A 57,352-nucleotide genomic window follows, 5' to 3' on the forward strand; every position below is an offset into this window, starting at 1 on the left:
CCCATGCGGGACATAGCGCGGGGCGGCCTGATGCGAGCATGTCGAAGCCTTCGAAATGGCTATCGAGTCGCAGACCCCGCGCCGCAGAACCCGGCGATCGCGCACGGCCTCGAACGGTTCCCCCAGCCGGCGAGCGCAAGAGCCATTGCCGGCTGGGTTAGGATGCCGGTCTTGCCTGATCGAGCCCCACACGTGCCGCACTATTCCGGTCCACTCCTGACCCGTTCCCTGGCCGAGTCACTGGCCGCCGCCCGGGCCAGCGGCAGCGCTTCGTGGACCGGATCGCTCGACCTCGGATTATCGACAGGCTCGGTCCTGCTGGGGGGCGATTCGTGGCACTGGCGGAACAGGCACTACCCGTATCCCGACAGGCTCAAGGAGCGGACCATCTATTACTGGGACGGCCAGGATTTTTCCGCCGTTTCGCATTTTTCCGGATCCTTGATCAAGCTCGTGCCAACCGAATGGGGCGCACCGACCTTCGAGATCGACGGTATCAAGATGTTGCCGACTTCGCAGGTCTCCCCGTTCGATGACGCGCGCCGCAAGGTCGCGCTGGTCGAGCCACGCGGCAAGACCGTGCTCGATACCTGCGGCGGTCTCGGCTACTTTGCGGCCTGTTGTCTCGAGGCCGGCGCGGCACGCATCCGTTCGTTCGAAAAGAATGCAGATGTATTGTGGCTGCGCACGCTCAACCCGTGGTCGCCCGATGCGGATGCGGTGGCGAATGGCGGCCGTCTCGAACTGACCCAGGCGGACGTGACGAAGAGCATAGGCGGCATCGAAAGCGCCACGGTCGATGCCGTGCTGCATGACCCGCCGCGGTTCGGCATTGCCGGAGAACTGTACTCAGGCGCCTTCTATGAAGAGCTCGCACGCGTGCTGAACCGGGGCGGTCGACTGTTCCACTATACGGGCAGTCCGAACAAGCTCAGCAGCGGTCGCGACCTTCCGCGCGAAGTGAGCAACCGCCTTGAGCAAGCCGGCTTCAACACCCGACTTGCACTCGATGGCGTGCTGGCGACTCGCCGCTAGGGAGAATGTGGGCTGCCCCGTCGTCATGTTCCAGACCGCACCACACCGCGTTTCGCCATCAGGAAGCATTTGCATGAGTCACGTGGTCATTTCCAGCTTCGAGAACGTCGCCACGGGCGACCTGCAATCACAGGGCGAGTCGGTCGCGGTCTTCGAGTCCGAGGTCGCTGCCCGCGCTCACCTCGCGCGCCGCTCGGCGATTCTGCAGTCAGCCGTCGGCATCGCGCGCGCCGCAGATCCGAAGGCCACCTTCATCACCTGGTTGCTGTTGCTGCGGATGCCGCTTGCGGTTGATGGAGTCGAAGAGGCGCTAGAGGATCTCGAACTGATCCTCGAGGAAACCGAGTCGATCGAGGATCCGTTTGGCGAACTGGTCGTCGACTATGAAGGCAGCCGCCACGAACCGGCCGGCAATTTCGACTACGCCTGCGCGGATGCGCTGCGCGACCTCGAGGCCTGGCTGAGCTGAGCCCGGCCAGGCAACCAAGGGTCGCGCGCGCCTACATGTTCCGTCGGTACTCTCCGCCCACGTCATAGAGCGCGTGGCTGATCTGGCCGAGCGAGTGCGTCTTGACGGCCTCCATCAGCGCTTCGAAGACGTTCTTGCGCTCGCGCGCCGCCTTCTGCAGATAGCCGAGGCCGTGACCGGTATGCACTTCGCTCGCCTCGTCCTCGTCCGAGGTCGTGGCGTGCGCGTGCGAGGTCTCGCCGGCCGGCGCCAGCACGTTGCGATTCTTCTGCCAGGCCAGCACGTTGGTGATCTGCTGGCCCTTCTCCTGCTCGGTCGAACGGATCAGCTCGATCTCGGTGACGATGTCGCTGGCATGCTCCTTCGGCAGGAAGGTGTTGACGCCGACCAGGGGCAAGGAACCGTCGTGCTTCTTGTGTTCGTAGTACATCGACTCTTCCTGGATCTTGCCGCGCTGGTACATGGTGTCCATCGCGCCGAGCACGCCGCCGCGGTCGCTGATCGCCTCGAACTCCTTGTAGACCGCTTCCTCGACGATGTCGGTGAGCCTGTCGACGATGAAGCTGCCCTGCCAGGGGTTCTCGCAGAAATTGAGGCCGAGCTCCTTGTTGATGATCATCTGGATCGCCACCGCGCGGCGCACGCTTTCCTCCGTCGGCGTCGTGATCGCCTCGTCATAGGCATTGGTGTGCAGCGAATTGCAGTTGTCGAACAACGCGTACAGCGCCTGCAGGGTCGTGCGGATGTCGTTGAACTGGATCTCCTGGGCGTGCAGCGAACGCCCCGAGGTCTGGATGTGGTACTTCATCATCTGGCTGCGCTCGTTGGCGCCGTAGCGCTCGCGCATGGCGCGCGCCCAGATGCGCCGGGCGACGCGCCCGATCACGGTGTATTCGGGATCCATGCCATTGGAGAAGAAGAAGCTCAGGTTCGGCGCGAAGTCGTCGATCTTCATCCCGCGCGCCAGGTAGTACTCGACGATCGTGAAGCCGTTGCTGAGGGTGAAGGCAAGCTGGCTGATCGGGTTCGCCCCGGCCTCGGCGATGTGGTACCCCGAAATCGACACCGAGTAGAAATTGCGCACTCTCTGGTTGACGAAGTACTGCTGGATGTCACCCATCATGCGCAGGGCGAATTCAGTCGAGAAGATGCAGGTGTTCTGCGCCTGGTCCTCCTTGAGGATGTCGGCCTGGACGGTACCACGCACCGAACGCAGGGTTTCGGCCTTGATCCGCGCGTAGGTCTCTGCATCGACGAGCTGGTCACCGCAGATGCCGAGCAGGCCGAGGCCGAGCCCGTCGTTGCCCGCTGGCAGGTCGCCCGAGTACGTCGGGCGCTCGCGAGCATTGAAGAACTTCGCGATTTTCTTCTCGGCCTCGGCCCAGCGCTTGCCATCTTCCTTGAGATACAGCTCGACCTGCTGGTCGATCGCCGTGTTCATGAACATCGAGAGGATAATCGGTGCCGGTCCATTGATCGTCATCGAGACCGAGGTCGTCGGCGCGCACAGGTTGAAGCCCGAATAGAGCTTCTTCATGTCGTCCAGGGTCGGCACGTTGACCCCGGAATTGCCGATCTTGCCGTAGATGTCCGGCCGCGGCGCCGGATCCTCGCCGTACAAGGTGACCGAATCGAACGCGGTCGACAGGCGCACCGCTGGCTGGCCGACGCTGAGGTAGTGGAAACGCCGGTTCGTGCGCTCGGGCGTGCCCTCGCCGGCGAACATGCGGATCGGATCCTCGCCGGTGCGGCGATACGGGTAGACGCCGCCCGTGTAGGGATAGCTTCCGGGCAGGTTCTCCTTCTGCAGGAACACCAGCAGTTCGCCCCAGGACGTATAGGTCGGCGCGGCGATCTTCGGCACCTTCTGGTGCGACAGCGACTCGCGGTAGTTCTCGACCTTGATCGCCTTGCCGCGCACCTCGTACTCGGTGAACTCGTCGGTGATCGATTTCAGGCGCGTCGGCCAGGCGCGCAGTTCGCGCAGCGAATCGGAAGACAGCGCCTGGATGGCGTCGTTGTAGCGCTGGCGCAAACGAGCCGGGATTGGAGATTCGGGATTGGAGATTCGGACAAGCGCATCGTCGTAGAGTCCGAGTGCTGCAGGCAAATCCGGGTCTTCGAGTTCCTTCAGTGCTTTCCAGAGCGACTGGGCGCGATCGGCGATTCCGGCCTGCTTGAGGATCCCGGCATTGATGCCGCGGCCCTGCTCGGCGATTTCGGCGAGATAGCGCACGCGCGCACCGGGAATCAGTACGGTAGCCCGCGGCTCCTTCAGCGAGGTATCGAGATTGGGCTGGAAGTTGCATCCAGCATTCACGAATCCCGAATCCCCAATCCCCAATCCCAGCTTGTGCCGTAGCAGACGGCACAAGTTCACGAACATCCAGGTGATACCGGGGTCGTTGAACTGGCTGGCGATGGTCGGATAGACCGGCACTTCGTCGTCCTTGAGCTGGAACGCGGTTCGATTGCGCTTCCACTGCTTGCGCACGTCACGCAGCGCATCCTCGGCACCACGCTTGTCGAACTTGTTGAGAACGATCAGCTCGGCGAAGTCGATCATGTCGATCTTCTCGAGCTGGCTGGCCGCGCCGTAGTCGCTGGTCATCACGTACATCGGGAAGTCGACCAGATCGACGATCTCCGAATCGGACTGGCCGATACCCGCGGTCTCGACGATGACGAGGTCATAGCCCTGGCCCTTGAGGAAGCTCACGCAATCCTTGAGCACGATGCTGGTCGCCGCGTGCTGGCGCCGCGTCGCCATCGAACGCATGAACACGCGATTGCTGCGCAGTGCATTCATGCGGATGCGGTCGCCGAGCAGGGCGCCGCCGGAACGCCGCCGCGTCGGATCGACCGCGAGAACGGCGATGCGCATCTTCGGGAACGCATGCAGGAAGCGCAGCAGCAGCTCGTCGACGACACTGGATTTGCCGGCGCCGCCGGTGCCTGTGATGCCGACGACCTGGGTCGTCGGACGGGAATGGGGAATGGGGAATGGGGAATGGGCCGGGCCGCTCACCCAGTTCTTGCGCAACTTCACCAGTTCCGCTTCGCTGAAATCGCCATTCTCGATCGCGGTCAACATGCGACCGATGCTGATTTCATCGTCGATGCTCGCGGCTTCGACGATTCCCGATTCCCTACTCCCCATTACCGAGCGCGCGCGCTTCGCGCGCTCGACCACATCCTCGATCATCGCCACGAGGCCCAGGTGCATGCCGTCGTTCGGGTGGTAGATGCGCTCGACGCCGTAGTCCTGCAGTTCGCGGATTTCTTCCGGCGTGATCGTGCCGCCGCCGCCACCGAAGACACGGATGTGGCCCGCCCCGCGCTCCTTGAGCATGTCGACCATGTACTTGAAATACTCGACGTGGCCACCCTGGTATGACGACAGCGCAATCGCGTCGGCGTCTTCCTGCAGGGCGGCACGGACCACGTCCTCGACCGCACGATTGTGGCCGAGGTGAATAACCTCGGCGCCCTGGGCCTGGATCAAGCGGCGCATGATGTTGATCGCGGCGTCGTGACCGTCGAACAGGCTGGCTGCCGTGACGAACCGCAACGGCGCGCTATCGGTGGTGGCTTCGCTGTCGGGAAGACTCTGGGCGGTCGTGTTCATGGCGGATTCGGGCTTTTTCGGAAAGCCCGATTCTACCGCGTCGACCGCTCCCATCGCAGGCGTCGGCTGCCCCTGAGGTCGCCCAAGGTGCTGCCGGTCCTCACGCAACGTCGCCGCGAACCGCGGCCGATCAGGCTGTTTCCGCCGGAAAATCGTCGATCAGCGTCGGCAGCGAAAACAGGAAACCCTGCCCGATCGTGCAACCCAGAGCCAGCAGGGCATCACGCTGCGCGGGCGTTTCCACGCCCTCGGCAATCACCTCGACATCGAGCGATTCGGCCAGGGCGATGATGGCGCGGACTACCGCCGGGCTGCTGCCTTCGGTGGCGAGATCGGCGACGAAAGACTTGTCGATCTTCAGCGAATGGATCGGAAAACGATGCAGATAGCTCAGCGAGGAATAACCGGTACCGAAATCGTCGAGCTGGACAAGGACCCCGGCCTGACGCAGGCGCAGCAGGATCTCGCGCGTCTGTTCGGGCTGGTCGAGCAATGCGCCCTCCGTCACCTCGAGGCGGACCCGATGCGGCTGCAACCCGCTGTTTTCGATCGTACGCAAGGCGATCTCATCGAAATCCGGGACGCGCAGCCGTCGCGCTGACACATTGATCGAGACATAGGTCGACTCGGGCAGGCGCTGTGCCTGTTCGCAGGCCATCGCGAACATCTGCCAGTCAATCTGCTCTATGCAGCCGTTTTCCTCCGCCGCATTGAGGAAGTCCGCCGGCAGCAGCAAACCGCGGGTCGGATGCTTCCAGCGCAGCAGGGCTTCATAGCCCAGGATCCTGCCGGTCTCCAGCGATACGATCGACTGGAAGTGTGGCTCGAATTCGCGGCGCACCAGTGCATGGCGCAAGTCGCCTTCCAGGTCCAGCGCCCGCATCGCTTCGGCGCGCAACTGCTCATCGAAGATCTCGTGGCACTGCCGCCCCCGGGCCTTGGCGCGGTACATCGCGGTATCGGCGTCGCGCAGCAACTCTTCGGCCCGTGTGTAATGGGTATCGGCGTAGGCGATGCCGATGCTGGCTGAGGTGAACATTTCCTTGTTGGCGACGCGGATGGGATCGTTCAGGCCCTCGAGCACGCGCTCGGCGATATGGATCGCGAGCTTGGGCTCCGGCAGATTGTCGATGAGCACGGCAAACTCGTCGCCGCCGAGCCGGGCGACCATGTAGGGGGCACAGGCGCTGGCCAGACGCAGGGCCGCCTGCTTGAGCATCTCGTCGCCGACCAGGTGGCCGACGCTGTCGTTGACCACCTTGAAGCGATCGAGGTCGAGAAACAGCACCGCATAGCTGCGGGTCGGGTCATCCTGGTAACGGGTCAGCGCAGTGCCGAGCCGCTGCAGCAACAGGGCGCGATTCGGCAGCCCGGTCAGCGCGTCGTGAAACGCCTCATGGGTCAGCCGTGCTTCGATGCGCTTGCGCTCGAGGATCTGCGAGGTGAGGTCGCGATTGGCGTGAGCCAGGGCGCGGGTTCGTTCCTCGACGCGCGCCTCCAGCTCCACGTTGTCATGGATCAGCGAGTCCTGGGCGCGCTTGCGCTCGAGGCCATTGGCGATGTGATAGGCGACGAAGGTCAGCAGTTCCTGGTCACGTACGGTGAAGGGCGCGTCGGCCGAATAGCTCTGCACGGCGAGTACGCCAACGGTGCGCTCGTTGCAGATCAGGGGGACGCCGAGCCAGTAGCTGGCCCGGGTGCCGAAGCGCTGGACGTTGCCGGAGCCGACCAGCGCATCGATGCTGGCGCGATCGGCAAGCAAGGCACGGCCAGTCTTCAGCACGTATTCGGTCATGCCGTTGGCCATCGGTCGGCGGGGCCGCACCGGATTGATCTCGTCGACCGAGTACGGAAATTCCAGCTCCTGTCCGCCATCGGCGATCAGGGCGATATAGAAATTGCGCGCGTTCAGAAGTTCGCCGACGATGGCGTGCACGCTGGCGTAGAAATCCTCCATCGATTCGCCGGCGGCCGCGCATTCGGCGATACGGAAAAGGGCGCGCTGCAGGCGTTCACCGCGCTGCCGCTCGGCAACCTCCAACTGCAGCTCCTCGTTGGCCCTGGCCAGTTCCTGGGTGCGTTCGGCGACGCGCTTCTCGAGCTCGGTCTTGGCCTGCTTGCGTTCGAGGGCGGTGAGGATGTGCTGGGCCACGTAGTTGAGGATGGCGCGGTCTTCCTCGGAATAACGCGTGTCGGGCAGGTAACTCTGCACGACGATCGCACCGCGGATGGCCGCGGTCGCGCCGATCATGGGCACGCCGAGCCAGTCCTCGCTGTCGGGACCGAAGCGCTCGTCGCGCGCGATGTTGAGTTTGGCGCGAATCTGCGCGGACGGACCCATCTGCGACTCGCCGCTGCGCAACATGGCCAGGGTCACGCTACCCGGCAGGTCGCAGGCGGCAATCTCGTCGTCGGGATTGACGAAGTCGCTGTCGACGGTATCGACGAAATAGAGAAAGCGCAGGCTATCGCGCTCGGGCTCGTAGAGCGCGATGAAGAAGTTTTCTGCATACATGAGCCAGCCGACGATCTCGTGGATGCCACGCAACATGTCGGGCATGTCGAGGTCGGAACTGGCCATGTTGGCAATCGCGAACAGGGCACGTTGCACATGCTCGGCGCGCTCGAGCCGGTGAACCGAATGGGCCAGTGAATCGCGCTCCAGCAGGCGTTCGGCAACATGGGCGACATCGGAAAGGAACTGGTCCCACTCCCCTGCGCCCGGCACGGCGACGCGGATTCCCGGCCGCCACGACAGCTCGGCGCGCGTTCCATTCGATGCACTGAACAATGGAATGCGACGGATGTCAGCGCCTTCGAGGCAGATGTCGGGCGAGCGCCCCGAGGATTCACTGCGCCCGTCGGCGTGGATGCGCTCCGTATTCCAGGAGATGCTCAGGGCCTGCACACCGAACTGCGACTCGGCCTCGTCGGCCGCCATAAGGCCCAGCGCAACCATGTCGGACACGCGCAGAAGCTCGCGGACGAATGGCTTGCCCGCCCAGTCAAGGTCGCTCTTGCGCTTCTCGTTCGTTGAAGACATCAGTTCGCGACCCGCCTCCGCAACGGGTCATTGCCTACTCAAGCCCACGGCCGGCCGGTGGACCGCTGTGTAAATCGATACTGCGTACTCTAGCCCGGATTATTCATGAATTTCACGCGCCCTCGCTTGTCCCTTGAATCCACGCGGCTTTTCGCTCATTCGGCGATAGGACCCGCTATCCCCTCAATCGCGAAAAACCGCCTGAATCCAAGGTCCAGCGCGATCATCGCGCGAATTCACGAGTAATCCGGGCCAGGCACGGACTGCATGCAGCGCGGTCACCGCTGGCTTTCCGGCTGCAGGATCAAGGCAACTGGACCAGGCCCCCTCGCGGCGACACCGGTGCGGGCGACCAACCCACACGCGCACAGGCCAGCAGCGACCGTACATCGACGGTCCGGATTCGCAAAGGCCCGGCGTGCGACCGGGCCTCCGACACCGCAGCATAGTCGCTGTTCGGCCTCAAACAGTGACTGTACCCGCGATTTCCGTGTAGTCCCCGATCTGGTCGAAATTCATGTAGCGGTAGATCCGCTGACTGTCGGCATCGATGACACCGATGGCCGCCAGGTACTCCTGCCTGCTCGGAATCTTCCCGAGTCGCGAGCAGATGGCCGCGAGTTCGGCCGAGCCCAGGTAGACATTGGCGTTCTTGCCGAGGCGGTTCGGGAAGTTGCGGGTGCTGGTCGAGAAGACCGTGGCCCCCTCGCGGACCTGGGCCTGGTTGCCCATGCACAGCGAACAGCCCGGCATTTCCATGCGCGCACCGGCCGTACCGAAGGTTCCATAATGGCCTTCCCGGGTCAGTTCGGCCGCATCCATCTTGGTTGGCGGCGCGACCCACAGCTTGGTCGGAATGTCGCGTCTGCCTTCGAGCAGCTTCGAGGCGGCGCGGAAGTGACCGATGTTGGTCATGCACGAGCCGATGAAGACTTCGTCGATTTTCGCGCCAGCGACCTCAGACAACGTCTTCACGTCGTCCGGATCGTTCGGGCAGGCCACGATCGGTTCGTGTACGTCGGCCAGGTCGATCTCGATCACCGCGGCATATTCGGCGTCGGCGTCGGCAGCGAGCAGTTGCGGATCGGCCAGCCACGCTTGCATGGCCTGGATGCGGCGCGTGAGGCTGCGCACGTCCTTGTAGCCCTGGGCGATCATCCATTTCAGCATGACCACGTTGCTGTTGAGGTATTCGATGATCGGCGCCTTGTCGAGGTGCACCGTGCAACCGGCCGCGGACCGCTCGGCCGAGGCATCGGAGAGTTCGAAGGCCTGCTCGACCTTGAGGTTGGGCAGGCCCTCGATTTCGAGGATGCGCCCGGAGAACACGTTCTTCTTGCCCTTCTTCTCGACCGTGAGCAGGCCGGCCTTGATCGCATAGAGGGGGATGGCGTTGACCAGGTCGCGCAGGGTGACGCCGGGCTGCAGTTCGCCCTTGAAGCGCACCAGCACCGACTCGGGCATGTCGAGCGGCATGACCCCGGTGGCCGCGGCAAAGGCGACCAGGCCGGAACCGGCCGGAAACGAAATGCCGATCGGGAAGCGGGTGTGCGAGTCGCCGCCGGTACCGACCGTGTCGGGCAGCAGCATGCGATTGAGCCAGGAATGGATGATGCCGTCGCCGGGCCGCAACGGGATGCCACCGCGGGTGCTGATGAAGTCGGGCAACTCGTGGTGCATGGTCACGTCGACCGGCTTCGGGTAGGCCGCGGTATGGCAGAACGACTGCATGACGAGGTCGGCGCTGAACCCGAGACAGGCAAGGTCCTTGAGCTCGTCGCGGGTCATCGGGCCGGTGGTGTCCTGCGATCCGACCGAGGTCATGCGCGGCTCGCAGTAGGTGCCGGGACGCACGCCCTGCCCCTCCGGCAGGCCACAGGCGCGACCGACCATCTTCTGGGCCAGGCTGAAGCCCCTGCTACTGCTGGCCGGACTCTCCGGCAGACGGAACAGGGTCGATGCCGGCAAACCGAGCGCCTCTCGCGCGCGGGCAGTCAGGCCGCGCCCGATGATCAGTGGAATTCGGCCACCGGCGCGCACCTCGTCGAACAGCACCTCGGACTTGACCTTGAACTCGGCGATCACCTCGCCATCCTTCAGCGCCTTTCCCTCGTAGGGGCGCAATTCGACGACATCGCCCATCGCCATCCGGCTGACATCGAGTTCGATCGGCAACGCCCCGGCGTCCTCCATGGTGTTGTAGAAGATCGGCGCGATCTTGCCGCCGAGGCAGACGCCCCCAAAGCGCTTGTTCGGGATATACGGTATGTCCTGACCGGTGAACCAGAGTACCGAGTTGGTCGCCGACTTGCGGCTCGAGCCGGTGCCGACCACGTCGCCGACATAGGCGACGAGATGGCCTTTCCGCTTGAGCGACTCGATGAAGGCGACCGGACCGCGCTTGCCGTCCTCTTCCGGGTCGATGCCCTCGCGCCGGTTCTTGAGCATGGCCAGCGCATGCAGCGGGATGTCGGGTCGCGTCGTCGCGTCGGGCGCCGGCGAGAGGTCGTCGGTATTGGTTTCACCGCTGACCTTGAACACCGTGATCGTCAGCGACTCCGGAACTTCGGGCCGGCTGGTGAACCACTCGCCGTCGGCCCAGCTCTGCAATACGCCACGGGCGTGCGCATTGCCGTTGTCGGCCTTCTCCTTGACGTCGTGGAAGGCATCGAACATGAGCAGGGTCTTCTTCAACGCCTCGGCGGCGCTGGCACCCAGCGTGGCGTGGTCGAGCAGCTCGACCAAGGGATGGATGTTGTAGCCTCCGAGCATGGTGCCGAGCAGTTCGGTCGCCCGTTGCGGGGAGATCAAGGCGCAATGCTCGGTGCCGAAGGCCAGCGCGGCCAGCCACGAGGCTTTGACCCTGGCCGCATCATCGACGCCGGCCGGAACCCGATTCGTGATCAGGTCGAGCAGGAATTCCGCATCGGCGCCGACCGGCCCCTTCAGCAGTTCGATGACTTGGGAAGTCTGCTGCGCGCTCAGCGGCAGCGGCGGAATGCCCAGCGCGGCGCGCTCGGCAACGTGTTGGCGGTAGGTCGAGAGCATGACGTTCTTCCGTGGGCAGGCCTGATCGACACTGGCGCGGCCGCAAGGACGGCGGGCGCAGCGTCGGCATCGAAGCAGGCGGGACTGGCGGAAGCCCGGGACAGTCTGGCGAGGCGCTTCCGTGGCCGGCGATTTTAGCGTTTCCGTGGACTTGCCTGCAACGCGACAGGCGTCAGCCTGGCCCCGCCCGGGGCATCGGCGATGCCGATGCCCGCTTCCTTCGGAGGCAACGGCCGCGACCGATACGGCGCTTCGCGATACGATAGCCATCGCAGCAGACGCCCGCACAGGCCAGCCCCTTCTCAGCCAGGAGAATCGCCATGAACGACAGCTTTTCGACAAACGACAGCCTCGAGGTCAACGGAAAGAAATACCGCTACGCGAGTCTGGCCAGGCTGGGCCGGCAGTTCGACCTCCGGAAGCTGCCGTATTCAATGAAGATCCTGCTCGAGAACCTGCTACGTCACGAGGATGGCATCGAGGTCACCGACAAGCAGATTGCCGCCGTGGCCAACTGGCAGGCCACGGCCGAGCCTTCGACCGAGATCTCGTTCATGCCGGCGCGCGTGGTCCTGCAGGACTTCACCGGCGTCCCCTGCGTGGTCGACCTTGCTGCCATGCGCGATGCGATGGTCGCCCTCGGTGGCGATCCGACCCTGATCAATCCGCTGGCGCCGGCCGAACTGGTGATCGATCATTCGGTGCAGGTGGATTCATTCGGCTCGGTGCATTCGCTCGACGAGAACGTCGAGATCGAGTTCGAACGCAACCAGGAGCGCTATGCCTTCCTGCGCTGGGGCCAGAAGGCCTTCAACAACTTCAAGGTGGTGCCGCCGCGGACCGGCATCGTGCACCAGGTCAATCTCGAGCATCTCGCCCGCGTCGTCATGACCGGCACCAAGGACGGCGTCGACTGGGCGTTCCCGGACACCGTCTTCGGCACTGACTCGCATACGACGATGATCAACGGTCTTGGGGTGCTCGGCTGGGGTGTCGGCGGCATCGAGGCCGAAGCCGCCATGCTTGGACAACCCTCTTCGATGCTGATTCCGCAGGTGGTTGGCTTCAAGCTCACCGGCAAGCTCGGCGAAGGCGTCACCGCGACCGACCTCGTGCTGACCGTGACCCAGATGCTGCGCAAGCACGGTGTGGTCGGCAAGTTCGTCGAATTTTTCGGTAATGGCCTCAGGCACCTGCCGCTGGCCGACCGCGCGACCATCGCCAACATGGCACCCGAGTACGGCGCCACCTGCGGAATCTTCCCGATCGACTCGGAATCGATCGCCTATCTGCGCCTGTCCGGGCGCAGCGAAGAACAGATCGCCCTGGTCGAAGCCTATGCGAAGGCCCAGGGTTTCTGGCACGACGAAAGTTCGCCCGAAGCCGAATTCAGCGCGACCCTGGAACTCGACCTGGCCACGGTCAAACCCTCCATGGCCGGTCCGAAGCGGCCGCAGGATCGGGTCCTGCTCGGCGACATGCAGCAGAGCTTCGAAGCGGCGCTGGCCGGCCTGACCGTCGGCCGCAAGCCGCGTGACGTCACGGTTGGCCGCTTCGAGGGCGAAGGCGGCTCGACTTCGGTCGGCCACGACGCCAGCGCCTGTGCGGCCGGACCGCACGTGCCGAAGGCCCCACTGCGCGACGGCGCCGTGGTCATCGCCGCGATCACCTCGTGCACGAACACCTCCAACCCGGCGGTAATGCTGGCGGCGGGCCTGCTGGCCAGGAAGGCTGCGGCGCGCGGACTCAAATCGCAACCGTGGGTCAAGCCCTCGCTGGGTCCGGGCTCCCTCGTCGTCACCGATTACCTGAAGAAGACCGGCCTGCTGCACGAATTGGAGAAGGTCGGCTTCTATGTGGTCGGCTACGGCTGCACCACCTGCATCGGCAACTCCGGCCCCCTGCCCTCCGAGATCAGCAAGGAGATCGCCGAAGGGGACCTTGCCGTCGCTTCGGTGCTGTCCGGCAACCGCAATTTCGAAGGGCGCGTGCATCCGGAGGTCAAGATGAACTACCTGGCCTCACCGCCCCTGGTCGTCGCCTATGCATTGGCCGGCACCATCGACATCAACCTCGAAACCGACCCGCTCGGCGTCGACCGCGATGGCAAGCCGGTCTACCTGAAGGACATCTGGCCGACGAACAAGGAAGTCAGCGACACCATTGCCGGCGCGATCAATCCCGAGATGTTCAAGGACAACTATGCCGATGTGTTCAAGGGCGATTCGCGCTGGAACCACATCGCCTCGCCGGACGGCAACCAGTATGCATGGGACGACTCGACCTACGTGAAGAATCCGCCCTATTTCGACGGCATGACCATGGCGGTCGGCAAGATCGAGGACATCCACGGGGCCAGCGTGCTCGGCCTGTTCGGCGACTCGATCACCACCGACCACATCTCGCCGGCGGGATCGATCAAGAAGGATTCCCCGGCCGGACGCTATCTGATCGGCCGCGGCGTGCAACCCAAGGACTTCAATTCCTACGGCTCGCGGCGCGGCAACGACGACGTGATGGTACGCGGCACGTTCGCCAACATCCGTATCCGCAACCAGATGCTCGATGGCGTCGAAGGCGGCTACACCGTGCACATTCCGTCAGGCGAGGAAATGCCGATCTACGACGCGGCCATGAAGTACAAGGCCGAAGGAACGCCCCTGGTCGTCATCGCCGGCAAGGAATACGGCACCGGTTCATCACGCGATTGGGCAGCCAAGGGCACCCTGCTGCTCGGGGTCAAGGCCGTCATCGCCGAAAGCTTCGAGCGCATCCATCGCTCGAACCTGGTTGGCATGGGTGTGCTGCCCTGTCGCTTCAAGGCGGGCGAGAGCGCAAGATCGCTCGGACTGAGCGGTCGCGAGCGCTTCGACATCACCGGACTCGAGGACGGCATGTCGCAGGAGGCCACCGTGGTGGCGACCGGGGCCGACGGCAAGCGCAAGGAGTTCAAGGTCGATGTCCTGCTGGCGACCCCCAAGGAGCGCGAGTTCTTCCGCCACGGCGGCATCCTTCCCTACGTGCTCAGGCAGCTGGCAGGCTCGGGCAAGGCCGCCTGAGGAGGGCCAGGACCACGTCAGGAGCGTGCGCGCTGCAGCGCGCACGCGCTCAAAGCAGCTGCTCCCAGCGCGCGTTTACACACAGCCAGCGCCCGGATTGCCTGCGCCACCCGCTGACGATGCGGTACATGGCGCCGCGCTCTGGCAGCCATCGCCCGCTGCCACCGGTGAAGGTCGCGGTCACTTGCACGGTGGCCCGCGAATCCTGGAGTTCGACGTCGATCGGTCCAAGGCTGACGCCTATGCGGGCGTTGGCGAGTACCTGTCCCCGGAGCACGTTGTGCAGGCCCTCGCGATCGACGCCGCCCTGCGCGCCGGTGAAGTCATCCGCGATGTGGCGCATGAAGTCCGCGGGCTTGCCGGCCTCCATGGCCTCCTGCATTTCCGCCAGGGCGGCCCGCAACTGCTGCTCGTCGGAGGGTCGCGAGCAGGCAGGCATGCCGACGGCGAAAATCAGCGCCAGCAGCGCCAGCGCGGCATACTGGGAGCGACGCGGCTTGCCCGGCCCTGTGGAGTGCGGTCTTTGCGATGACACGGGGTGCCTCCTTGATCCTGCAGTTGCCTCGTCGGCCAGCGGGAAGACGCTGCACTGCGCCTTGATGCCGGTTCTACCACTGTGTTGGAATCATGCGGATACGCACGCGTACGGGCTCGATGGTATATGAGATTACGCGCAGGCCCCATTGGCCTTGCGCGCGGCTGGAAACACTGGAGGACGCATGTCTGGCAGCAACTATCGACCCTGGCTGAACAACTATCCGAAAGGCGTCCCCCACGAGATCGACCTCGACCAGTATCCATCCATCCTTTCCCTGCTCGAAAGCTGCTTCGAGCGCTTCCGGCATCGTCCGGCGTTTTCGAACATGGGTCGAACCATCAGTTATGGAGAGCTCGACACCCTGAGTCGCCAGTTCGCGGTATTTCTGGTCAACGAGCTGAATTGCTCCAAGGGCGATCGCATCGCCATGATGATGCCGAACGTCCTGCAGTATCCGATCGCGATCTGCGGCGCCCTGCGCGCCGGCATGGTCGTGGTCAACACGAATCCCATGTACACGGCGCGCGAACTCCGGCATCAACTGGTTGATTCAGGCGCAAAGGTCATCGTCGTCCTCGACAATTTCGCCGAAACCGTGGCCAGCGTGAACAAGGACACACCGACCGAGCACGTTGTGACCACCGGAATCGGCGACATGCTGTCGTTTCCGAAGTCGGTGATCACCAACTTCGTCGTCAAGCACGTGAAGAAGATGGTGCCTCCGTACGACATCCCCGGCGCGGTTCGATTCAGGGATGCCCTGCGACGCGGCGCCGGCAAGCCGCTGCCGAAGCCCGAGGTCGATGCCGGCGACATCGCATTCCTGCAATATACGGGTGGCACGACCGGCGTTGCCAAGGGTGCGATGCTGACGCATCGGAACATGATCGCGAACATGCAGCAGGCCAGCGCCTGGATCAGCAGCGACATGACCGAAGGCGAGGAAGTGATCGTCACGGCGCTGCCGCTCTATCACATCTTCGCCTTGACGGCGAACTGCCTGACCTTCATGAAAATTGGCGGGCACAACCATCTGATCACGAATCCGCGCGACATGCCGGGCTTCGTCGCCGAATTGGGGAAGATCCGCTACACCAGCCTGACCGGAGTCAATACCCTATTCAATGGACTGCTCAATACTCCGGGCTTCGAAAAGCTCGATTTTTCCAACCTGCGCATGACCCTCGGTGGCGGCATGGCCGTGCAGCGCTCTGTTGCCGAGCGCTGGAAGAGAGTGACAGGCTCCACCCTTGCCGAAGCCTATGGCCTCACCGAGACCTCGCCGGCGGTCTGCATCAATCCGCTCGACATCAGCGAATACAACGGATCGATCGGGCTGCCGATTTCGTCCACCGACGTGACCATCCAGAGCGACGATGGCCAGATCTTGCCGGTCGGCGAGACAGGTGAACTCTGCGTGCGTGGCCCGCAGGTCATGAAGGGTTACTGGAACCGCCCGGAGGAAACCGCAAAGATCATCGACCCGCAGGGCTGGCTGCATACCGGTGACATCGCCCGCATGGACGAAAAAGGCTTCTTCTACATCGTCGATCGCAAGAAAGACATGATCCTGGTGTCGGGTTTCAACGTCTACCCGAATGAGATCGAGGATGTGGTCGCCTGCATGCCAGGCATCCTCGAGGTCGCGGCGATCGGCGTTCCGGACCCGAAGTCCGGCGAGGCGGTCAAGTTGGTCATCGTCAAGAAGGATCCTTCGCTCACCGAAGAGGCCATCCGGGCCCATTGCCGGACCGAGCTGACCGGTTACAAACAGCCCAAGTACATCGAGTTTCGCGATTCTTTGCCGAAGAGCAACGTCGGCAAGATCCTACGCAGGGAACTTCGCGAGGAGCAGGCCAAGGCCGGCTGAGCAGCCGCAGGACATTGTCGAGCGTGGAACTCCGCTGGGGGAATCGAGGCCAGGCTGGCGATTCCGGGATATCCGCGCGGACGCCGCGCCAGGCCCGCAGTGGTTGCCCGAACCCCGCGATGCTGCCCGCGACGCTTCAGTCCGCCGATTTCGCCTCGTCGGGGCGGTCGATGTAGTCGGCGTACTGGCCGAGCAGGCCCCAGAGCGCATGCTCCTTGTCTTCGGGAATACTCGTATAGGCAAAGCCGACGTGGCTTTGGGTGAGCCGGGTAACGTTGGCTTCCAGATGAATGTGCAGATCATCGCCGACCAGAAGATCGAGGACGCACCGCTCACCGGCGCTCGCGTCCCAGTCCTCTGGTCGCTGCGCCAGCAGGCCGGTCGCCGAGATGTTCTCGACCTCGGTAACCCACGACAGCGGACCCATGCTGATCAGCACGATCGATCGGATCGGCATTCGCGCGTGACGCAAATATCGTTCCGGTGAATCAAGACTCATTCGAACGCCTCCCAAAAGCCCAAAGCAGTCCACCCCCATCTGGTACCGCCGGCTGCAATCATTCATCGCAATTCGCGCACCATCATCCTCCCTGCACCAGCACAAATCGGGCCAAGAGGGGACGACCGGGACTATGGTACGCGCTGCCGCGGCGACGCCGGACACAAAAGTGTGCGTTACGTCACACAATGTCGCTAGCCGTTTCGGCAGCTGTTGTCAAGATTTGCGCTAGACTGAATTCGATCGCGGGCGTGTTCAAGGGGAACGCGCCCTTCAGGTGTTGAGCACTTGCCGCTCATCCCGCGCGATCCGGTAGGCGGCAGATTGCCCTAAAGGAAATGCCCCCATGACCGCCATCGAACTGCTTCGCCGTGACCATGATTATCGCCTTCTGCGCTCGCAGGAGGACCTGGCCTCCAATACCCATTGGTGCTTCATGCATGCCCGGAATTTCCCCCGGGCCAGCGGATACAGGGCGTGCTTTTCGCCGCAATTGATTCGCGAGATCCGGGAATTCCAGAAGCGCGCAGCCGACCGACTGACGACGATTGCCGCGAACTCCGATTCGAGGCTTGCCCACATTGTTCTGGCTTCCGATTCCGACGTATTCAACCTGGGCGGCGATCTTGATCTCTTCTGTCGCCTGATCCGCGAACGCAACCGCGAGCACCTGCTGGCCTATGCACGCCAATGCGTCGAGGGCGTCTATGCGTTCCACGCTCATCTGAACCGGAATGCGCACAGCATTGCACTGGTCCAGGGGGATGCGCTGGGAGGGGGGTTCGAAGCTGCCCTCTCCTGCCAGACGATCATCGCCGAAGAAGGTGTCGGCATGGGTTTCCCGGAAGTGCTCTTCGATCTCTTCCCCGGCATGGGCGCGTATTCGTTCCTGTGCAAGCGCGTGGCACCGAAAACGGCCGAGGAAATGATGCTCGACGGCTCAATCTATCCGGTCGAGGAACTGCACAAGCTGGGCATCGTCGACATGATCGTGCCGCGCGGAGAAGGTGTGCAGGCGGTGCACGAGTTCATCCGTCGTAACCAGCGCATCTCCCACGCCCGTGGTGCGATGAATCGGGTTCGCGAGATCGCCCAGCCCGTCAATCTCATGGAATTGATGCAGGTCACCGAAATATGGGTGGATACCGCCATGCAGCTTGGCGAAAAATCCCTGCGGACCATGGAGCGGCTCGTTCGCGCGCAGGAAAAGCGCCCGGTGGCGACTCGCGCCGAATCTGCAGTCCATGACGAAATGGCGGTCGGTGCAGGACGCTGAGCCCTGTACCGGCGATGGGCCAATCGAAGCGAGGCGGATTTCAGCGGAGTTCCGGCTCCGCCTCGCTCTTGCGTTGAGCAAGCGAAAGCTTGAGCGCGGTCTTCGCTCGCTCAAGCTGAATCGACAATTCTTCGGTCGCCGAACGCCAGTCGCGCGCGATGTCCCACTGGCCCGTGCGCATGTATTCAGATGCGCGGCTGGCCAGTCTCACCGCCCCCATGTTTCCGGCGACGCCCTTGAGGGCATGGCACTGATCGCGGAACGCTTCCCAGTTTCCCTCCAGGGCCGCCTTCTCGAGATCGGCGATGCAGCGCACCGAATCGCGAATGCACTCGTCGATGAACGAGGCGAGGAATGCATCACCCAACTGCATCTCCCTCAGCTCCTCGAGCACCTGGTTCGAGATGATTTCATCGGCACCCGCACCGGCACTGTTGGTCACGCCCCCGGATTCGTCCTCCACGGCCTTGACCATCGTCGTTGCGGATCCAAGGGCGATCTCGGCCAGCGTATCGAGCAGCCGCGACACCGAGATCGGCTTGGTCAGAAAGGCGCGTGCCCCGGCGCGTTCCGCAGCGCGCATGGTGTCGGCCGTCGCATCCGCGCTGAGCACCAGGAAGGGAGTACGCTCGGAACCGGTCTGCATGACCCTGGCCTGCTTGATCGCGTCGATGCCGCTGATCCCGGGCATGTGCAGATCGATGATGACCGCATCGAAACCTTCGTTTTCGATGGCGTTGAGCACCTCCTCGCCACCAAGCACGGAACGGACCTGGTGGCCGGCCTTCTCCAGCATCCGGCGCAACACGGTCAGGTTGGCCTGCTGGTCATCGGCAACGAGCAATTGCAGGCTGCGCACACGCGCGCGGTGGCGCACGAACGGGTCGGCAAATGCGATGACATTCTTCCCGGCACCTGCGACCGGAGTCTGGACCGGACGGATGGCTTTCGTTGCCGAGGCCAGATCCAGGTCGACCCAGAAATGGGACCCGACGCCTGGTTTGCTGTCGAACCCGATCGTGCCCCCCATCAGCTCGACCAGGGACTTGGCAATGGTCGTACCGAGTCCGGTGCCGCCAAACTGGCGCGAATGGCCGCGGTCGGCCTGTTCGAACGCATTGAAGATCCGACCCTGCGCTTCCTCGGGGATACCGACGCCCGTGTCTCGAATCGAGAATCGCAACGGGATGCGGTTTTCCCTGCGCGGAGCCCGCAGGCCGACGTTCACTGCAACATGCCCGTGTTCGGTGAACTTCACTGCGTTCGACACCAGGTTCACAAGGACCTGGCGCAGATGGTCGACGTCGCCGAAATAGTCATCGGGCAAGGTTTCGTCGACGCCGATCTCAAAGCGCAAGCCTTTTTCCACGGCGGTCGATTGCAGCATCAACTGGACGCTGCGCAACATTTCCGAGAGTTTGAAGTCGGTCGGTTTCTGCTTTAGCTTGCCCGATTCGATCTTGGAGATGTCGAGGACATCCTCGATCAGGCTCAGCAGCGACCGGGCAGAAGCCTGCATGACCTCGGCGAACTCGCGCTGCTCGGCGCTGAGCCGGGTCGTGGTCAGCAGTTCGGTCATGCCGACGATGCCGTTCAGGGGGGTCCGGAATTCGTGGCTCATGTTGGCGACGAACAGGCTCTTGGCCTCGTTGGCCCGTCGCGCGTCTTCGGTTGCTCGCGTCAGCGCGCGCAGCAGCGACGTCAGATAGCCCGGAATCAGGATCAGCCCACCGAGCAGCCCCCAGGCCAGCGGCGCGTTTTCGCGCCAGTACGGCGTAGCGAGGATGACCGCAAGGAAGGACGCCACGGCCAGGCAAACGGCGGCGAAAAGATAGCGAGGTCCGTAGCGCAGGCCATTGCCGATCGTGACCCAGAGGTAGATGACATAAAGGGGGGCGAGCTGTGCGCCAAGGGTCATCATCGCACCCATGGCGGCATAATCGCTGACCATGCCGATCCAGCGACGCACATGCGATACGCCTGGGTTCAGCGCCATGTGCGCAAGAATTCCTGCGCCAACACAGGTTTCGACGAACAGGATCAGCATCGCCCGCGGCAGCATGGGTCCGCCAAATCCCTGGGTCGACGCCGCTCCCAGCAAATAGATCAGCCAGATCCCGACGATGGCCAGACGCACCATGGCCTGCCCGTGTTCGCTGTCGGGGCGCTTTTCGAACTTGGACCGCAGGTTTTCCAGCGTCGAGCGCATTCGGCCGTCTCCCTCGGCACGCACCTCGGACCTTTCAGAATCCGAAGCCGGATGGTGCCAGGTTGGCTTGCTGGATTTCGGCAATACGCGCCTTGTTCGCCAGCAAAACCTCGACACAAGCACTATCAAATAGCGTGCCAGCGTGCTCCTTCAGGTAACTGAACGCTTCCTGATTGCTCCATGCACGCTTGTAAGGACGTTCGGAGGTCAGGGCGTCGAAGACGTCGGCAATGGCGACGATGCGGGCGTTCAAGGGGATCTGCTCTCCCTTGAGTCCGTCCGGATAGCCGCTGCCATCCCAACGCTCGTGGTGGCGCAGTGCAATCTGGGCTCCTGTCTGGACGAAGCGGCTCTGGCTGTCGCGCAGTATCTCGAAGCCGATCAGCGGGTGCTTGCGCATGGCGGCCATTTCCTCGTCGGTAAGGCTACCCCGCTTGAGAAGGATCGAGTCGGGAACGCCAATCTTGCCGATATCGTGCAGCGGCGCGGCCAGGGTGAGGATGCGTACGTCATCTTCCGGCATGCCGAGTTCCTCCGCGATCAGCTCGCAATAGCGCGCCATGCGCAGGAGGTGTGCACCGGTCCCGAAGTCACGGTATTCGATGGCCTTGGCCAGGCGGAACAGCATTTCGCGCTCGCGCTGTTCGACTTCCTGGACCCCTTCGAGCACCTTCTGCTCGAGCGAGCGCGCCCGTTCCTTGACCGTTTCGCCCTGGCGACGCATCTGCAGCAGGTTCTTGCAGCGCGACCGCAGCTCGCGTGGTCGCACAGGCTTGACCAGAAAATCGATGACGCCGGCATCGAGCGCCGCCTGGCGCACAGGCTCGTCGCCGACCACGCTGATCAGGATGATCGGGACATCCCGACGCGACAACGGGCGCCGGAAACGCCGGGCAAACTCGAGTCCATCCATTTCCGGCATGCGATAGTCGAGCAGGAGCAGGTCGGTGCTGTTGCTTTCCGACCAGTGCAGGGCGTCGATCGGGTTGCCGAAATCCGACACGTGCACGACCGGGCCGATTCCTTCGACGACGTGTCGAAGCATCGTGCGAGCGGAGGGTTGATCGTCGACGATCAGTACGTTCACGCGAATTTCTCCAGCAGGCCCCGCAGCGCCACGATCAAATCTGGGCGGATACCCGCCAGCCTGATCCAGCCCGGCCAAGCAAGCTCGGGACCCATCGATACGCCCAAGTCAGTCACGGCCCGAAGGCTATCACACTGGATGGCCCGCGGAGCTTGTTCCGGCACCCAGAACACCGCCTCTGGCCGGGTCTTGGCCTCGTTCCGGCCCGAACCTGGCGAGACGGGTGCGACGACTTCGGGGCGATGCCCCGTCGGTCGAGTTCAGGGTGCTTTCGCCGATCCAGAACAGTCGCCGTCCGATCGAGAGAATCAGGCTTCAGGACGCATGTAGGGAAACAACAGTACATCGCGAATCGAGGCGACATCGGCCAGCAGCATGACAAATCTGTCGACGCCGATGCCGAGGCCTCCGGTAGGCGGCAAGCCATACTCGAGGGCGCGGATATAGTCCGCATCGAAATGCATTGCTTCGTCGTCGCCGGCCGCCTTCGCATCGACCTGTGCCTTGAAACGCGCGGCCTGATCTTCGGGGTCATTGAGTTCGGAAAAGCCATTGGCGAGTTCCTTGCCGCCCACGAACAACTCGAATCGATCGGTGATTCCCGGATCCGTATCGCTTTCGCGGGCTAGCGGCGAGACCTCGACCGGATGCGCGGTGATGAAGGTCGGCTGGATCAGAGCCGACTCCACGGTCTCCTCGAAAATCGACAGCAGCAGCTTGCCCCAGCCCTGATCGGCCTTGACCGGGATCTTCAGGCGCGCGCAATGGGCAGCCATTGCAGTACGGTCGTGCAATTGATCGCGCCGGATTTCTGGATTGTGCTCGAGCACGGCGTCGTCCATGCGCCAGCGCCGGAATGGCGGCCCGAGATCGATGTCCCTGCCCTCCCAGGTCAACCTGGTCCGACCGAGAGCTGCGCTTGCAGTCTCGCGCAGCAGGGCTTCAGTCAGGTCCATGATCTCCTCGTAACCGGCATAGGCCTGATACAGCTCGAGCATGGTGAACTCGGGATTGTGCCGCGTCGACACGCCTTCGTTGCGGAAGTTGCGGTTGATCTCGTAGACGCGCTCGAAGCCGCCCACGACCAGCCGTTTGAGGTAGAGCTCGGGCGCCACGCGCAGGTACAACTGGAGGTCGAGCGCATTGTGATGGGTGGCGAAGGGACGCGCCGTGGCGCCGCCCGGTATCACGTGCATCATCGGCGTCTCGACTTCCATGAATCTGCGCGGCGAGGCCTCAAGCCACTGGCGCATGAAGCCTATCGCGCGCGATCGCAGCATGAATGTCCGTCGCGACTCCGGCGTCACGATCAGGTCGACGTAACGCTGCCGGTAGCGCTGTTCGATATCGGCCAGTCCGTGCCACTTGTCCGGCAGAGGACGCAGCGATTTGGTCAATAGCCGCAATGAATCGGCCTTGATCGAAAGTTCACCGGTCCGGGTGCGCATCAGCTCGCCTTCGGCGCCGACGATATCGCCGATATCCCAGCCCTTGAAATCGGCATAGGTGTCGCCGAGCGTGGACCCCTGCAGGAACAGTTGGATCTGCCCGCTCATGTCCTGGATCTGCACGAAGCTTGCTTTACCCATGATGCGGCGGGCCAGCATGCGGCCGGCCACGCGAACACGCCGGGCCTTTTCGCCCAGGACCTCGGCGGTCCAGCACTCGGCGTCGGCAAACTCGGCCTGCAGGTCACCGGCGAATGTGTCCACCCGGAAGTCGTTCGGATAGGCATTGCCTTTCTGGCGCAGACCGTGAAGTTTCTCCCGGCGTTCGGCAATCAACTTGTTCTCATCCGCCGGTGCGGCTGCATCGGCAAGTGCATCAACGGGAGGTTTAGAAGTGGAGTTGGCCGTCATCGGAGTCGCTCACAGAAAAAACACGGCGGGAATCTGGGCGCACCCGGGAGGCGGACGCGTCCAGAAGAAGTTGCGGCGAAGCCACGAAGGATAGCGCGATTCCAGAATCGGACGAGTCGGCCGAAGCAATGAAAAAGCAGTTCGGCAGGATAGTCGAGCGCAGTCACCACTCGATTCACGTGCACCGCCCCGACTTGTCGACGCCCTGGAACTGACCACCGGCTTGACCCACGCGCTCCTGCCGGAATCCGGGGGAGTGCGCGCTCAGGCGTCACTGCGCCTGGCCCCAGCTTCCAACCCTGATTTCAGGCTGGCTTCGATGAATTCATCAAGGTCGCCATCGAGCACGCGCTGCGTGTCGGTGCGCTCGACGCCGGTGCGCAGATCCTTGATCCGACTCTGGTCGAGCACGTAATTGCGGATCTGGCTGCCCCAGCCGATATCCGACTTCGTCGCCTCGAGCGCATCCTTTTCAGCGTTGCGCTTCTGGATCTCGATTTCGTAGAGCTTGGCACGCAGCATCTTCATCGCGTTGTCGCGATTGGCATGCTGGCTTCGTCCGGTTTGGCAGGCCACCACCACACCACTCGGCACGTGCGTGATGCGCACCGCCGACTCGGTCTTGTTGACGTGCTGGCCGCCGGCGCCGGATGAACGATAGACATCGGTCTTGAGGTCGGCCGGGTTGATCTCGATGTCGATGTTGTCGTCGACTTCGGGTGAAACGAACACCGACGTGAAACTGGTGTGGCGCCGGTTGTCCGAATCGAACGGCGACTTTCGCACGAGCCGATGCACGCCGATTTCGGTCTTGAGCCATCCGTAGGCGTAGTCGCCTTCGACCTTGAAGGTCGCGCTCTTGATGCCTGCCACTTCGCCGGCGGATGCTTCGAGGATCTCGGTCTTCCAGCCCTTGTCCTCGGCCCAGCGCAAGTACATGCGCAGCAGCATCTCGGCCCAGTCCTGCGCTTCGGTGCCGCCGGCACCGGCCTGGATGTCGACGAAGGCATTGCTCGCGTCCATCTGGCCCGAGAACATGCGCTGGAATTCCAGCTTCTCGACCCGACGCGCAATCGATTCGACGTCCTTGCCGACACCTTCGACCACGGCTTCGTCGTTCTCGGATTCGCCGAGCTCGAGCATCTCGGCCGCGTCGTCGAGACCCTGGGTCAGCTCGACGATGCCCTTGACCACGCGCTCGAGCTGGGCCCGCTCCTTGCCGAGATCCTGGGCGCGCGCCGGATCGTTCCAGATGTCGGGATTCTCCAGTTCGCGGCTGACTTCTTCCAGACGTTCCGACTTCGTATCGAAGTCAAAGATACCCCCGGAGCGAGTGCAGCCTGCTCTTCAGGTCTTCGATGCTGGCATGGATGGGATTGGACTCGATCACGGCGTTTTCAGGGATCTGTGAGGGTCGCAAAGGATAGCAAATCGCACCCCTGCCCGGCTGCCCCGCTCAGGCCACCCGGCTGCTGTCGGAGGCGCCGGCGCGTTCACGCAATTCGGCCCGATGGCGGCGGCTGCACGGGATGACGGCCGCGTCCTTCATGTGCAGTCGCGCATCGCCGGTATCGAGGGACTCGATCGAGACTATTCGGTCGAGATTGACGATGTAGCTGCGATGGACACGCATGAACAGGTCGGGAGCCAGCCTATCGCCGATGCTCGCGATGGTGCTGCGCAAGGGATAGTCGCGACCGTTGACGTGCAGGTTGACGTAGTTGCCCGAGGCCTGCAGCCACTCGATGTCGGCGGCCGCCACGAGGAATTCGCGACCGAGCTTGCGAACCAGGAAGCGATCCGGTCGATCGACCGGCTCGACCGGCGGGCCGGAATCGGGCAGGTCGAGCAGGCTCGCTTCTCCCTGCAGGCGCCTGAGGATGAAACGGTAGACTTCGATGATCGCGACCATCCAGGCGAAACTGCGAACGTCCTTGAGGTATTCGTAGAAGAACTCGCGCAGGACCGGGCCGAAGTCGTAGTGCCCACCCATCCAGGCATAGGCAAGCTGGCGCAGTCCGACCATGCCGCCGACGTGAACCACCGAAAACACCAGGCTGGCCAGCAGGTAAAGCGGCAAGCGCCGTCGCCAATTGTCCCAATGCAGCGGAACACGTCGGGTGAACCACACGACCAGGGGCAGCAGGGCCAGCATCAACAATGTACTGCTGGACTCCCAGACTACCGGCTCCCAGGCCGGAAACGCGGGATCTCGCCGGCGCATCTCGATCAGGGCCACGAGCGAATTGGCCGTGGTGTTGGCCAGGTAGAACAGCAACCAGAGTGCCATTTCGTAGGTCGTGCGATGCCCCAGATAGCGCTCATGGACGGATTTTCGTGATTCGATCATGCCTGCATTTTACGGGGTCGGTTGCGGCACGCGAAAACGCCCGTGCCGGCGGCGTCGATCGTTGTGGCAGAGCGATCGGCCGGGCATCCGGACGGGCTTTCGCCATGGTCGTCGGCAGGTCGCGGCGTGCCCGGCGCTCTGCTCTGGCACCTCGCTGCGATCCGCCCGGCGCGCGTTTGCGCGATCCGACAACCGGGTTGCATGGCACATGTTCCGCGGTTCGGGAAGGCCTCAAGCGGGAACGACATGACGAAGCAGCAGGCGCAACGTCTCGCGTCCGTTCCAGTCGTTGATGTCGAGCTGATATGCGGCGCGCAGCCGCTCGGGCGGTCTCGCACCCGCCTCTGCATTGAAGAGCATGGCCTGCAAGGGCTGCCCGAGCCCATCCATCGCCAGCTGCAGGCGCCAATGATTGCTGCCGACGACGCGCCAGGACTCGACTTCGAAGATGTTCTCAAAAACCGGTTCAGCGAATCCCTGTCCCCACGGCATCGCATAGCGCAGCTCACGCGCCAGGGCCAGCGAGAAATCGGCCGGTTCCAGCGCGCCATCGGTGTACATGACCGGCTCGAACAATTCCGCCGCCGCGCGCTCGCGGATCACTTCATCGAAGATCCTCGAAAATTCCTCCATTGCCGTTCGTCGCAGGGTCAGGCCAGCGGCCATGGCATGGCCGCCGAAACGATCGATCAGACCGGGGCAACGCACGTCGACCTCGGCCAGCACGTCGCGAACGTGGATGCCTCGGATCGAACGCGCCGATGCGCGCACTTCATCGCTGCCTTCACTGGCCGGCGCGCAGGCCACGACCGGACGATGCAGTCGGTCCTTGAGGCGCGATGCGACCAGGCCAACCACACCGGGATGCCAGTCCTCTTCGAACAGGGTCAGGCCCCTGGGCAGGTGTGCTTCGCCCTGCCTGGCGATCCAGCGCGCCACCGCGGCCTCAGCCTCTCCGGTCATTTGCGACTGCAGCTCGCGACGTTCCGCATTGATCGCCGAGAGGCGCTCTGCCAGAGCCAGGGCAACGGCAGCGTCATCGGTCAGCAGGCATTCGATGCCCACGCCCATGTCCTCGAGACGACCCGCCGCATTGATGCGCGGGGCCACCGCATAGCCCAGATCGCTCGATACCACCGTTGCCGGATCGCGCCCGGAGACCTGCAGCAGGGCCTGCACGCCGGGACACGCGCTGCCGTTGCGAATTCGCCGGATGCCAGCTTCGACCAGCACCCGGTTGTTGAAGTCAAGCGGGACCAGATCGGCGACCGTGCCGAGGGCGACCAGGTCGAGCAGCGCACCGAGGTCGGGAACCGCGGGAGTCCTGCCAGTGAACCAGCCCGAGTCGCGCAGCTGCGCGCGCAGCGCGACCAGCAGGCAGAACATGACGCCGACGCCGGCCAGGGCCTTGCTCGGGAAGCGGTCGCCCGCCAGATTCGGATTGACGATGGCGTTGGCGGCAGGCAGCGTGGAAGCGGGCAGATGGTGGTCCGTGACGAGCACCTCGATGCCGCGCGCCCGCGCCGCGTCGATGCCGGCATGGCTGGCGATGCCGTTGTCGACAGTGACGATCAGATCGGGTGCCGGGTCACCGAGCGTCGCCACCAGTGCCGCACTCAGGCCGTAACCGTGCACCGCCCGGTTCGGCACGCGGAAGTCGACATGGCTTGCGCCGAGCATGCGCAAGCCTCGTACTGCGACGGCCGTCCCGGTCGCGCCATCACAGTCGAAATCGCCAACCACGACGATCCTCCGCTTCTCGCGGATTGCCCGTTCCAGAAGCGCGCAGGCGGCCTCGATTCCACCAAGCATTGCCGGTGCAGCCATGTTGCCAAGTCGGTGCTCGATCTCGCCGGCGGCGCGAATGCCACGGGCCGCGAGCACGCGTCGAAGCACCGGATGCATCTGCGCAGGCCAATCGACCTCTGCCGACACCTGGCTTCGACGGCGAAACTCGAGTCCGCTCACGCCTGCAATCCGCGCATCGGACGCCAGAAGCGCCAGCGATGGGAACGGCGAATCCGGAAGCGCTCGCCGGACGCAAAGTTCAGCATGGCCTGATCGATGCGTCCGCCGCGGAGGGCAGCCTCCGCCGGTGCGAGCCAGTCGTCCTGCAAGGCGGCATCGCGCAGTTCGACCAGATCCAGCAGCACGGCGGACGCGGGCGCGACCGCATCGACGACCTCGAGCCATGTCCGGCTCTCGAGAGCGAGCGGCGAGACCCCGGCCAGCTGGGCCAGGGCGCGGATTTCGGCGCGATTGGAGAGCACGCCGCCGAGCGCGCTGCGCGCGAAACCCGGCAACACGCCCGCGCCCCAGAACCACAGGCTGTTGACGTTGACCGCGCCACGCGCGGCTCGCCTGGAGTTGACCGGATGGTTGTGCAGGATCACCTGCGCATCATTGAACAGTTGACGCCAGCGTTTGCCCGAAGCGCCCTCCGGAAGATGCAACTTGAGGTCGTCGCCCATGGCCTGGTCCGGCGTAGCGCATTGTGGAAGCTGCGAGCCGGGCGGCGCACGCAGGTACCAGCGGTCGCTGCGTGGAGCATCGAATTCGAAGCCGGCATCGCCGAACAAGGGCTTCAGGTCCCGGGCGATGTCGGCACATTCCGCGGGATCGAGCCCGAGTTCGCCACAGGCCAGCATGCGCGCCGTCGTCATGTCGGCCCGCACATGCGCCGGATCGGCTCGCAGCCATGCCGAACCCGCCGCATCACCGCAATCGCCCTGCCGGCTCAGTGCGGCGACCGAAAACGAGCGTCCGGGCCAGTCGAAACAGGAATCGAGGCTGCCCTCGAAGCTCGCTTGCGCCGGGTCGAGCCGATCGCCACGCGACGTCCAGCGGGCCAGGGTGGACGTCGCCACCCGCGTCGACCCTGCGCAACGCCGCCACTCCGGCAACAGCAGCACCACCCCGGTCATGAGGTAACGGGGATCGCGATTGCGGTGCGTGGGCTGGCAACTCCCACCGCGGCATCAGGGAGTCTGTGATCGAGTAGCGAAGTCGTCATGGCGTTCCGGAGGCTCTCCACAGGCGCTGCGTGGCGAATTGAGGGCGGGTTGCCTTGACGCGGCGCGCGGTGCCTGCGGGAAGCCGTGCGGACGCCACCTTTGATCAACCAATCAATCGGTCAGGCGACACCTGCCTCGTCGCAGATCGGTTTTGCGTCCACTTGAAGGAGGGCCAGCCTGTCTGCGTCGACGTTGCGCGTTTTGCATTCAGGCAGGCGCCCTGACGTCTTTACTGCTTGATCAGACCCTTCCTGCATGGCGCATCAGACCACGTAGCGAACTTCCACGATCTCATAGTTGCGGGTGCCGTTCGGGGCCTGGAACTCGAAACTGTCACCTTCGCTCTTGCCGATCAGGGCGCGGGCGAATGGCGACGACACGGAGATGAGTTTCTGCTTGATGTCGGCTTCGAGGTCGCCGACGATCTGGTAGGTGACTTCCTCGCCGCTGTCCTCGTCGGCGAGCAGGACGGTGGCCCCGAACACCACCTTGGAACCCGCATTGAGTTTCGAAATGTCGATGACATCAGCGTAGCTGAGGGCGGCTTCCAGTTCCTTGATGCGGCCCTCGGTAAAACCCTGCATCTCGCGCGCGGCGTGATACTCGGCGTTCTCCTTCAGATCGCCATGCGCCCTCGCTTCGGCGATCGCGTGGATGATGCGTGGCCGGTCGACCGACTTGAGGCGTTCGAGTTCGGCGCGCAGTCGCTCCGCGCCCTTCTGTGTCATTGGAGCTCGATTCATGCAATCAATTCCCTGTGCAGTTCCTGCAGGCTGTTGACGCTGTCGCTGGAACGGAAATCCAGCGAGTGCAGCAAGGCCCGCGCCCCCGAAATGGTAGTCGAATACGTCACCCGCTGCTGCAGTGCCTGGCGCCGGATCGAGAATGAATCCGCGATCGCCTGCTTGCCCTCGGTGGTGTTGACGATGAAGACGATCTCGCGATTCTTGATCAGGTCGACGATATGCGGGCGGCCCTCGATGACCTTGTTGATGCGCTCGCAGACGATGCCGCGTTCGCTCAGGAAGGCGCAGGTGCCGCTGGTCGCAACGAGACCGAAGCCGCGCCGGCGCAGGTCCTCGGCAATCGCCACGAGTCTCGGCTTGTCCGATTCGCGGACCGAGAGGAACGCCTTGCCAACCTGCGGTGGCTCGATGCCGGCCGCTTCGTGCGCGCGCGCAAAGGCTTCGCCGAAGGTTCGTCCGACGCCCATGACTTCGCCGGTCGAACGCATTTCAGGACCGAGGATCGGATCGACGTTCTGGAACTTGAGGAACGGAAAGATCGCTTCCTTGACCGAGAAGTAATCCGGCACCAGCTCGCTGGACATGCCCTGCTCGGCCAGGCTGCGTCCGACCATGCAGCGCGCGGCGATCTTGGCCAGGGGCACGCCGGTCGCCTTGGAAACGAACGGCACCGTGCGCGATGCGCGCGGATTCACCTCGAGCACGTAGATCTGCTCGCCCTGGATCGCGAACTGGGTGTTCATCAGGCCGACGACCTTCAGTTCGCGCGCCATCTGGCTGACCTGGAAGCGCAGTCGTTCCTGCAGCGCCGCGCTCAACGAGTAAGGTGGCAGCGAACATGAGGAATCACCGGAATGGACGCCTGCCTCCTCGATATGTTCCATGACCCCGCCGATCAGGACATTGCCCTCCGCGTCGGCGATGAGGTCGACATCGATCTCGGTGGCGTGGTCGAGGAAACGATCGAGCAGCACCGGTGACTCGTTCGAGACGCGCACCGCGTCGCGGATGTAGCGCGAGAGATCGTCGTCGTCGTGGACAACCTCCATGGCCCGCCCACCGAGCACGTAGCTCGGCCGGACCACGAGCGGGTAGCCGATCTCGCGAGCCAGGGCCAGCGCCTCGTCGGCATTCCTGGCCGTGCGGTTCGGCGGCTGGGCCAACTCGAGTCGCGTGATCATCTTCTGGAAGCGTTCGCGATCCTCGGCAAGGTCGATCGAATCGGGCGAGGTGCCGATGATCGGGGCACCAGCCGCCTCGAGCGCGCGAGCCAGCTTCAGCGGAGTCTGCCCACCGTACTGGACGATCACGCCCCGGGGCTTTTCCTTGTCGATGATCTCGAGCACATCCTCGAGCGTCAGCGGTTCGAAATAGAGTCGATCGGAAGTGTCGTAATCGGTCGAGACCGTTTCAGGGTTGCAGTTGACCATAATGGTTTCGTAGCCATCCTCGCGCAGGGCGAGCGCTGCATGGACGCAGCAATAGTCGAACTCGATGCCCTGGCCGATTCGGTTGGGACCGCCGCCGAGCACCATGATCTTGTCGCGCGAGGTGGGTTCGGCCTCGCACTCTTCCTCGTAGGTCGAATACAGATAGGCCGTGGTCGTGGCGAACTCGGCCGCACACGAATCGACCCGCTTGTAGACCGGCCTGACATTGAAGGCACGGCGAAGGTGGCGAACGGCGTTCTCGTCGGTGTCGAGCAATTCGGCCAACCGTGAATCCGAAAAGCCCTTGCGCTTGAGCGCGCGCATGCGGGCGGCATCTATCGCCGCAAGGCCCTGCCGGGCAACGGCCTTCTCGACCAGGACGAGATCCTCGATCTGGGCGAGGAACCACGGATCCACGTGAGTCAGGTCGAAGATCTCGGGCAGCGAGAGCCCGGCCCGGAATCCGTCGCCGATGTAGAAGATGCGGTCAGGACCCGGCTCGCGCAGTTCACGTTTGAGCGTGGTCATGCCGGCCTCGCCGCCGAGGTCGAGCTCAGACGGACTCAGGCCGTTCTTGCCGGTCTCGAGCCCGCGCAGCGCCTTCTGCATCGACTCCTGGAACGTGCGTCCGATCGCCATGACCTCGCCGACCGACTTCATCTGCGTGGTCAGGCGCGAATCGGCAGCCGGAAACTTTTCGAACGCGAAGCGCGGAATCTTGGTCACGACATAGTCGATGGCCGGCTCGAACGACGCCGGCGTCAGCCCACCAGTGATTTCGTTGCGCAGCTCGTCGAGGGTATAGCCGACCGCAAGCTTGGCCGCCACCTTGGCAATCGGGAAACCGGTCGCCTTGGAGGCCAGCGCCGACGAGCGCGAGACGCGCGGGTTCATTTCGATGACGACGACGCGGCCGTCGTCGGCATTGATGCCGAACTGCACATTGGAGCCACCGGTATCGACACCGATCTTGCGCAGAACCGCGATCGAGGCATCGCGCAAGCGCTGGTATTCCTTGTCGGTCAGGGTCTGCGCCGGCGCGACCGTGATCGAGTCGCCGGTATGCACGCCCATCGGATCGAAGTTCTCGATCGAGCAGACGATGATGCAGTTGTCCGCCCTGTCGCGGACAACTTCCATCTCGAACTCCTTCCAACCGAGCACCGACTCCTCGATCAGGACCTCGTTGACCGGCGACAGATCGAGCCCGCGCTTGACGATCTCCTCGAATTCCTCGCGATTGTAGGCAATGCCACCCCCCGAACCGCCGAGGGTGAAGCTCGGCCGGATGATGGTCGGATAGCCGACCTTGGCTTGCGCCTCGAGCGCGCCTTCGAAGCTGCGCACGACCTCGGCCTTCGGGCACTCGAGACCGATTTCACCCATGGCCACGCGAAACAGCTCGCGATCCTCGGCCATGCGAATGGCGTCGCGCGACGCCCCGATCATCTCCACGCCGTACTTGTCGAGCACGCCGCGATCGGCCAGATCGAGCGCGCAGTTCAGCGCGGTCTGGCCGCCCATGGTCGGCAGCAGCGCGTCGGGCCGTTCCTTGGCGATGATCTTCTCGACCATGCGCGCGTTGATCGGCTCGATGTAGACCGCGTCGGCGGTCTCCGGATCGGTCATGATCGTGGCCGGATTCGAATTGATCAGGACGACGCGATAGCCCTCGTCCTTGAGTGCCTTGCAGGCCTGCGCACCCGAATAGTCGAATTCGCAGGCCTGGCCGATGACGATCGGGCCGGCGCCGATGACGAGAATGGTGCGCAGATCAGTTCGTTTTGGCACCAGACTCGCCTTCTTGGAGTTTGCCTTCGTTGAGGAACAGGGGATCGGCCGGGCCGATCTCGATCATCACCTTGCGCACACCCTTGCGCGGCACGGCGAGTTCGATCGATCCGGCTTCCGGACCCAGTTGCAGGGTCAGGGTCACATTGGTGTAGCGCACCAGGGTGCCGCTGCGCGTCGTGTTGTTGGTCGTGTAAACGACCAGCTTCTGGCCGATCTTGTTTTCGAGGTCGGGGTATTCGATCTCGCGCAGAGTGGCCTGGGCCTTCGGCGCCGCGGAGGATTTGCCGGCCTTGGCCGGACCGGCAGCGATCAGGGCCGGGGCGGCCAGCAGGGCCATCGCAGCGAGCACGAAACGGAACAGGAAGTGTGGGTTTCTCATGGGTCTATGCCACGCCGACAGCGCGCGCCTCCATCAACTGAATGAAACGATCGAACAAGGCAGCGACATCCCGCGGACCGGGACTCGCCTCCGGATGCCCCTGAAAGCCGAACGCTGGTGCGCCAGTCACTTCGATGCCCTGCAGGGAACCATCGAAAAGCGAACGATGCGTGGCCCGTGCCGTCGCCGGCAGGGTCGACTCGTCCACGGCGAAACCATGGTTCTGGCTGGAAATCATCACGCGGCCGCTATCCAGGTCGATGACCGGGTGGTTGGCGCCATGATGGCCGAACTTCATCTTGACGGTACGTGCACCGATCGCCAGTCCGAGCAACTGGTGGCCCAGGCAGATGCCGAAAATCGGGATGCCCAGACCGAGGAACTCGCGTATGGCCTCGATCGCGTAGTCGCAGGGTTCCGGATCGCCCGGACCGTTGGACAGGAAGATGCCATCTGGTTGCAGGGCCAGTGCCTCGCTGGCCGGCGTCTGTGCCGGCACCACGCTGACCCGGCAACCGCGGTCGGCGAGCATGCGCAGGATATTGCGCTTGATGCCGAAGTCGTAGGCGACCACATGCTTCGTCGCCGGGGTCTGCCGCGCGGCGTTGCGGTCGAGGTCGTGACTGCCTTCGGACCAGGCGTACGGCTGCGCGGCACTGACGACCTTCGCCAGGTCCATTCCGGCCAGTCCGGGGAAGTCGCGTGCGGCGGCAAGCGCCCGTTCCGCTGAGGGTGACTCCGCGGCGATGATGCAGCCGCCCTGGGCGCCCGTCTCGCGCAGGATCCGGGTCAGCCGCCGGGTGTCGATGTCGGCGATCGCGACGATGCCCTGTCGGACCAGGTAGTCAGCCAGGCTCTCCTCGTTGCGCCAGTTGCTGGCCAGCAGGGGCAGGTCGCGAATGACCAGACCGGCCGCCTGGACGCGGTCGGACTCGGCATCGGCCGCGTTGCAGCCGGTGTTGCCGATGTGCGGATAGGTCAGCGTAACGATCTGACGGGCATACGAGGGATCCGTCAGGATTTCCTGGTAGCCGGTCATTGCCGTGTTGAAAACGACCTCTCCGGTCGCGCTTCCCTCGCAGCCGATGGATCGGCCATGGAACAGGCTACCGTCGGCGAGGGCAAGGATGGCTGGCTGGGTCATGCATTCGCCTGGTTGGGAGCCCTAGCGTCGCGCAAGGTTTGCAGCGCAGGTGCGACGAAACCCGCGGGCTGGTTTGGCCAGTCCGTGGTTTGGGCAGGAAGTGTGGAATCGAGGCGAGGCGGAATGATAGGCATCGGCTGGCGTGATGTCCACCGCCACGCCGGTACCAGCGTGATGTGCGTTCAGCCCGGATACCGCCCGATTCGGATGCCGTCCCCGAATTTCGAATGCCCCGCGACGGCGTTGCCCTGCCCGCGCTGCCGAACCCGGATAGAATTGCGGCATTCGTCCGTTCAGGAACACTACCCGTCTTGAATCTGCTCGACCCCCACGCCCTCGAACGTCCGGACACGGTCGTTGTCTCCGAACCGTTCGCCTTCCTGGTCGCGCACGGCCAGTTGCCGGAAGCGGCGCGTCCAAGCCTTGGGACCGATTTTCCACGCTATCCGAGTGCCGGGTTCTTCCCGCACGAACGGGTCGATTGCGGGGCGGCCATCAATGCCCTGATCGATGAACTGACCAGCCCCGCCATCGCCGGTGCCATCGGTCGCCGCCTGGGCATCGCCAATCTCGGCCAGTATCCGACCCTGGTGACCATCTGTCGGGCCCTGAACCGGCGCCATGGCACCATTCATACCGACAGTCGCTCCAAGATCGCTACGGCGCTGCTTTACCTCAACGAGTCCTGGCCCGAGACCAGCGCGGGCTGCCTGCGCTTTCTCAGGCGCGCGGACAGCATCGACGACCAGGTAACGCCGGAGATCAAGCCCCTGTACGGGAATCTTGTCGCCTTTCGCCGCAGTGACTGCTCTTTCCATGGCCATCTGCCCTATGAGGGCGAGCGCAGGGTGATCCAGGTCGCCTGGCTGACCAGCGAGGAGGAAAAGTCGCGCAAGACCAGGCGTGGCAGGTTTTCGCGGTTGTTCAAGAAGCTCTTCGGCGCAATCGACCGTAGAATCGGCGCAGGACGCAGGGACGACGCCTCGCACCTCGACTAGTCAGGACATCCCAATGAAACCACTCGTTTGTGTTCTCGCCGGCATCCTGCTGCTGGCAAACTGCAATTCCGCTCTGGCCCGTCGAGGCGAAGCACCGTTCAGTATCGGTCCGATGGCCAAACGCGGCATGGTCGTCCCCGAATTCGCCTTGCCTGCGATCGATCCGCCCGCGATCCGGGCCGCGGCCGACGCCGTGGCGGAGAATCCAGGCGAACCGCATGCGAAGCGACTGCCGATCGCCGTCGAAAACACGGTAGCCCTGAATCCAGCCAGCGACGGCCTGTGGCAGCTGATGTCCGACGGATCGATGCTGTGGCGACTGCGCATCCGCGTCCCCGGTGCCACCGACCTGCACCTGGGCTTCACCGGATATGACCTCGTTGCCGGAGCGGCGCTCTGGGTGATCGGCGCGGACGACTACTATGAGGGCCCCTACACAGCGGATGATCGCGGCCCGCTCTGGGTACCGATGGTACCGGGTGACACCGCCACGATCGAACTGCATGTCCCCGCCGGCGCGCGCCTGGACGCGGGCAACCTGGTGCTGACCAGCATCGGTGCCGGCTTCCGCGATCTTTTCAGGGCCGACGTTCGCACGGGCGTTCCGGGGAATTCGGGGCCGTGCAACATCAATGTGGTCTGTCCACTCGGGCAACCCTACAGCGCCGAGGCCCGGGTCCTGGCGTACTACGAATTTCGCGCCGACGGCGGCGGCACCTTCATCTGCACGGCGACGCTGATGAACGATGTCCCTGGCGACCGCAAGAATTACGTACTGACCGCCGCGCACTGCCTGTCCAGCGCCGCCGAGGCCGCCAGCATGCGCCTGTACTGGAACTACCAGTCGACCAGTTGCTCGGCCAACACGGGAATTTCGTTCGCGCAGAACCAGACCGGAACGACCCTACGCGCGACGCGGGCCGACGCCGATTTCACCCTGGTCGAACTGAACCAGAACCCGGATCCGGCCTGGAACCTCTTCCATGCTGGATGGGATGCCTCGAACATCGCCCCGTCCGGCAGCATCGGCCTCCATCATCCGAGTGGCGACGTGGCCAAGGTTACCCACAACCCGACCGCTCCGCGCACAGCCAACAACTGCATCGGCACCGGCGGCGGCAGCGTGAATACCCACTGGAATACCGGCCCCTACGACCAGGGCACCACCGAGGGCGGCTCCTCGGGCTCGGGCTTGTGGATCCCTGCCAACGATGCGAGCAACAACGGAAAGCGATTGATCGGGGTGCTCTCCGGCGGCACGGCCCTTTGTGCGGGACCTGTGCCGGACGATGGCTTCGACTGCTACGGGAAGTTCTCGGCTGCCTGGAGCGGCCCCTCACCGTCCAGTCGTCTGCGCGACTGGCTCGACCCCCAATCCAGCGGCGTCATGAGCATCGCGGGTATCGACAACGTGCCTTCGTCGAGCACGCTCGATCCGGCCCTTGCCGCGCGCGTCGCCGCCGAGCGGCAGGCCGTCCCGTTGCGCAACGGTGGACGAGGCCTCTCGCGGCAGCCGCGAACGCCCGGGTCGAACACGTCGACCCATTGATCGCGCGGCCAGCGGACGGGGCGTGCTTTTCGTGGTTCAGCGACTGTCCGGCGCTGCCGTCAGGCCGAGCGCATCGGCCATCGAATAGACTCCCGGTTTTTGCCCGGCCAGCCAGCGCGCTGCCCTCAGCGCGCCACGTGCAAACACGTCGCGATCACTCGCGCGATGGATCAGTTCGACGCGCTCGCCGGGTCCGGCGAGGCGGACTTCATGCTCGCCGACGATGTCGCCGGCCCTGATGACGGCGTAGCCGACGCTGCCGTCCTGGCGTGGACCCGATCGATCGATCGCGGCGTCGCCCTGCAGGCTGCCGCGAGCCTGGCGGGAACGCTCGCCGAGCATCAGTGCCGTTCCCGATGGCGCATCGCGCTTGTGCCGATGATGGGCTTCGATGATCTCGCAATCCCAGTCCGGCAGCAGCCGCGCCGCCTGTTCGACCAGATGGGCCAGGACCGCAATACCCGCGCTGAAATTGGCCGCCCACAGAACCGGAACCTCGGCCGAGGCCCGCTGCATCGCGCTGCGCTGGGCCTCGCTCAGTCCGGTCGATCCACTGACCAGCGCAAGCCGCCGCGCTCGAGCCAGATCCAGGGCCGCATCGAATCCCGAGCTGCCGGAAAAGTCCACGAGCACGTCGGCCCGCAGGTCCTTCGGCGCTGCAGTCGTGTATGAAAAACCCGGCTGGATGCTCCTCGCCGCAGGATCGGGCTCGTTGCCCGGGCGCACCAGTGCCGCGGCGATGGACAGCTCGGAGTCTTCCATGGCAAGCCTGAGGACAGCCTGCCCCATCCTGCCCGCAGCACCGCAGACCACCAGTTGCAACGACTTGCCCATGTACGCTCCCCGGTCGATGGACGCAGGGTAAACCGATCCCCGCACCTCGTGCCATCGTCCCGTCAGGAGGTCACGCGATCCCAGAATTGCTTGACGCCGTCGAACCACGAGCGATTCCGCGGCGAATGCGTGTGCGCATTTTCGCCGACGAAGGTCGACTCGAACTCTTCCAGCAGTTCGCGCTGGCGCGCGGTCAGCTTGACCGGCGTCTCGAGGACGACGCGGCACAGCAGGTCGCCGGTGCGGCCGCTGCGGACCGATTTGACGCCCTTTCCGCGCAACCGAAACAGCTTGCCGGTCTGCGTTTCCGGCGGAATCGTCACGGTCGCTTCGCCACCGAGGGTGGGCACCGAGAGTTCGGCGCCGAGGGTCGCCTGGGCGAAGCGGACCGGTACTTCGCAGTAGAGGTCGTCGCCTTCGCGCGTGAAGATCGGGTGTTCACGGACGCGGACTTCGACATACAGGTCGCCCGGAACGGTTCCGGCCGGGCCCGCTTCGCCCTGCCCGGTCAGTCGGATGCGATCACCATTGTCGACGCCAGCCGGGATCTTCACGTCAAGCGTGCGCTCGTCGTTGATCCGACCTTCGCCGCGGCAGCTTCGACACGGATTGGCCACGGTCTTGCCGGAACCGGCGCAATGCGGACAGGTCTGCTGCACCGAGAAGATGCCGTTCTGCATGCGCACGCGGCCGTGGCCGCGACAGGTCGCGCAGGTCGAGGTCTTGCCGTCCTCGGAGCCGCTGCCCGAACACTCGGAGCAGGCTACCAGGGTCGGCACCTCGATCTGCTTGTCGACCCCGAACACCGCTTCTTCGAGGTCCAGTTCCAGCAGGTAGCGCAGGTCGGAACCGCGTCGGGCCCGTCCGCGACCGCCGCCCATGCCGAAGATGTCACTGAAAATATCGCCGAAGATGTCACCGACGTCGCCATTGAACCCGCCGCCGCGGCCGCCCATGCCATGCTCGAAGGCGGCATGGCCGTACTGGTCGTAGGCAGCCCGCTTCTGGCCGTCACCGAGGATCTCGTAGGCCTCCTTGGCCTCCTTGAATTTTTCCTGGGCATGCGGATCGTCCGGACAGCGGTCCGGATGACACTTCATGGCGAGGCGACGGAACGCCTTCTTCAGGTCATCGTCCGAAGCCGTCCGTTCAATGCCGAGGACTTCGTAGTAGCAACGTTTGCTGGTCATGTCGGAAACGGGCATCGGAGGCAATCAGGACGGTAGGGCGTACAACGGGACGGCACCCGGCGCTGTCGCGCCGGACGCCGTTCCGCGGGGACATGGCCCAATTACTTGTCGCCGTCCTTCACTTCGGTGAACTCGGCGTCGACCACGTCTTCCGGCTGGCCCGGACCAGCCTGCGCGCCACCATCCGCACCCGCCTGCGCACCGGCCGAGCCCGGCGCCGCATGCAGCGACTGGGCCACTTCCTCGACGCGCGCGATCTTCGCCTCGATCTGCGCCTTGTCGTCGCCCTTCATGGCCTTGTCGAGTTCCGACAGCGCCTCTTCGATGCTGCCGAGCTGCTCGCCGGGAACTTTGCCGCCGTGTTCCTTGAGCGCACTGCGCGTGGCATGCACGAGCTGGTCGGCCTTGTTGCGCGTGGTGACCAGTTCCTGGAAACGCTTGTCCTCCTCGCGATTGGCCTCGGCGTCGTTGACCATGCGCTGGATCTCCTCGTCGGACAGGCCGGAACCGGCCTTGATCTCGATGCGCTGCTCCTTGCCGGTCTTCTTGTCCTTTGCCGACACATGCAGGATGCCGTTGGCGTCAATGTCGAAGGTGACCTCGACCTGCGGCATGCCGCGCGGTGCAGCCTCGATGCCGGCCAGATCGAACTTGGCCAGCGACTTGTTGAAGCGTGCCTGGTCACGCTCGCCCTGCAGCACATGCACGGTGACCGCGCTCTGATTGTCCTCGGCGGTCGAGAACACCTGGCTGGCCTTGGTCGGAATCGTCGTGTTCTTCTCGATCAGCTTGGTGAACACGCCGCCGAGGGTCTCGATGCCGAGCGACAGCGGGGTCACGTCGAGCAGCAGCACGTCCTTGACCGATCCGGACAGCACGCCGCCCTGGACAGCCGCACCGATGGCCACGGCTTCGTCGGGGTTGACGTCCTTGCGCGGTTCCTTGCCAAAGAAGTCCTTGACCGCATCCTGCACTTTCGGCATGCGGGTCTGGCCACCGACCAGGATCACTTCCGAAATGTCGGAAACCTTCAGGCCGGCATCGGAAAGCGCCGTACGGCACGGCTCGATCGTGCGCTTGATCAGGTCTTCGACCAGCGACTCGAGCTTGGACCGGGTCAGGCGCATTTCCAGATGCACGCCTTCGTTGTTGACCTGGGTGATGAACGGCTCGTTGATGTCGGTCTGCTGGCGCGAGCTCAGCTCGATTTTCGCGCGCTCCGCCGCCGAGCGAACTCGCTGCAACTGGATCGGATTCTTGCGCAGGTCGACGCCGTGCTGCTTTTCGAATTCATCGATGATGTAGTCGATGACGCGCTTGTCGAAATCCTCGCCGCCGAGGAAGGTGTCGCCATTCGTGGCCAGCACCTCGAACTGCTTCTCGCCGTCGATTTCGGCAATCTCGATGATCGAGATGTCGAAGGTGCCGCCACCGAGGTCATAGACCGCGACCTTGCGGTCGCCGCCCTTCTTGTCGAGGCCGTAGGCCAGCGCGGCCGCGGTCGGCTCGTTGATGATGCGCTTGACTTCGAGACCGGCGATGCGGCCGGCGTCCTTGGTCGCCTGGCGCTGGCTGTCGTTGAAGTAGGCCGGTACGGTGATGACCGCTTCGGTCACCGGCTCGCCGAGATAGTCCTCGGCCGTCTTCTTCATCTTCATCAGCACCTGCGCGGACACTTCCGGCGGCGCCATCTTCTTGCCGTCGGCCGTCTCGACCCAGGCGTCGCCGTTGTCATGGGCGATGATCTTGTAGGGGACGAGGTCGATGTCCTTCTTGACCTCGTTGTCGGTGAACTTGCGTCCGATCAGGCGCTTGACCGCCGAGAACGTGTTCTTCGGATTGGTCACGGCGCCGCGGCGCGCGGTGGCGCCGACCAGGACTTCGCCGTCCTTGAACGCAACGACGGACGGGGTCGTGCGGTCGCCTTCGGAATTCTCGATGACGCGGACCGAACCGCCTTCCATGACCGCGACGCACGAGTTGGTCGTGCCGAGGTCGATACCAATAATCTTGCCCATGTGTGTCTCTCCCAAACTATCGATTTCGGCCGCATCGGCCACTGGCGCTGAACTGGGGGTGCTACGTCAGGATTCAAGCTTCCCGGCCGCGATATCAGCCGGCTCAGGCCGGCGCCTGGGCCACGTTGACCAGGGCCGGACGCAACAACCGCTCGTTGAGGACGTAGCCCTTCTGCAGCACGGCGACCACGGTGTTCGGTGCGTGCTCGGTGGTATCGACCATACTCATGGCCTGGTGCCGTTCCGGGTCGAACGCCTCGCCGACCGGATTTACGATGACGATGCCATGCGCGGTGACCACGCGCATCAGCTCCTTCAGGGTCAGCTCTACGCCAGCCCTGAGTCCACCGCCTTCGGTCTTGTCGGCGACCAGTCCGCGCTCGAGGTTGTCGATGACGGGCAGCAGTTCGGCCAGCAGCTTTTCGTTGGCGAACTTGCGCGCCTGGTCCAGATCGCGCTGCAGGCGCTTGCGCTGATTCTCGATTTCGGCGCGTTCGCGCAGGACCAGCTCGCGCATCTCGCCGAGCTTGGTCTCGTATTCGGCCATCAGGTTGGCCAGCGCCTCGTCGCCCCCGGCCAGGGTGGTTTCGTCGACCGGCGATTGTTCCGCCTCGTCGCGCGCCGGATCGGTGTTTTCCATTTCGCCTCCACAAGCAAGATGCGGCCGGATGGCGTGCCATCCTGGCCGGATTTCCGACAATGAATCATTGGCCTGCCCCCGGGAGGGTGTCCGCCGCTCACTGCGTGTGCGCGGGCGGCGCCTGCGGGGTCCGGCTTCCCGGGCTTCCTATGGGGGCGTCGCCGAGCGGTTCAAGGCTCCGGAAATCAATTGCGCGGTCGTAGCGACCACGGGAATGACGCGTTCGTAGGCCATCCGCGTCGGGCCGATCACGCCGAGCACGCCGAGCACCCGATTGCCGACGCCATAGGGGGCGGTGACCAGCGAATAGCCGCCGAGAGCCGCGAATCCGGACTCCTCGCCGATGAACAGGCGAACGCCGTCGGCGCGCGAGCAGCGATCGAGCAACTGCAGCAAGTCGCGCTTGCGCTGGAATGCATCGAACAGGTCGCGCAGGCGATCCACTTCGGAAAGTTCATGCACGCCCATCAGGTTGGTCTGACCGGACACGAGCATGTCGTTGTCGGCCGGGGACTGGAAGGCCTGCTGAGCCACCTCGACGGCCGTCGACAGCAGGCGATTGAGGCGGGCGCCCTCCTCGCGCATCTCGCGCAACAGGCGTGTGCGGATTTCTTCGAGGCGCAAACCCGCAAAGTTCGAATTGAGGTAATTGGCGGTCTGCTCGAGCTCGCTCGGCGAATAGACATGCTGGGTTTCGATGACCCGGTTCTGTACCTGCCCATCCGTGAACACCAGGATGACCAGCAAGCGGTTGGCATCGAGGGCGACGAAGTCGATGTGCCGGAACGGAAACTCGTCGTGCCGCGGCACGCTGACCACGCCGACGAAGCGGGTAATTTCGGAAAGCAGGGCGCTGGCGCTGCCGAGCAGGGCCGGGGTCGCTGCCCCGGTTGGCAATTCCCTGCGCAGCTGTTCGACCTGCGGCTCGCCGAGCGGGCGCATTTCGAGCAGGCTGTCGACGAACACGCGATAGCCCTGGGCGGTCGGAACGCGTCCGGCCGAGGTATGCGGTGCGGCGACCAGGCCGGCGTCCTCGAGGTCGGCCATGATGTTTCGGATCGTGGCCGGGCTGAGATCGAGCCCCGACGACTTGGCCAGGGTGCGCGATCCCACCGGCTGGCCATCGGCGATGTATTGCGCTATCAGGCTGCGCAACAGGCTGCGCGATCGTGCATCGAGTGAGTCGGGGTTGCCTGGATAGCTCATGTGCGCAGCATACACAGCAGCCATGGACAGGCAAGCACGCTGAGGGCCAGGCGCAGGGATTGCGACGCACCTCCGCGAAACTGGCCCGACGGCGGGATCCCGGACCCCGCCGATCCTGCCCGGATTTGCGACAATCCGCGCCGGTCCGGAAACTTCACGTTCGAAACCAGGGAAGCAGGCATGCTGCGTACGCTTTACGTCAAAGACTTCGCGATTGTCGGTGAGGCCGAAATAGGCTTCGGCGCTGGCCTCACCGTGGTCACCGGCGAGACCGGTGCGGGCAAGTCGCTTCTCGTCGATGCCCTGCTCCTGCTCGCGGGCAACCGGGCCGACGCCAGCCTGGTCCGGCACGGCTGCGAGCGTGCCGAGCTGTCGGCCGAATTCGATCTCGGTGAACGCACGGACCTGCGTGACTGGTTGCGCGAAGAGGCGCTCGACGATGAGGAGGCCTGCCAGTTGCGCCGGGTCATCCGCAGCGAGGGCAGCTCGCGTGCCTGGATCAACGGTCGACCAGTCACACTGACCCAACTGAAGGCGCTCGGCGAGCGCCTTATAGAGATCCATGGCCAGCACGAGCACCAGGCCCTGCTAGAACGCAGCCAGCAACTCGCCCTACTCGACGCGTTCGGAGGCCACGGCGAGGCGCTCGAGCGTGTGCGCGCGCTGGCAAGTTCGTGGCGCACGGTCAATGCGGCGATCCGCGAGATCTCCGGCGATGAAGACCATGGCGAACGCATCGAGTGGCTGGGCCATCAGGTCAATGAGCTCGAAACGCATGCGCTCGATGTGCAGGCGCTGGCCACGCTCGAGGACACCCACAAACGCCTGGCCAACTCCGGACAATTGCTGCAAGGCTGCGCCGGCCTCGCTGACCAGCTCGACGGCGACAGCGAATTCAGCGTTTCTCGCCTGATAGCCCGCGCCCACGGCGAGTGCGTCCGCCTGGCCGCCCTCGACCCCAAGCTCGAAGCGATCGGCGAATTGCTCGACGCCGCCAGAATCCATGTCGACGAATCCGTAGACAGTCTGGCCCGCTATCAGAGCTCGCTTGATCTGGATCCTGAGCGCTATGCCGAGATCGATGCTCAACTCGGCAAGCTGCACGAGCTTTCGCGCAAGCACCGGGTGCCGATGGCCGACCTCAAGGCACACGGCCAGGCCCTGCGCGAGGAACTCGATGCCTTGCGTAGTGCCGGCATCCGTCTGCTCGCGCTGCAAAAGCAGGAAACTGAAATCCGGCGTGAGTTCGAAACGGCGGCCAAGGCATTGAGCCTGGCCCGAACCGGCGCGGCCAAACGCCTCGGTGACGCCGTCGGAGCGCTTCTGGCCGACCTCGGCATGGCCGGGGGGCGCTTCGAGGTCGCACTCGAGCCGACCCCGAACAAGGATCCCGACGCCCAGGGCACGGAACGCTGCGAATTCCTGGTCAGCGCCAATCCGGGCCAACCCGTGCGCGCCTTGCGCAAGGTCGCTTCCGGCGGCGAACTGTCGCGCATCAGCCTCGCCCTCGAAGTGGCCGCGCTCGGATTCGACGAGGTCGGCAGCATGGTCTTCGACGAAGTCGACGCCGGCATCGGCGGCGCCGTGGCCGAAGTGGTCGGCCAGAAATTGCGCCGACTTGGCCAGCAGCGGCAAGTACTTTGCGTGACCCATCTGCCGCAGGTGGCCGCCCAGGGCCATGCGCACCTGAAGGTCAGCAAGGCGAGCGAAGCGGATTCGACCGAAACCCGCATCGAAGTGCTCGATTCCCGAGCCCGTCGCGACGAGATCGCCCGCATGCTCGGCGGTGTCGAGATCACGCGGGAAACGCTCGCCCACGCGAAACAGATGCTGCAGGTGGCGCAAGCCAGCGATTGAGTGCGCCCCCGGGTCTGGAACTGCAGGACGCCGGCGCAGACGGTCCAAATTCGTTCCCCTCGGTACCGAAGGCAGGATGCCGGAGCGAACATTGCCGACGGCAATGGCCCGAAGGGCGGAGGGCGGGACGCCCGGAGTCAACCAACGGGTCCGTCCACCACCTCTCTCCGCCAGACACAAAAAAAGCCCCTCGCGGGGCCGCTCCGACCAGTTGTGCGGTCGCGTGCCGGGGGATTGTTCGGCCCATCCCTGGGCCTCACCCTCCGCGCTTCGCGCTGCGGGCCAGCCTTCGGCTGTCCAAAATGGTTCCAGACCATTTTGTCGAACCGGAGGGTTCTCCGGCACCCTCTCTCTCCGCCAGATACAAAAAAAGCCCCACGTGGGGGCTTTTTTTGTATCTGGCGGAGAGAGAGTCCGATCACGACACGTTCGTCCGAGTCCGTTGGAATCCGCTTGATACCCTGTAGCCCTTATTGGCATTGCTTTTCCGGTACATAATCACTCCGCGCCTATTCGTTGACGTCCGCCAGCATCCGGCGTACTGTGATGGGAACAACGTGGGTATCGGAGGGTTTGGCGGATGGTTTTCGGCCGAAAAAGACTGGATCCAATCACCATCAAGACCCTGAAGCCGGGCCGCCATGCTGACGGCGGCAACCTCTATCTGCTGGTCAAGCCCGACGGCCGCAAGACTTGGCTGTTCCGCTACCGCGATCGGATCACCGGAAAGCCTCGCGATGCCGGCCTGGGTCCGCTGGCTGATGTGAACCTGACGCTGGCCAGAGAAAAGGCGCACGCGATGCGCCTGCAGTTACTCGATGGCGTTGACCCTTTGACCGCGAAGAAGGAACGAAAGGAGACCGAACGGGCGGAGCGAGCCAAGCGCGTCACGTTCAGCTGGTGCCTCGATCGCTTCTTGGCCATGAACGAGGCCGAATGGCGCAACGAGAAGCACCGCGGCCAATGGCGCAGCACCATGACGACCTATGCGGCGCCCCTCATCCCGATGTTCGTTGCCGATATCGAGACGGCGCACGTTGTCGCAGCCCTTGAACCAATTTGGACCACCAAGACCGAGACTGCCACGCGCGTGCGCCAGCGCATCGAAACAGTGTTGTCCTGGGCGACCGCGAACCGATACCGGCAAGGCGAAAACCCGGCGCGCTGGAAGGGTCACATCGACCAGATCCTGCCCAAGCCAGGGAAGCTCAAAAACGTGCGGCATCACCCTGCCGTGCCTTACCTCGACATGCACGCTTTCATCATTGACCTGCGCGAACGTTCGGGACTTTCTGCGCGCGTTCTGGAATGGCAGATTCTGACCGCAGTTCGCCCTGGCGAAGCGACCGGCACGCAATGGGACGAAATCGATATGGACGCCGCTGTATGGACCATTCCTGGCGAGCGCATGAAGGCCGGCATTACTCACCGCATCCCGCTGTCCCGCCCTGCGCTTGACCTCCTTCGCTCGCTGCCTCGCGTCGGGTCGTTCGTCTTCCCTGGCGGCAAACCGAAGGCGCCCCTATCACTCGCCGCCGGCTTGAACTTGATGAGGGACTTGCGACCTGGATTCGTACCGCACGGACTCCGCTCAAGTTTCCGCGACTGGTGCGCGAATACCGGCGTGAATCGCGATGTTGCCGAACGATGCCTTGCACACGTCGTCAAAGACAAGTCAGAGGCGGCCTACCAGCGGAGCGACATGTTGGAGCCGCGCAAACGCGTGATGACCGCTTGGGCCAAATTCATCGAGACGCTGCCGCGAACTGGCAACGTTACGAATATTACCAAATCCACGGCGAAGGCAAGCTAGCTGCTACGTCCGCACAACTGATGCAAAGCTTGGTGGCAAGGCGGTCAACGCAACACTTCGGCGCTATTTCTCAGGTTAGAGCTGTGGTTGGCATGCGTGGCCGATCCACAACAAAGTACGCTTGGAGAGGGTGCCGTCGCAGACTAGATTGATCGAGAATGACAATCTCTGAAGGGTCCCATTTGAAATTCGACCCTTGAGAACATTGGTCTGTGAGCCGGAAGCTTGCCGTCGACAAGAGGTTTTCAAGGGTCGCGTTTGAAACGCGCCCCTTGTCTGCGCAAGGAAGGAAGCCATGAGCAAGAAGAAAATTAGTTCGTACGCGACCCCTGTATATTCAATCGAGCAACAGTGGGAATTGGTCGCGAAGTTTCGCGACCTACTGATTCGATCGGCCGAAGAGTACCCAGAAGCCGAGCACGTTCAGGTTCAGGCACTGCCACTCATGACCCTCGATACCGCCCAAGTAGGTATACCATTTCGCCTCGAGAACGACATCTTCGGCGACCCATCGCCAACTTTGGCCAAACTTGAACTCGACTGGCAGAGTTGGAACCGGCGCCACGATTGCACAGGGTTCATGGACCGAAACCCAAACCATCGGTCCCCACTGGAGGCTCTAAACGCGTGCTTCTACAACTGCCTGGTCCCTCCACCAGAACTGCTTCTGGCGATTCGTCACGTCAGCTCGTCGTATTTTGATGCAGCCGGGACAGTAACCTTAGAAGAGGCGTTTTTCGGAAAGACGAAACGAAAGGTAGGAAACTACTCGGCGCGCGTGCATTCGGAAGAGAGCGAAGATGCAAGGATGCGTCTCATGGACATTTATTTCCCTGAAATTCTGAATAGATCAGAAAGAGCCCAAGAAATCGTTAAGTGGCTTCGTCTCGACATCTCCCCAGAAACGCTCGAACGCATGGTGAACAAGACGCGTGCGAAGAAAAAAGCCAAGTAGGCCAATTTCGTAGATCGAGGTATCTGGCGACAACACAATGTCGCGAAGGCGAAAGGCGAATCCGCAAGGACGGAGTGGATTATTAAGAGCCTTTTTTGTCCTGTACAAGGGCCGCAGGATGCGTAAATTCCAGAACCGGCGCGCACTGTTCGCGCGGACGGAGAAGGACGCATGCAGCAAATTGAACCCACAAACACCCCTCTTGCCAACAAGGTGCCTCAGGCATGTGCACGCCTGGGGATTGGGCGAACGGCACTCTACGAGCTGCTGAAAGCCGGCGCCCTTCGGTCAATCAAAGTCGGCACCAGGACTCTCATTCCCGAATCAGAGCTCCTGAAGTTCATCGATCAGCGCATGCAGGCTCGCGAGTGATAGGTCACCGCAGAGCAGTTGTGACCGAAATGCGCTCCATTGCACCTCACGATGCTGCACAAATGTCCTGGTTATTGGCAGCCTCTCGCCGGCTCGAATCCATCATCTCGCCGTGGCTGACGTTTTCGCCGGGACCGACGGCCATCTCAGATGCGATTCGTCAGGTGGATGGCATCGCGATCGGCCTGCGTGAGCTTCTCGAACCGGAAGGATCTGCGATGTCGGATGACTTCCCGCAAACAAGAATCCCGGGCAAAGCAGGTTCCGGTGTTCACCTGAGTCTGCCAGTAGACAACAGGTCTGGGCGGTCTCCCGAGCGCTATGGCCAAACCCAATCTTGGGCGCCGCGCGCGGAACTCGGACTCGTGCCATGACAGTGAGCAGACAAAAAGCGAAAGGGCGCCGCTCAAGCGGGGGATTCATCGCAATCCCTCATTCGGTCATGGATAGCCCCAACTGGCTGAGCTGCAGCGCCACTGCCATCAAAATGCTCACAGAGCTTGTCAGGCAATTCAACGGCCACAACAACGGCGATCTCGCGGCCACACTGTCCATGCTGAAGAAGCGCGGATGGTCGTCGCCAGAAACGATTCACTTCGCCTGCCTCGAACTACGTCACTACGGCCTGATCGAGTTGACAAGACAAGGAGGCAAGCATGTGCCCAACTTGTACGCGCTCAGTTGGCAACCAATCGACGACCGCCGCGGAAAACTCGATTGCTCGGCGACACGAATTGCGTCCGGGGCATGGAAACAATCCCCGCCGGCGCCATTCAAGCGCCCCGCCAAAAATAGAATGCCTGTTACGCCATCCGTATCAAATAGCTACGCCATCCGTAACAATGGGGCTAGCTCTCCGGCTGAATTGATACGCCGCCCGCATTGAAATCAGGCCATTCTTGCCGATCCCTTGATACGCCATCCGTACTCCTTTATAGATTCTAACCATGCGTGTGCTCCTGACACGCAGCCTGGAGCCCCATCCTGATCCGTAACCGCCAGTCGACTCTCGAAAGCAAACCGAGATCGAAAACTCACCACCGGAACCCTGCATGCCCCTGACTCTTCCCCAACTCGAACGCCACCTGTTCAAGGCTGCCGACATCTTGCGCGGCAAGATGGACGCCTCCGAGTTCAAGGAATACATCTTCGGCATGTTGTTCCTAAAACGCTGCTCGGACGTGTTTGACCAGCGCCGCGAGCAGGTAATTGCGCAAGAGGTCGCCACCGGTAAAACCCAGACCGAAGCCAAAGAAAGCGCCGAGCTCAAGCGCTGGTATGGACAGTCTTTCTACGTACCGTCCACGTCGCGCTGGCAGTTCCTGGTCGATAACGCACACGTCGGCGTCGGCGATTTCCTCAACAAAGCGCTGGGCGGCTTGGAATCCAACAACTCGAGCCTAGCCGAAGTGCTCGAGCACATCGATTTCTCGCGCAAGGTCGGCCAGAGCAAGATTCCCGACATCAAACTGCGCCAGCTCATCAGCCATTTCAGCAGTTACCGCCTGCGCAACGAGGATTTCGAATTCCCGGACCTGCTGGGCGCGGCCTACGAGTACCTGATTCGCGAGTTCGCGGACTCCGCCGGCAAGAAAGGCGGTGAGTTCTACACCCCGCGCCCGGTCGTGCGAATGATGGTGCGGCTAATCAAGCCCGAACAGCAGCACAGCATTTACGATCCCTGCCTGGGATCAGGCGGCATGCTGGTGCTGGCCAAGGAGTACATCGACGAGCACGGTGGCGACGGCACGCGCGCGGACTTGTGTGGGCAGGAGGCGAACGGCACTGTTTGGTCAATCGCCAAGATGAACATGCTGCTGCACGGCATCAGCACCGCCGACCTGCGCAACGACGACACCCTGGCCGAGCCGCAGCACACCGAGGGCGGCGAACTGATGCGCTTCGACCGCGTGCTCTCGAACCCGCCGTTCTCGATCAACTGGGGCACTGCCGACACCGATCGCCAAGGGCAGCCTGTCTTCCAACCGAAATTCGCTGAACGCTTCCGCTACGGCCAAGTGCCGCTGGGCAGCAAGAAGGCCGACCTGATGTTCCTGCAACACATGGTGGCGGTCACCCGCGACGGCGGCATGGTCGCCACCGTGATGCCGCACGGCGTTCTGTTCCGTGGCGGTGAGGAACGCGCCATTCGCGCCGCCATGATCGAGGCCGACCTAGTGGAAGCCGTGATCGGCCTGCCCGCCAACCTGTTCTACGGCACCGGCATCCCTGCCTGCGTGCTGGTGCTGCGGCAGCGCCAGGGCAACCACAGCGGCAAGCCTGTCGAGCGCCAGGGCAAGGTGCTGTTTATCAACGCGGACCGCGAGTACTTCGAGGGCCGGGCCCAGAACTACTTGCTGCCCGAGCACATCGAGAAGGTCGTCAACACCTTCGAGAACTTCGCCGAGGTGCCGGGATTCAGCGCCATCGTGCGCAACGCCACCCTGCGCGAGAACGACTGCAACCTCAACATCCGCCGCTACGCCGACAACGCCCCGCCGCCCGAGCCGCAGGACGTGCGTGCTCACCTGCTGGGCGGCGTACCCAAGGCCGAGGTGCAGGCCAAGGCCGAGCTGTTCACCGCGCACGGCCTGGACCCGCTGGCGCTGTTCGTCGAGCGCGACGCTGGCTACTTCGACATTCGCCCCGAGCTGGCCACACGTCAGGACATCAAGCGCGCGGTCGAGACGAACGCCGGGCTCGTGGCCCGCGAACAGGCCGTGCGCGACGCGTTCGAGGCGTGGTGGCAGGCACACAGCCCGCGCATCACCGCGTTGGCCGGTGCGCAGAACTTTGTCGGACTACGCAACGACCTGCTGCACAGCTTCAGCGCCGCGCTGGAGCCGGCGGGCGTCCTCGGACGATTCCAGGTGCGTGGCATCGTGGCCGGCTTCTGGGAAGACGCCAAGTATGAGTTCATGACGCTGATGGCGCGCGGCGCCAAGGGCGTGGTCGACGCGTGGCGCACCAGCATCCTGACCGCGCTGGACGACGACCAGACCAAGGACAGTCCACTGGAGCACAAGCTGGTCAAGTTCCTGATGGCCGACTTCGTCGAGGCGCAGGCCGAGCTGGAGGCACGCAAGGCCGAGCTGGACGGCGAGATCAAGGCCGCCACGCCAGACAAGGGCGCGGACGAGGATAACGACGGTGAAGAGGCCAGCGACGACGAGCCGGCGGTGGACGAGGCGCAGATCAGGGAATGGAAAAAGCAGCTCGCCGCACTCAAGAAGGAGATCAAGGCGCAGGCACAAGGCTTCGCGGATCGGCTGAGCGCGGCGGTCGATGCGCTGGACGAAGCTGGCGCTGCCACGCTACTTCTAGCGATCCTACGCAACGACATGCAGGTGATCCAGGGACGGTACATCAGTACGCAGCGGCAGCAGGTCGTCGCGGCATTCGAGAACTGGTGGGACAAATACCAGATGACATTGACGGGTATCGAAGATCAACGGGGCGCAGCGGCAGAGCAGTTGCGCGAGTTCGTTAGGGTTCTCGGCTATGTCTGAGCGTGGTTTCCAGTGGGCTGCCCTGGATGACTTGATCCAGAGTGACAAGCCAATTTGCTACGGGGTCCTGAAGCCAGGAATTGAAGATCCTCATGGCATTCCGCTGGTGCGCATTGTTGACATCGAAAGTTCAGAACTTCGGCGCGATGGACTGTTTCGGATCACACCCGCGCTAGACAAGCAGTTCGGCCGTAGCCGCATTGACGCCGGCGACCTATTGCTGTCAATCCAAGGGACCGTTGGGCGAGTTGCGATCGTTCCGCCAGGGGTGGCTGGCGCTAACATCTCGCGGACGATTGCGCGCCTTTCTTTCACGTCAGGAGGCGACGCTAGGTTCTACAAGCACTGGTTCCTGTCGAACGATGGCCTGCGCACGATTGACGGCGCGATTGTAGGTACGACGCGGTCGAGTTTGAACATCGGCGTGCTCCGCAAAGTAGCGGTTCCATCGCCCGATGGCCCTGAAAAGGCAAAGATCGCAGAAGTCCTCGACACTCTCGACACGATCATCCGCCAGACCGAGGCGATTATCGAGAAGCTCAAGCAGGTCAAACAGGGGCTGCTACACGACCTGCTGACCCGCGGCATAGATGCCAACGGCGAACTGCGCCCGCCGCAAAGCCAAGCGCCCCATCTATATAGGGACTCGCCGCTGGGGTGGATTCCGCGTGCGTGGACGTCTTCCAGCCTGGGTACTTCTGCCGATTTCAAGTCTGGATATGCATTCAAAGAGCACGAGCTCAGCGCCGATGGGATGCGCGTCGTCCGTATCTCGAATCTTCACAAACCGGACTTCCCTTACTGGAACTACGACGGGCGCGTAAGACCTGCATGGGTAGTGAATGATGGTGATCTGCTGTTTTCTTGGGCTGGCGTCGCCTCGTCAATAGATGCGTACATTTACAGAGGCGATACGGCACTGCTAAACCAACACATCTACAACCTCCACATCGAGGATCGTGTTCGTAGAGCTTGGACATTTCACTGCCTGAATGTCCAGCTCCCAAAGCTCCGTGAATCGATCGAAGGGGGCGCCGGGCAGCTACATCTGACCAAAGCGAAGATCCAGCAAATCCAGATAGCCTTTCCCGATGCCGAGGAGTTGGCTGCAATCATTTATCGGCTTGAGTGTTTCGAAGAGCGTGTTTCACAAGAGATAGCGACATTCGATAAATTGCAGGTGCTCAAGTCCGGCCTCATGGACGACCTACTCACCGGCCGCGTCCGCGTCACCCCGCTGCTGGCCTGACCGAGAACACCATGGGCTGGGAACTCACAGCGGTCGAAAAACCCTTCGTCGAGCAGCTCATGACGATGGGCTGGCGGTATGTCGAAGGCGGCCTCGACTCACCTGTCCGCACCGGCCGCGCGAACTTCACGGAGGTCATCCAGGAAAACACCCTTCGTAGCCAGCTCCAAGCGCTGAACCTCGATGCCACCGGGCAACCATGGCTTGACGATGAGCGCGTATCGCAAGCCGTGGGCGCGATCACCCGCATTCCCGCCCATCGGCTGATGGAGGCCAACCAGGCCGCCACAGAGCTGATGCTGGGTGGACTAACGGTTGAGGGCCTTCCAGGCTGGGACGGCGGCCGCAACCAGACGATCCACTTCATCGACTGGGCGAACCCTGAGCGCAACGAGTTCACCGTCATTAGTCAGTACCGGGTGGATTGCCCACCGAGCTACAACCGGGGCAAGGCGTTCATCGTGCCCGACCTCGTGCTGCTAGTGAACGGCATTCCGCTGGTGGTAGTGGAGTGCAAGAGTCCCAGCGTGCCCGAGCCGCTTGCGGAGGCCGTCGATCAACTGCGGCGCTACACCAATCAGCGTCGCGCCAGCGGCGAGGTCGATGAGAACGAGGGTAACGAGCCGCTGTTCCATACCAACCAGTTGCTCATCGCCACCAGCTTCGATGAGGCGCGCGTGGGCAGTGTGGGTGCTGCGTTCCACCACTACGGCACCTGGAAGACGGTGATTGGCGCCGACGGCCAGGGAACGGAGTCAGACGCCGCGGCCGCGCTCGGCAAGCCCAAGCTTTCCGAGCAGGAACGTTTGGTGGCAGGATTGCTTCGCCCGGCGCACCTGCTGGATGTGGTTCGGCATTTCATGTTGTTCATGACTGTCGAGGGACAAACGATCAAAGCGGTATGCCGCTACCAGCAGTACCGTGCCGTCAATCACGCCATCCACCGCCTTCGCAATGGCAAGACCCGTCGCCAGGATGGTGAGCATGATCGGCGCGGCGGCATCGTCTGGCACACGCAGGGCTCGGGCAAGAGCCTGACCATGGTGTTCCTGATGCGCAAACTGCGCACCGACGCACTACTACGCCGCTTCAAGGTAGTGGTGGTGACCGACCGCCATGACCTAGAGCGCCAGCTTTCCGAGACCGCCACGCTCACCGGTCAGAACGTGGTGCGTGCCACATCTGCCAACGATTTGAAGCGCCTGCTCCGCCGCGACGGACCGGACATCGTCTTCGGCATGATCCAGAAGCAGCGCAGTGGCGACGCCGCCGGCGAGCCCGGGCTGACGGTTGACGACCTGCCCAAACCTCAAGTACGCGAACCAGCCGCGGATGAAGTACTGAATGACGACGAGGCGATTTTGGTGCTGGTCGACGAGGCCCACCGCGGGCAAGCCGGCGACCTGCAGGCGATGCTGATGGCCGGCCTGCCCAATTGTGCACGCATCGGATTCACGGGCACCCCAATCCTGATGGGCGATAAGAAGCGCACGCACGAGATCTTCGGCGAATTCATCGACAAGTACACCATCCGTGAAGCCGAGGCCGACGGCGCCATCGTGCCAATCCTTTATGAGGGTCGTACAGCGCATGGCGCAGTGAAGGATGGCGCGAGCCTCGATGATCTGTTCGAAGACCTCTTCCGCGAGCACACGCCCGAGGAACTGGAGGCGATCAAGGCCAAGTACGCCACAAAGGGCCAGATTTTCGAGGCGCCGGACCTTATCCGCGACAAGTCCCGCGACATGCTGCGCCATTACGTGACCAACATTCTGCCCAATGGCTTCAAGGCCCAGGTGGTCGCCTACAGCCGGCTGGCCGTCGTTCGCTACCTCGACGCCTTTATTGCCGCGCGCGATGAACTGTTGGCTGAGGCACGCGCGCTGGGCCCCGAGGACAAGGCGATGGACGACGAGGCGCTGTGCACGCGTCCGCCGGCCGTGCAGGCGCAGGTACAGGCGTGGCGCCAGCGCGAGGTACTGGCCCGCATAGAGTTCATGCCCATCATTTCGGGCAGCAACAACGATGACCCGACCTGGAAGCAGTGGACCGACAGCGCGCCCCAGGAGCAACGCATCAAGCGGTTCAAGAAGCCGCTGCTGCATGCCGATCCGGCCAAGTCTGACCCGCTGGCCTTCCTGATCGTGAAATCGATGCTACTGACCGGCTTTGATGCGCCGATCGAGGGTGTCATGTACCTGGATCGGCCGATCCGCGAGGCCGAGCTCCTGCAGACCATCGCGCGCGTGAACCGTACCGGCCACGGCAAGAAGTTCGGCATCGTGGTGGACTACTACGGCCTGGCGCATCACCTGAAAGAGGCCCTAAACGTCTACGCCGAGGACGATATCGACGGCGCCTTGCATAGCCTGAAGGACGAGATTCCGGTGCTGCGCGACCGCCACGTTCGCGTGGTCGACCTGTTCCGCAGCCGCGGCATCGACAGCCTGACCGATGTCGAGGCCTGCGTGGAGGTGCTGGCCAATGAGCGGCTGCGCGCCGAATTCGCGGTCAAGCTGAAGTCGTTTTTGGACATGCTGGACGTGGTGCTGCCCCGACCAGAGGGCCTGCCCTTCGCGCCTGACGCCAAGAAGCTCGCCTTCATCTATGCCCGCGCGCGCAACCGCTACCGCGACACGCCAGTGCTGGGCAAGGACGTCGGCGCCAAGGTGCGCAAGCTGATTGATGACCACGTCGTCTCAATGGGCGTGGATCCGAAGATCCCGCCCATTTCACTTACTGATGCGGACTTCGAAACCCATGTGACGCGCGAGCCGAATGATCGCGCCAAGGCGTCGGAGATGGAGCACGCGATCCGCGCCCACATCCGCGAGCACCTGGACCAGGACCCTGTCGCCTACCGCAAGCTGAGCGAGCGGCTGCGTGACGTGCTGGACAAGCTCGGCGAACAGTGGGACGCGCTGACCAAGGCACTGCAGGGACTGGTGGACGAGATTCGTGCTGGGCACGTCGCGCCGGACGACCGGCTACCGGACCTGCCGGAACACTATGGGCCGTTCCTGCGATTGATCGTGGATGCGTTCGCTGGTGATCGGGCGATTACAGCTGCCGAGCAGAAATTGCTGGTGAACCTGACCGTGGAGGTTGTCGATACGATTTCGGCCGAGTTGGTGCCGAACTTCTGGCGGCCCAACCGGCAGCCGGCGCAGGACGCGTTGAACACGCGCCTTTTCGAGCTGCTGATGGCATCGCGCCTGCTGCCGACGCCGCAGATCGAGGCTCTCGTCGACAAGCTGATGGCGTTGGCGCGGGCAAATCATGATCGTCTGGGGCGCGCATGACGGACTTGGTCGTCAAGGATCTCCGCTTCGAGCTGCGCCCTAGCGATCGCAGGCGCACGCTGCAGATTACGGTGGGACGCGGTGGCCAGCTCACCCTCTCCGCCCCGCCCAATGTCTCGCGGGCGCGTCTGGAGGACTTCGTCCGGCGCAAGCGCATGTGGGTGTACCGCCAGCTGGCCCGCAGGGAGGCGATCAAGGAGCCGCGGCCACGCAAGGAATTCGTGGATGGCGAAGGATTTCTCTACCTGGGGCGCAACTACCGCCTGCGCCTGGTGCCGGACGAGGCGACCGACGTCGCCGTGAAGCTGCAACAGGGTCGGCTGGTGATGCCGCGCTCCCTCACGCTTGACGGGCGCGAGCACCTACTGCGCTGGTACACCGCGCATGCCCAACCTTGGTTGCACGCGCGGGTGAAGGATTACGCAGCCCGCATGGAAGTCGATCCCGTCGGTGTCCGCGTGCAGGACCTTGGCTACCGCTGGGGCTCATGTGGCAAAGGGGGCTGGCTGAATTTCCACTGGAAAACCATCCTGCTGCCTGCTCGCATCGCCGAGTACGTGGTCGTCCACGAAATGGCCCACCTCAAAGAGCCACACCACACCCCAGGATTCTGGCGCAGGGTGGAGCGCGCCATGCCGGACTTTGAGCAGCGGAAGACTTGGCTGGCCGAGCACGGGATTGATGTGGAAGGTGTCCAGTGAGCCCAAAGCTGGGACCTGTTGCGATCATGGCGGTGGGGTAGCGAATCGCTACCCGATAGCCGATAGGCTTGGCAGAGTTATTTGGGAGGGAACTCACCGCCAACAAGAACTGCAATTCGGAAGGACGATTTATTCGATTCTGCTGGAATTTTGCGACTAGTACGCGCGCGCACGCGAAGCGCGAACTTAGTCAAGTGGCGCGGATCCAACGAAAACAGCTACTTAAGCGTGGGCTTTCATGAAGTTTTTCTGGAATTCTTGCACCAGTACGCGCGCGCGCAAGGCTGGCCTGAATTGCATAAGGCAATAGCATTTGGGCTTCTCGATTGAGCTCAGGCCCAAAGGGGTCGACATGTCTGTTGCTGCTCGTTGAAAATTGACCATAAATCGAGGGTTCTGCTCGCTGAAAATTGACCAGGGTGTTCTGACCTAACCTGCCGGCCTTTTGGACCGGCAGGGAGACGAGGTGCACACCATGGCAACGTACGCAAAGGTGCGACGGATGCGGCTCCGCGAGGGGCTGTCGACTAGTGAGATCGCCAGACGGACGAGTCTGTCGAGGAATACGATCAAGGCGTGGCTGCGGGAGTCAACCCGCAGGGAGTTGAGTTACCGGCGCGAGGCGGGCTCGAAGAAGCTCGATGATCATCGAGAGTGGTTGCGACAGGCGCTTGAGATCGAT

38 protein-coding genes are annotated in these 57,352 nt (G+C 63.5%); 17 read left to right on the forward strand and 21 right to left on the reverse strand.

All coding sequences use genetic code 11. The features are described 5' to 3' along the window. The first annotated feature begins 162 nt into the window (after positions 1-162). Together BM125_RS09760 and BM125_RS09765 are read left to right on the forward strand one after the other, a co-directional pair. Positions 163-1,035 carry a class I SAM-dependent methyltransferase gene (locus BM125_RS09760; RefSeq protein WP_175497998.1) on the forward strand — a complete coding sequence of 291 codons (873 nt, stop codon included), beginning with the start codon at positions 163-165 and terminating at the stop codon, positions 1,033-1,035. Positions 1,036-1,108: 73 nt separating this feature from the next. Further along, positions 1,109-1,504: a hypothetical protein gene (locus tag BM125_RS09765; protein WP_139224934.1), complete on the forward strand. Its 396-nt coding sequence runs from the start codon at positions 1,109-1,111 to the stop codon at positions 1,502-1,504. 31 nt (positions 1,505-1,535) lie between these two features. Here the strand turns inward: BM125_RS09765 and BM125_RS09770 are convergent, their stop codons facing one another. The 3 genes from BM125_RS09770 to acnB form a co-directional block, all read right to left on the reverse strand. Further along, on the reverse strand, positions 1,536-5,132 hold the full coding sequence (locus BM125_RS09770) for a methylmalonyl-CoA mutase family protein (protein WP_092407414.1): 3,597 nt from the start codon (positions 5,130-5,132) through the stop codon (positions 1,536-1,538). 130 nt (positions 5,133-5,262) lie between these two features. Beyond that, positions 5,263-8,175 carry an EAL domain-containing protein gene (locus BM125_RS09775; protein ID WP_092407416.1) on the reverse strand — a complete coding sequence of 971 codons (2,913 nt, stop codon included), beginning with the start codon at positions 8,173-8,175 and terminating at the stop codon, positions 5,263-5,265. Positions 8,176-8,637: 462 nt separating this feature from the next. Then, on the reverse strand, positions 8,638-11,223 hold the full coding sequence (gene acnB / locus BM125_RS09780) for a bifunctional aconitate hydratase 2/2-methylisocitrate dehydratase (protein WP_092407418.1): 2,586 nt from the start codon (positions 11,221-11,223) through the stop codon (positions 8,638-8,640). 320 nt (positions 11,224-11,543) lie between these two features. Between acnB and acnA the strand changes: the two genes are divergently transcribed. Next, entirely contained in the window at positions 11,544-14,282 is a 2,739-nt protein-coding gene (gene acnA / locus BM125_RS09785) for an aconitate hydratase AcnA (RefSeq protein ID WP_092407420.1), read from the forward strand. Between the two features lie 49 nt (positions 14,283-14,331). Here the strand turns inward: acnA and BM125_RS09790 are convergent, their stop codons facing one another. Beyond that, positions 14,332-14,817, reverse strand: coding sequence for a Cif family virulence factor (locus tag BM125_RS09790; protein ID WP_092407422.1), 486 nt, complete (start codon positions 14,815-14,817; stop codon positions 14,332-14,334). A gap of 184 nt (positions 14,818-15,001) precedes the next feature. Here BM125_RS09790 and BM125_RS09795 point away from each other — a divergent pair, with 184 nt between their 5' ends. Then, positions 15,002-16,690 carry an AMP-binding protein gene (locus tag BM125_RS09795; RefSeq protein WP_092407424.1) on the forward strand — a complete coding sequence of 563 codons (1,689 nt, stop codon included), beginning with the start codon at positions 15,002-15,004 and terminating at the stop codon, positions 16,688-16,690. Positions 16,691-16,826: 136 nt separating this feature from the next. Here the strand turns inward: BM125_RS09795 and BM125_RS09800 are convergent, their stop codons facing one another. Then, on the reverse strand, positions 16,827-17,228 hold the full coding sequence (locus tag BM125_RS09800) for a PilZ domain-containing protein (protein WP_342741295.1): 402 nt from the start codon (positions 17,226-17,228) through the stop codon (positions 16,827-16,829). A 307-nt stretch (positions 17,229-17,535) separates the two neighbouring features. On the opposite strand from BM125_RS09800, the gene BM125_RS09805 reads away from it, so the two are divergent. Beyond that, on the forward strand, positions 17,536-18,465 hold the full coding sequence (locus BM125_RS09805; protein ID WP_092407428.1) for a crotonase/enoyl-CoA hydratase family protein: 930 nt from the start codon (positions 17,536-17,538) through the stop codon (positions 18,463-18,465). A gap of 40 nt (positions 18,466-18,505) precedes the next feature. On the opposite strand, the gene BM125_RS09810 is transcribed toward BM125_RS09805, so the two are convergent. From BM125_RS09810 to carA, 11 genes are all read right to left on the reverse strand, one after another. Then, positions 18,506-20,674 (reverse strand): ATP-binding protein, encoded by a 2,169-nt coding sequence (locus tag BM125_RS09810; protein WP_139224935.1) that lies wholly within the window; start codon positions 20,672-20,674, stop codon positions 18,506-18,508. 34 nt (positions 20,675-20,708) lie between these two features. Beyond that, complete coding sequence (locus BM125_RS09815; RefSeq protein WP_425429610.1) at positions 20,709-21,839, reverse strand: HD domain-containing phosphohydrolase; 1,131 nt, start codon at positions 21,837-21,839, stop codon at positions 20,709-20,711. Positions 21,840-22,069: 230 nt separating this feature from the next. Continuing rightward, entirely contained in the window at positions 22,070-23,620 is a 1,551-nt protein-coding gene (gene lysS, locus BM125_RS09820; RefSeq protein WP_092407434.1) for a lysine--tRNA ligase, read from the reverse strand. Positions 23,621-23,884: 264 nt separating this feature from the next. Beyond that, a protein-coding gene (gene prfB / locus BM125_RS09825; protein ID WP_139224936.1) for a peptide chain release factor 2 occupies positions 23,885-25,010 on the reverse strand; the annotation gives its coding sequence in 2 pieces (ribosomal slippage) (positions 23,885-24,934 and positions 24,936-25,010; 1,125 coding nt in all). Positions 25,011-25,076: 66 nt separating this feature from the next. Beyond that, positions 25,077-25,970 carry a LytTR family DNA-binding domain-containing protein gene (locus BM125_RS09830; protein ID WP_092407436.1) on the reverse strand — a complete coding sequence of 298 codons (894 nt, stop codon included), beginning with the start codon at positions 25,968-25,970 and terminating at the stop codon, positions 25,077-25,079. Positions 25,971-26,201: 231 nt separating this feature from the next. After that, positions 26,202-27,875: a single-stranded-DNA-specific exonuclease RecJ gene (gene recJ / locus BM125_RS09835; protein WP_245778876.1), complete on the reverse strand. Its 1,674-nt coding sequence runs from the start codon at positions 27,873-27,875 to the stop codon at positions 26,202-26,204. 59 nt (positions 27,876-27,934) lie between these two features. Beyond that, positions 27,935-28,837: a phosphoglycerate mutase gene (locus BM125_RS20635; RefSeq protein ID WP_245778871.1), complete on the reverse strand. Its 903-nt coding sequence runs from the start codon at positions 28,835-28,837 to the stop codon at positions 27,935-27,937. 410 nt (positions 28,838-29,247) lie between these two features. Continuing rightward, positions 29,248-29,727 carry a transcription elongation factor GreA gene (gene greA / locus BM125_RS09840; RefSeq protein ID WP_092407440.1) on the reverse strand — a complete coding sequence of 160 codons (480 nt, stop codon included), beginning with the start codon at positions 29,725-29,727 and terminating at the stop codon, positions 29,248-29,250. Then, complete coding sequence (gene carB, locus BM125_RS09845; RefSeq protein ID WP_092407442.1) at positions 29,724-32,951, reverse strand: carbamoyl-phosphate synthase large subunit; 3,228 nt, start codon at positions 32,949-32,951, stop codon at positions 29,724-29,726. The genes greA and carB overlap by 4 nt, the downstream gene beginning before the upstream one ends. Further along, positions 32,935-33,333 (reverse strand): hypothetical protein, encoded by a 399-nt coding sequence (locus tag BM125_RS09850; protein ID WP_139224937.1) that lies wholly within the window; start codon positions 33,331-33,333, stop codon positions 32,935-32,937. Before BM125_RS09850 ends, carB begins: the two co-directional genes overlap by 17 nt. A gap of 4 nt (positions 33,334-33,337) precedes the next feature. After that, the gene (carA, locus tag BM125_RS09855) at positions 33,338-34,477 is read right to left on the reverse strand and encodes a glutamine-hydrolyzing carbamoyl-phosphate synthase small subunit (protein WP_092407446.1); all 1,140 of its coding nucleotides are present in this window, start codon (positions 34,475-34,477) and stop codon (positions 33,338-33,340) included. 311 nt (positions 34,478-34,788) lie between these two features. Here carA and BM125_RS09860 point away from each other — a divergent pair, with 311 nt between their 5' ends. Further along, positions 34,789-35,475, forward strand: coding sequence for a 2OG-Fe(II) oxygenase (locus BM125_RS09860; protein ID WP_245778872.1), 687 nt, complete (start codon positions 34,789-34,791; stop codon positions 35,473-35,475). A gap of 13 nt (positions 35,476-35,488) precedes the next feature. Continuing rightward, positions 35,489-37,024 (forward strand): trypsin-like serine peptidase, encoded by a 1,536-nt coding sequence (locus tag BM125_RS09865; protein ID WP_092407450.1) that lies wholly within the window; start codon positions 35,489-35,491, stop codon positions 37,022-37,024. Positions 37,025-37,060: 36 nt separating this feature from the next. Here the strand turns inward: BM125_RS09865 and dapB are convergent, their stop codons facing one another. The 5 genes from dapB to hrcA form a co-directional block, all read right to left on the reverse strand. Next, positions 37,061-37,858 (reverse strand): 4-hydroxy-tetrahydrodipicolinate reductase, encoded by a 798-nt coding sequence (dapB, locus tag BM125_RS09870; RefSeq protein ID WP_092407452.1) that lies wholly within the window; start codon positions 37,856-37,858, stop codon positions 37,061-37,063. 62 nt (positions 37,859-37,920) lie between these two features. Continuing rightward, entirely contained in the window at positions 37,921-39,048 is a 1,128-nt protein-coding gene (dnaJ, locus tag BM125_RS09875) for a molecular chaperone DnaJ (RefSeq protein WP_245778873.1), read from the reverse strand. 101 nt (positions 39,049-39,149) lie between these two features. Further along, a complete protein-coding gene (dnaK, locus tag BM125_RS09880) occupies positions 39,150-41,066 on the reverse strand; it encodes a molecular chaperone DnaK (RefSeq protein ID WP_092407456.1) in 1,917 nt (638 codons plus the stop codon). Between the two features lie 103 nt (positions 41,067-41,169). Beyond that, positions 41,170-41,706, reverse strand: coding sequence for a nucleotide exchange factor GrpE (gene grpE / locus BM125_RS09885; RefSeq protein WP_092407458.1), 537 nt, complete (start codon positions 41,704-41,706; stop codon positions 41,170-41,172). A 147-nt stretch (positions 41,707-41,853) separates the two neighbouring features. Next, the gene (gene hrcA, locus BM125_RS09890) at positions 41,854-42,912 is read right to left on the reverse strand and encodes a heat-inducible transcriptional repressor HrcA (RefSeq protein WP_092407483.1); all 1,059 of its coding nucleotides are present in this window, start codon (positions 42,910-42,912) and stop codon (positions 41,854-41,856) included. Between the two features lie 180 nt (positions 42,913-43,092). Between hrcA and recN the strand changes: the two genes are divergently transcribed. From recN to BM125_RS09930, 10 genes are all read left to right on the forward strand, one after another. Beyond that, a complete protein-coding gene (gene recN, locus BM125_RS09895) occupies positions 43,093-44,769 on the forward strand; it encodes a DNA repair protein RecN (RefSeq protein WP_092407460.1) in 1,677 nt (558 codons plus the stop codon). Between the two features lie 580 nt (positions 44,770-45,349). Beyond that, complete coding sequence (locus tag BM125_RS09900) at positions 45,350-46,582, forward strand: tyrosine-type recombinase/integrase (RefSeq protein ID WP_092407462.1); 1,233 nt, start codon at positions 45,350-45,352, stop codon at positions 46,580-46,582. Positions 46,583-46,877: 295 nt separating this feature from the next. Next, positions 46,878-47,537, forward strand: a complete 660-nt coding sequence (locus tag BM125_RS09905; protein WP_092407464.1) for a hypothetical protein — start codon at positions 46,878-46,880, stop codon at positions 47,535-47,537. 171 nt (positions 47,538-47,708) lie between these two features. Further along, positions 47,709-47,909: a helix-turn-helix domain-containing protein gene (locus BM125_RS09910; RefSeq protein ID WP_092407466.1), complete on the forward strand. Its 201-nt coding sequence runs from the start codon at positions 47,709-47,711 to the stop codon at positions 47,907-47,909. A 20-nt stretch (positions 47,910-47,929) separates the two neighbouring features. Beyond that, the gene (locus BM125_RS19790) at positions 47,930-48,283 is read left to right on the forward strand and encodes a hypothetical protein (RefSeq protein ID WP_175497999.1); all 354 of its coding nucleotides are present in this window, start codon (positions 47,930-47,932) and stop codon (positions 48,281-48,283) included. Continuing rightward, positions 48,280-48,795 (forward strand): hypothetical protein, encoded by a 516-nt coding sequence (locus tag BM125_RS19795; protein ID WP_139224939.1) that lies wholly within the window; start codon positions 48,280-48,282, stop codon positions 48,793-48,795. Before BM125_RS19790 ends, BM125_RS19795 begins: the two co-directional genes overlap by 4 nt. 166 nt (positions 48,796-48,961) lie before the next feature. Then, positions 48,962-51,418 (forward strand): N-6 DNA methylase, encoded by a 2,457-nt coding sequence (locus BM125_RS09915; protein ID WP_092407468.1) that lies wholly within the window; start codon positions 48,962-48,964, stop codon positions 51,416-51,418. Next, the gene (locus BM125_RS09920) at positions 51,411-52,667 is read left to right on the forward strand and encodes a restriction endonuclease subunit S (RefSeq protein WP_092407470.1); all 1,257 of its coding nucleotides are present in this window, start codon (positions 51,411-51,413) and stop codon (positions 52,665-52,667) included. The genes BM125_RS09915 and BM125_RS09920 overlap by 8 nt, the downstream gene beginning before the upstream one ends. A gap of 11 nt (positions 52,668-52,678) precedes the next feature. Then, complete coding sequence (locus BM125_RS09925) at positions 52,679-55,969, forward strand: type I restriction endonuclease subunit R (protein WP_092407471.1); 3,291 nt, start codon at positions 52,679-52,681, stop codon at positions 55,967-55,969. Continuing rightward, entirely contained in the window at positions 55,966-56,670 is a 705-nt protein-coding gene (locus BM125_RS09930; protein ID WP_092407473.1) for a M48 family metallopeptidase, read from the forward strand. The genes BM125_RS09925 and BM125_RS09930 overlap by 4 nt, the downstream gene beginning before the upstream one ends. Positions 56,671-57,352: the final 682 nt, after the last annotated feature.

Source organism: Dokdonella immobilis, assembly GCF_900115085.1.
GTDB lineage: Bacteria > Pseudomonadota > Gammaproteobacteria > Xanthomonadales > Rhodanobacteraceae > Dokdonella > Dokdonella immobilis.

What these genes read in the sequence shown, in the direction of transcription:
- BM125_RS09915 (WP_092407468.1), top strand. Translation starts at nt 48,962, where the DNA reads ATGCCCCTGACTCTTCCCCAACTCGAACGCCACCTGTTCAAGGCTGCC.
- recN (WP_092407460.1), top strand. Translation starts at nt 43,093, where the DNA reads ATGCTGCGTACGCTTTACGTCAAAGACTTCGCGATTGTCGGTGAGGCC.
- lysS (WP_092407434.1), bottom strand. Translation starts at nt 23,620, where the DNA reads ATGACGGCCAACTCCACTTCTAAACCTCCCGTTGATGCACTTGCCGAT.
- BM125_RS09770 (WP_092407414.1), bottom strand. Translation starts at nt 5,132, where the DNA reads ATGAACACGACCGCCCAGAGTCTTCCCGACAGCGAAGCCACCACCGAT.
- BM125_RS09910 (WP_092407466.1), top strand. Translation starts at nt 47,709, where the DNA reads ATGCAGCAAATTGAACCCACAAACACCCCTCTTGCCAACAAGGTGCCT.
- recJ (WP_245778876.1), bottom strand. Translation starts at nt 27,875, where the DNA reads ATGCATCCGGTGCTTCGACGCGTGCTCGCGGCCCGTGGCATTCGCGCC.
- BM125_RS09900 (WP_092407462.1), top strand. Translation starts at nt 45,350, where the DNA reads ATGGTTTTCGGCCGAAAAAGACTGGATCCAATCACCATCAAGACCCTG.
- BM125_RS09905 (WP_092407464.1), top strand. Translation starts at nt 46,878, where the DNA reads ATGAGCAAGAAGAAAATTAGTTCGTACGCGACCCCTGTATATTCAATC.
- BM125_RS09850 (WP_139224937.1), bottom strand. Translation starts at nt 33,333, where the DNA reads ATGAGAAACCCACACTTCCTGTTCCGTTTCGTGCTCGCTGCGATGGCC.
- carA (WP_092407446.1), bottom strand. Translation starts at nt 34,477, where the DNA reads ATGACCCAGCCAGCCATCCTTGCCCTCGCCGACGGTAGCCTGTTCCAT.
- BM125_RS09765 (WP_139224934.1), top strand. Translation starts at nt 1,109, where the DNA reads ATGAGTCACGTGGTCATTTCCAGCTTCGAGAACGTCGCCACGGGCGAC.
- BM125_RS09800 (WP_342741295.1), bottom strand. Translation starts at nt 17,228, where the DNA reads ATGGGGGTGGACTGCTTTGGGCTTTTGGGAGGCGTTCGAATGAGTCTT.
- BM125_RS09760 (WP_175497998.1), top strand. Translation starts at nt 163, where the DNA reads ATGCCGGTCTTGCCTGATCGAGCCCCACACGTGCCGCACTATTCCGGT.
- BM125_RS09920 (WP_092407470.1), top strand. Translation starts at nt 51,411, where the DNA reads ATGTCTGAGCGTGGTTTCCAGTGGGCTGCCCTGGATGACTTGATCCAG.
- grpE (WP_092407458.1), bottom strand. Translation starts at nt 41,706, where the DNA reads ATGGAAAACACCGATCCGGCGCGCGACGAGGCGGAACAATCGCCGGTC.
- greA (WP_092407440.1), bottom strand. Translation starts at nt 29,727, where the DNA reads ATGAATCGAGCTCCAATGACACAGAAGGGCGCGGAGCGACTGCGCGCC.
- acnA (WP_092407420.1), top strand. Translation starts at nt 11,544, where the DNA reads ATGAACGACAGCTTTTCGACAAACGACAGCCTCGAGGTCAACGGAAAG.
- dnaK (WP_092407456.1), bottom strand. Translation starts at nt 41,066, where the DNA reads ATGGGCAAGATTATTGGTATCGACCTCGGCACGACCAACTCGTGCGTC.
- hrcA (WP_092407483.1), bottom strand. Translation starts at nt 42,912, where the DNA reads ATGAGCTATCCAGGCAACCCCGACTCACTCGATGCACGATCGCGCAGC.
- BM125_RS09795 (WP_092407424.1), top strand. Translation starts at nt 15,002, where the DNA reads ATGTCTGGCAGCAACTATCGACCCTGGCTGAACAACTATCCGAAAGGC.
- BM125_RS19795 (WP_139224939.1), top strand. Translation starts at nt 48,280, where the DNA reads ATGACAGTGAGCAGACAAAAAGCGAAAGGGCGCCGCTCAAGCGGGGGA.
- BM125_RS09830 (WP_092407436.1), bottom strand. Translation starts at nt 25,970, where the DNA reads ATGATCGAATCACGAAAATCCGTCCATGAGCGCTATCTGGGGCATCGC.
- dnaJ (WP_245778873.1), bottom strand. Translation starts at nt 39,048, where the DNA reads ATGACCAGCAAACGTTGCTACTACGAAGTCCTCGGCATTGAACGGACG.
- BM125_RS09925 (WP_092407471.1), top strand. Translation starts at nt 52,679, where the DNA reads ATGGGCTGGGAACTCACAGCGGTCGAAAAACCCTTCGTCGAGCAGCTC.
- acnB (WP_092407418.1), bottom strand. Translation starts at nt 11,223, where the DNA reads ATGCTCTCGACCTACCGCCAACACGTTGCCGAGCGCGCCGCGCTGGGC.
- dapB (WP_092407452.1), bottom strand. Translation starts at nt 37,858, where the DNA reads ATGGGCAAGTCGTTGCAACTGGTGGTCTGCGGTGCTGCGGGCAGGATG.
- BM125_RS09930 (WP_092407473.1), top strand. Translation starts at nt 55,966, where the DNA reads ATGACGGACTTGGTCGTCAAGGATCTCCGCTTCGAGCTGCGCCCTAGC.
- BM125_RS09805 (WP_092407428.1), top strand. Translation starts at nt 17,536, where the DNA reads ATGACCGCCATCGAACTGCTTCGCCGTGACCATGATTATCGCCTTCTG.
- BM125_RS09865 (WP_092407450.1), top strand. Translation starts at nt 35,489, where the DNA reads ATGAAACCACTCGTTTGTGTTCTCGCCGGCATCCTGCTGCTGGCAAAC.
- BM125_RS09810 (WP_139224935.1), bottom strand. Translation starts at nt 20,674, where the DNA reads ATGCGCTCGACGCTGGAAAACCTGCGGTCCAAGTTCGAAAAGCGCCCC.
- BM125_RS09775 (WP_092407416.1), bottom strand. Translation starts at nt 8,175, where the DNA reads ATGTCTTCAACGAACGAGAAGCGCAAGAGCGACCTTGACTGGGCGGGC.